The following is a 57,671-nucleotide window of genomic DNA, read 5'->3' on the forward strand; positions in this document are numbered from 1 at the left end:
GACACACCGTCGCCGCCTCCGAGAAGGCTATGACGAGGACGAGGTCGATGCCTTCCTCGACGAGGTCGAGTCGGAGCTGACCCGACTGCTCCCGGTTTACGGCGCGATCGCCTAGGCGCGGTCCGCGCCCCCGAGCACCGCGCAGCCGACCGTGCCGTCCCGGTCGACGCCGGTGACCAGGGCGGCCTCGCCGGGGGCCAGGCCCGAGCCGCCCGCCGTGGCGAGCACCGCGGCCAGTTGCAGACTGTTGGAGGCGGCGGAGGTGTCGCCGAGCAGCGGCCGGCAGCGCAGCCACTCGGGCGTCGCGGTGCCGAGGGCGTCCTTGACCCCGGCGTCCTCCAAGGCGGCGAGCTCGGCACCCGCGCCGAGCGGCGCGACCAGACGGACCGCCTCGGGGGCCACCCCCGCCCTGTCCAGGGCGCTGCCCACGCACTCGGCGAGCGCCTTCTGCGCCTCGGCCCGCTCGGCGTACGCCCGGAAGCGGGTCGTGAGGACCCGGGCCAGCGGGGTGCGGCCCGCCGCGCGCGCTTCGGACGCGGTCTCCATCAGGAAGACGGCCGCACCCTCACCGAGCGGCGTCTCCCGCTCCTCGGGGGCCCGTCCGTGCCATTCGAGCCAGGCGCGCTGCGTGGAGTACTCCTCGGCCGCGCCGCACAGCACCCGCTCGCAGTGGCCGCCCCGGTGCAGCCGCACCGCGTAGCTCAGCGCCAGCAGACCGGTGAGCCAGCCGCCCGCGACCGTGGTGTTGGGGCCCTTGATGCCGTGCCAGATCGCGCTCTGGCCGGCCGCCCGGTTCATCACGGTGTTCGGGAAGCGGGCCGGATCGACGTGGTACGGGCGCTCGCCCACCAGGGAGTCGCGGGTGAAGTCCATGATGCTCTGGACGCTGCCCGAGCCGGTGCCGAGGACCAGTCCGATCTGCTCGGGCCGCGCGGTGAGATCGTCACCGCAGGACGCGAGGAGCCGGCCGACCGCGGTGACGGCGATCGCCGTGACGCGGTCCATGGTGCGGGTGCCCTTCTTGCCGACGTACTCGGCGGCGGTGAAGTCGGGCACCAGGCCGCACCGGTCGAACGGGCCGGGCCACGCGTCCCGGTCGAGCGGGCCGACCCCGCTCGTCCCCGCGCCGATCCCGGCGCCGAAGGGCTCGCTGCCCACGCCGTAGGGGGAGACCACCGACCAGGCGGAGAGGACCAGTTCGGACATCACGCGGCCTCCCGGTACCGGCCCAGGATGAGCACGGCGTTGTTGCCCGCGAAGGCGAGCGCGTTGTTCTGGACCACGTTCAGCTCGGCGGGCCGCGCCTGGTTGGGCACACAGTCCAGGCCGCACTCCGGGTCGGTCTCGTGATGGTTGATCGTGGGCGGGATGAAACCCTCGGTGAGGGCCAGCGCGCAGGCGGCGGACGCCAGCGCGCTCGCGGCGCCCATGGAGTGCCCGATCATCGACTTGATCGAGATGGTGGGCGGCGGCGTCGCGAAGACCTGGCGGATCGCGCCGGCCTCGGTGACGTCGTTGGCGCGGGTCCCGGTGCCGTGCGCGGAGATGAAGTCGATGTCCTGCGGCTTCACGCCGGCGTTGCGGTGGGCGATCTCCATGCACCGGGCCAGGCTGTCCCGGTCCGGAGCGACCGGGTGGTGCGCGTCGCAGTTGAGCCCGTAGCCGAGCACCTCGGCGTGGATGCGGGCACCGCGCGCCAGCGCCGAGTCCAGGCTCTCCATCAGCAGGATGCCGGCGCCCTCGCCGGTGAGGATGCCCTTGCGGTCCTTGTCGAAGGGCTGGCACACCTCGGGGGCGATGGTGCCGAGCCGGTAGAAACCGGCGAAGGTCTTGCGGCACACGGCGTCCGCGCCGCCGCACAACGCCACATCGACCTCGCCGTCACGGATGGCGTCGAAGCCGCTGCCGATGGCGTAGTTGCCGGCCGCGCACGCGGTGGGAATGGTCAGCGCCTCGACATCGACCAGGCCCAGCTCGCGGATGATGCCGGTGGACAGCCGTCCCGCCTGCGCCCTGCGGGCGACGGTGGGCGCCAACTGCTGGGGCCCGTACTCCAGTTGGACGCCCACCAGGGTGTCGAGGTCGCGGGACTCGGCGTCGGTGGTGCCCACCGAGACCAGCGCCCGGCGCCGCCTGAGTTCTTCGAGAGTGAGGCCCGAGTCCGCCACCGCCATGTTGGCGGCGGCGACCGAGAACTGGGTGGCCCGCCCCAGCTCCTCGGGGTCCACGTGGTGGATCCACTCGGCGGGGTCGAAGTCGTCGACCTCGCATCCGTTGGCGTGCGCGAACCCCTCCGTTTCGAAGGCCGTGATCGGCTTGGCGCCGCTGCGCCCCGCCCGCAGCCCGTCGAGGAAGGCCTCGACGCCCAGGCCGATACTGGTGACCGTGCCGAGCCCGGTGATCACCACTCGGCGCGGCCGCTCGTCGTCGTCGTACAACCTGCGCTCCCCTCACTCGGTCCCGGCGCCTAGAGGGACGCGGCCGCCTTGGCCGCGACGGCCTCGTCGACCACCGTGACGACGCCTTCGAGATGCACCATCCGGGCCAGTTCGGCCTGGTCGATGTCGATCCCGAAGGCGCGCTCGAGCTGGGAGAGGATCTCGATGGCGCCCATCGAGTCCGCTTCGTGGTCCTCCTTGAAGCGGCTCGTGTCGGTCATCTCGGCCTCGTCGATCTCAAGGATGTCGCAGATGATGCCCTTGATCGTGGCACGGCCCTCGGCGTCCACGTGCTGTGTTGTCGTCATGCGGGCGATGCTGCCGAAGGGCCCTGACAGCGAACTGACACAGCCTCATCCCGCTTGCGCCCGCACCGGCAGATAGCGCTCCAACTCGGGGAACTCCGCGGGGTGTTCCATGATCCAGGAGAGGTAGCGGGGGATGGAGCGGGCATAGGCGCAGTAGTACTGCCGTACGGTGTCCACGAGCCGGCACAGGGTGTCCCGCGCGACCGTGTCGCGGCGCCAGACCAGCAGTTGGGCGATGCACTGCGTCTCGCGGATCGGCACCAGGACCACGTCGACGGTGGCACCCGTCGCGGTGGTCAGGGCGGCGGCGTCGGCGTCCCTGACCCAGCTCATCGCCTCGTGGTGGCCGTCGGCGTAGTGCGCCGCCCCGAGGTCGGTGTGGTGGAGCTTGGCGAGGAGCTTCTTCTCGATGTCGTGGAACCAGTGGTCCCGCGAGTAGTGGACCCAGCGCAGCGTGGAGAGATGGGTGGCGTCCACGAAGGGCCGGCCGGCCAGGGGATGGTCGCGCGGCACCGCGAGCCAGATCGGCTCACGGACGATGACCTTGGTCTCAAGTCCCGTCTGGAGTAAGGACTCCGGCATGTCCGTGGCCGAGCAGGGCACCATCGCGACGGTGAGCGCCCCGCGGTGGACCGCGTCGACGGCGGCGGCCGGGGCGAGCGTCTCGGTCTCCACGTCCACGGCGGGCACCGCCGCCTGTATCGCGCCGAGCAGGGTGGGCGGTGTCCACTCGGTGTTGCCGAAACGCAGCGTGATGGTGGTGCTCGCGGCGGCCTCGCCGATCACGTCGTCGGCCTGCTGGACGAGACCGGCCAGCATCGGGATCAGCCGCTTGCCCCGCGGGGTCGGCACAATGCCGGAACTCGACCGTACGAAAAGGTCCCCGCCGAGCATTTTCTCTATCCTGCGCAATTGCGCGGTCAGGCTGGGCTGGGGAAGATTGAGCCGGACTGCCGCCTTGGATATGCTCCCGGCCTCTGCGATGATGGAAACAGCCCGTGCGTGTCTCAGTTCCAGATCCATATTCCTGCAATCTCGTGATTCAATTGACGCGGCCGAATTGTCATGACGCTCGCTGTCGGGTCGCCCCGTGCTCCCGTCGAATCACCGGACCGGGCATCGCCCTCCCCTTCCCCCGTACGGGCCGGGAGCGGCCGGTACGGCACGGCCCCGCGGCCCTCTTCCCCCGCCGGGTCAGTGACGCCGCCGAGAGGCCGGAGCCCCCGACGGCAAGACCCGTTCTCGCCGTTCTCGCCGATTGCGTATCTTCGAGTGATCGCAAGGTGTCCACTGATCGCAAGGTGTCCACTCACGTTAACATTTAGCCATTGCGGTGCACCCGCTGCAAGTAAATTCAGAATGCTGCGAACCTTATTGCGGGTAAACCGGACATTGTCCGCGCGGGGCGCTCGGCGACGCGGTCCGGAACACAGGAAACCGCCCGCCCCGCGGACCCGGGTGACCGGGATCGAGGGGCGGGCGGGAGGGGTGAAACGGTCCGCGCGGCGGTGCGCCGCCGCCGTCGGAGACCCAGGCGGCGGCCGTCGCCTTTGTCAGAGGCCTCTGCCCGAGCCGAGCAGGGCCCGCCGCGGATGGCCCAGCACGATGTCCTGTCTCAGGATCGCCTCGTAGGCCAGGTGCAGGGCCGGTCCGGGTTCGAGGGCGAGATCGCTCGCGAGCCGCCGGCGCGCGCCGTGGAACACCTCAAGGGCCTCAGTCTGGCGGCCGTCGCGGTAGAGCGCGAGCATCAGCAGCTCGCTGAGGCGCTCCCGCTCGGAGTGCTCGGCGGCGAGCTGGCGCAGCTCGGACATGGAGATCCGCTCCACGTCGACCGCGAGCTTGGCCATCGTCAGGTCCTCGAAGGCGGTGATGCGGCGCTCTTCGAGGCCGACCGCGTGGATCTGGCAGCGCATCCCGTCCCGTGCGTCCATCAGGGCCGGCCCGCGCCACAGGTCGAGCGCCTGCTCCAGGGCGGTGATGGCGCCGGACGGATCCCGGTGGACCAGCGCGGAGCCGGTCTGCGCGAGGGCCAGGAACCGGTGGGCGTCGATCGTCTCGGCCGGCACGTCGAGGAGGTAGCCGTTGCTGCCGGTGCGTACGATCTCGTCCCCCTTCACCCCCGTCACCGACTCCAGGACCTTGCGCAGCCGGCTCACGATCGCCTGCAGGGCATTGCGCGGGTTGGTCATCGTCTGGTCCGCCCACAGCTCGTCCACGAGTTGGTCGAAGAGGACCGGGGCCTGGGGAGTCAGGGCGAGCAGGGTCAGGACGGTGCTCGCGCGCTTCGACGCCACGGCGGAGTGCTGGTTCCCGTCGGACAGAGAGAGTTCACCCAGGACCTTGATTTCCACAGCGGTAACCCCCGTTATCAGCAAGTGTTGATACCACTGTCCGCCAAGCCCGCCCGGCCGGGAAATATCACTTGCCCCTCGGCCACGAGGGCCGGTGGTATGGCTTTAAAAAACCCACTAACCGGTTTGTGGGGCCGGGTCCTTCGCTGTGGAGAAAACGTGGGGATATGGGGGAGTCGATGCCGTTGGAGCAGGTGGGCGCGGCGTTTGAGGAGCAGGCATATGACTGTCGCCGCAGGGCTGCTTGTCGCCCCGCCGAGGAATTCCGAGGGCCGCCGAGTTCCTACCTGTGAGTTTCAGCCAAGTCTTAAGGACGTGGCCCGGGCCCGCAGCCCTCCCTACTGTTCCCCTCCGTGGCGCCACCCACCGGGCACCCGCCCGACCGGCTCCTCCGGGGCCCCGGGCGTCCGCACCGGGAAGGACGCACCCATGAACACACTCGACCGGCTCGTCGAGGGAGCCCGCGAGGATCTGGCCCTGCGCCGACGGCGGGTCCCCCTCGCCGAGGTACGCGCACGTGCGCTCGCCGCCGGCCCCGGACGGGACGCCGCGGCGCTGCTGCGCGGCGCGTCGGGCGTGCGGGTCATCGCGGAGGTCAAGCGGTCCAGCCCGTCCAAGGGCGCGCTCGCCGAGATCGCCGACCCCGCCGAACTCGCCGCCGCCTATGCGGCCGGCGGCGCCGCGGCCATCAGCGTGCTCACCGAGGGGCGCCGCTTCGGCGGCTCGCTCGCCGACCTGGACGCCGTGGCGGCCCGGGTCGACGTGCCGCTGCTGCGCAAGGACTTCATCGTCGACCCCTACCAGCTGTGGGAGGCGCGCGCCCACGGCGCGGAGCTCGTCCTGCTCGTCGTCGCCGCCCTCGAACCGGCGGCGCTGCGTGAACTGCACGCCCTGGCAGGGGAGATCGGGCTCACCCCGCTGGTCGAGGCGCACGACGAGCGCGAGGTGGAGCGGGCGCTCGAAGCGGGCGCCGGCGTGATCGGCGTCAACGCCCGCGACCTGCGCACCCTCGACGTCGACCGCACCACCTTCGCGCGACTGGCGCCCGGCATCCCCGAGGACGTGGTGCGCATCGCCGAGTCCGGCGTCCGCGGCCCCGCGGACGTGATCGCGTACGCCTCGCACGGGGCCGACGCCGTGCTGGTCGGCGAGGCGGTGGTCACCGGGGCGAACCCGGCCGCCGCGGTCGCCGCCCTGGTCGAGGCGGGCCGGCGCGCACCCGCCCGGCCTGCCTAGGCCCCCTGCGCTAGGCCCCCTGCGCCGCGTACTTGGCGGTGACGCTCGCCCAGCGCTCCAGTACGGCCGCCGCCGCGCCCGAGTCGATCGCCTCGGCGGCCCGCTCGGCACCCGCGCCGAGGCGCTCCGCGATGGGACGCCCGCTCGGGGCGAGAGCCGCGAGACCCGCGGCGGCCGAGAGCAGGACGGCGTCCCTGACCGGGCCGCGCGCCCCCGCGAAGATCTCGCGGGCCACCCGCGCGTTGTACGCCCGGTCACCGCCGCGCAGCGCGTCGGGGGAGGAGTGGCCGATGCCGATGGACCGCGGGTCGAACGACTCGCGCCGCACCCCGGACTCATGGACCGACCAGACCGTGGAGGTAGTGGTGACCGTCAGTTCGTCCATTCCGTCGTCGCCCCGGAAGACCAGCGCCGACACGTCACGCCGGGCCAGCACCTCGGCGAGCAGCGGCGCCAGGCGCGGGTCGGCGACCCCGACCGCCTGCGCGGTGGGATCGGCCGGATTGCTGATCGGGCCGAGCGCGTTGAAGACCGTACGGATCCCGAGTTCGCGGCGTGGCGGGGCCGCGTGCCGCATCGACGGGTGGAACACCGAGGCGAAGCAGAAGGTGATGCCGGTCTCCTCGGCGACGGTCGCCACCACCTCCGGTTCGAGGTCGAGCGCGACCCCGAGCTCTTCGAGGACGTCGGCGGAGCCGCACGCGGACGACGCCGAGCGGTTGCCGTGCTTGACGACCCGGGCGCCCGCCGCGGCCGCCACGACCGCCGACATGGTGGAGACGTTGACGCTGTTGGAACCGTCCCCGCCGGTCCCGACGATGTCGAGGGTGGCTCCGGAAACGTGCAGCGGCACCGCGTGCCGGCGCATCGCGTCCACCAGGCCCTCGATCTCGTCGGCGGTCTCGCCCTTGGCGCGCAGCGCCACCACGAAGGCGGCGAGGCGGGCGGGGCCTGCGCTGCCGGTCATCACCTGGTCCATCGCCCAGGCGGCGTCCTCGGGGCTCAGGTCCCGGCGTTCCAGAAGGGAGTTCAGCAATTCCGGCCAGGTACGACCCTGCGGCTCTGCAGTCACGGGGAATCTCCTTGAACGGCGCCATCAGAAGGGTGCACCACCCATTGTGTGAGGCGCGCAAAGCGCCCTCCAGACCACTGTCCGGCGAGAACTACGGTCCAATTCGAAAGGGGGGCAGGTGCCGTGGCCCTGCACATGGCGGTGGAGGTGGTCAGGGACTCCTCGAATTCCCTGACCTCGCAGATCCAGAATTTCATCAAAAGGGAGATAGCCGAGGGAATTCTCCATCCCGGCACCCGGCTGCCGTCCAGCCGGCGGCTCGCCGACGACCTCGACGTGTCACGCAGCGTAGTGGTGGAGGCCTACGGGCAGCTCGTCGCCGAGGGGTACCTGGAGGCGGTCCAGGGCGCCGGCACCCGCGTCGTACGCCATCTCGGCGCTGAGCTCTCGGTGGTGCCGGCGCTCCTCGACGAACCAGGCGCGGACGGCCGGGACGACGGGACGCCGCCCGCCCCGGTCCGCTGGGACCTGCGGCCGGGCGGCGGCAACCTCCCCGCCTTTCCCCGCCGCGAATGGCTCAGCTGCTACCAACGCGTCCTGTACGAGGCGGACTCGGACGACCACGACTACCCCTCGCTCGCCGGCGAGCACGGCCTGCGTCTCGAACTCGCCCACTATCTCGGCAGGTTGCGCGGGGTGCGTACCTCCGCCGAGCAGCTGATGGTCGTGGCCGGCTTCGCCCAGACGCTCGGCCTGATGTGCACCGTGCTGCCCCGCCTCGGTATCGACGCGCTCGCCATCGAGGATCCGGGCCACCCCGGGCAGCGGCAGTTCGTACGCGAGAGCGGGCTGCGGGCCGTGCCGGTCCCCGTCGACGCCGAGGGCATCGACGTCGACGCGCTCGCCGCGAGCGGGGCCCGCGCCGTGCTCGTCACCCCGGCCCACCAGTTCCCGACCGGAGTCACCCTCTCCCCGCGCCGCCGTGCGGCACTGGCCCGCTGGGCCCGCGACGTCGACGGCTGGGTGATCGAGGACGACTACGACGGAGGCCTGTGGTACGAACGCGGGCCACGCCCCCTGGCGTTGCAGCGCACCGACCCCGAGCGGGTCGTCTACGCCGGCACGGCCAGCAAGTCCCTCGCGCCGGGCCTGCGCCTGGGCTGGCTCGCGGCGCCCGAGCCCCTGCTCGACCTGCTGATGCGCGCCCGCGCACGGCAGGACCTCGGCACCGAGACCCTCACCCAGCTGGCCTTCGCCGAGCTGCTGCGCACCGGTCTCTTCGACCGCCATCTGCGCCGGCTGAACGCGCTGTGCCGCAGCCGGCGCGACGTGCTGGAGGAGGCGGTACGCCGCCATCTGCCGGGGGCCGCCGTCCTGGGCAGGGGCGCGGGACTGCACGCCTACCTCCAACTGCCCCGGGGCAGCGACGAGGCGGCGGTGGTGGCCAAGGCGCTGCGCCGCGCCGTGCTGCTGCGCGGCGCGGCCGCCTTCCACGCGGGGCCGGGGCGCGCCGCCCCGGCCCTGGTGGTCGGCCACGCCCACCTGCCGCGCTCGGGGGTGGGGGAAGCCGTCCGCGCGCTGGCGGCGGCCGCCCGCTGGTGACGGATCAGACGCCGGCGAGCTGCGCCCCGGAGCGCCAACGGTCCGCCGATTCCAGGAAGTTGTCGAGCATGGCGAGGCCGCCCGTGGTGGTGATGGACTCCGGGTGGAACTGCACCCCCTCGATCGGCAGGGTGCGGTGGCGCAGCCCCATCAGATAGCCGTGGTCCACGGCGACCGCCGTGGAGACCAGCTCGGCGGGGAGCGGCTCGGCGACGATCAGCGAGTGGTACCGGGTCACTTCCAGGGTGTGGCCGAGCCCGTCGAAGAGACCGGCGCCGTCGTGCCGCACCGTGCTGGTGCGCCCGTGCATCACCTGGTCCGCGACCTCGATCCGGCCGCCGTGCGCCAGCGCGATCGCCTGGTGACCCAGGCACACCCCGAGCAGCGGAACCCGCCCCGCGAACCGGTGCACGAGCTCCACATGGCCCGACTCGGCGGGATGCCCGGGCCCCGGCCCCAGCACCACCGCGTCGGGTTCGCGGGCGGCGAGCTCATCGGGCGAGAGCGTCCGCGACCGTACGACCTCGGTGCGTGCGCCCAGGGTGCGCAGGTACTGGTCGATGATGTGCACGAAGCTGTCGTACGCGTCGATCAGCAGCACCTTCATCCCGCCCGCGCCACCGCCCGTTTCCGCCCGCCCGGTCATCTGCGCCGCCCCCGCCCGTCCTGCCTCCGCCGTCCGTCCCGCCATCTGCGCCGCCCCCGTCCGTCCTGCCTCCGCCGTCACGACGACAGCTCCTCACCGGTGAGCGCCCAGTAGGCCGCCCCCATTTTCGCCAGCGTCTCGCGCCACTCCGCGTCGGGATCGGACTGCGCGACCATGCCCGCCGAACTCTGCGTGGAGTACGTCTCACCGTCGTACTCGATGGTGCGGATGGTGAGCGCGAGCTCGCTCCAGCCGCGTACGTCGACCAGGCCCACGGCGCCCGCGTAACTGCCGCGCCGCTCCTGTTCCAGGGTGTCGATGATCTCCATGGCCCGCACCTTGGGCGCGCCCGTCATGGTGCCGGCCGGGAAGGTCGCGCGCAGCGCCTGCCAGGCGTCGACGTCCGGCTCCAGGCGGCCCGTGACCGTCGAGACCAGGTGGAAGACGTGCGAGTACGTCTCGACCGCCATCAGCTGGGCCACCGGCTGGGTACTCGGCCGGGTCACCCGCCCGATGTCGTTGCGGCACAGGTCGACCAGCATGATGTGTTCGGCCTGCTCCTTGGTGCTCTCGCGCATCTCCTTGATGCGGCGCTCGTTCTCCTCCGGGTCCGCGCAGCGCCGTGCGGTACCCGCGATGGGGCGCATCGTGATCTCGTCGCCCTCGATCCGCACGAACAGCTCGGGGCTGGCGCCGATGAGGGTGCGGCCCGCGCGCGGCATCAGATACATGTAGGGCGACGGGTTGCGGCCGCGCAGCCTGCGGTAGACCCCGACCGGGTCCAACGCGGTGCGGACGTCGATGCGGTGGCCGATCTGGATCTGGTAGATGTCGCCGACCCGGATGTGTTCGAGGCACCTCTCGGCCCAGCCCAGGAACGTCTCGCGGCTCACGCTGTCGCGCACCGAGAGCGGAACGGGTGCCTGCGGCGCCGCGGTCGTCCCGGTGCGCCCGGCGCTCCACGCGTCACCCGCGGCCCGGACCGCGTCCGCGACCCGCGGTTGGTCCGCGAACGCCGCGCTCTCCGCGCGGAGTTGACGTACCGAACCGGTGACCAGGTCGTACCAGACGGTGTCGCGGAACAGCGTCAGCGTGATGTCGGGGCCGTCCGTCGCCTTGGTGCGCCGGGGCAGGGACTCCATGTGCCAGGCCGACTCGTAGGCGAACGTCGTCAGGAAGCCGAAGGCGTACGCCGTCGCCGGGATGTCGGTGGCGACGTGGAACAGGGCCTGCGCTTCGGCCAGTACGTCCCACATCTGCTCGGCGCCGGTGAAGGTGAGCCGGTGCACCCCGTCCTCGACCGTGTGCCCCGCCATCCCGGCGGCCGACGCACGGGCGGCCAGAGCGTCGGCGACCCGGGCCGCGCCGTCGATCTCCACGAACCCGTCGTGGACCCGGATCTCGGCGAGCCGGCCGAAGCCGACGACGGCCCAGCGGCGGTCCTGATCGGCGCCGTCCACGCTTTCGAAGAGGAATACGTCGGACGCGGCGAGGCTTTCCCGCAGCCGTACGTACAAATCGAGAGGGTCGTGGTGTGGCAGCGCCGTATCGGTGACCCGCACACCGATCGTGCTGATTCCCGGCATGGTGAACTCCTCGTGATGTCGGGGCGGTTGGTATTTCTGCCGACACGGACCACTCGGCCGCGCTCAGCAAATCAGCGGGCACACCACGGGTGCCAGACCAATCGGCGGCGCCCGATACGGTCCACTCGGGATTTGCTTGACCCCGGCGGGCGATTGGGCTGATCTGGTGCAGGCCGCCCGGCGATTTCCCCGCCCATTCGCGGCCCGCATCTCTTCCCGCCCCGCCCCTCTTCCCGCCCGCGTCCCTTCCCGCCTCACATCTCTTCCCTCTCGCATCTCTTCCCGCCGCACCTCTCCCCGTCCGCCCGTACCGGAGGCAGTCATGAGAAACAGCATCTGGGACACCGAAGTGAAGAATCCGGCCGCGCCGGCCGACGCCGCCGAATCCTGGCGTGCCCGCCCGGCCGCGCAGCAGCCCGACTGGCCGGACGTCGCCGAACTGCGCGCCGTCACCGCGGGGCTCGAACAGGCGCCGCCGCTGGTCTTCGCCGCCGAGTGCGACCTGCTGCGCCGGCGCATGGCGGCGGTCGCCCGCGGGGAGGCGGTGCTGCTCCAGGGCGGCGACTGCGCCGAGACGTTCGCGCGCACCACATCGGACGGCATCCACGGCAAGCTCAAGACGCTGCTCCAGATGGCCGTGGTGCTGACCCACGCGACCGCGCTTCCGGTCGTCAAGATCGGCCGGATGGCCGGGCAGTACGCCAAGCCGCGCTCGCAGAACGAGGAGCACCGCGACGGGGTGACGCTGCCGTCGTACCGCGGCGACGCGGTCAACGGCCCGGAGTTCACCGCCGAGGCCCGCCGCCCCGACCCCCGCCGCCTTCGCACCATGTACGAGGCGTCGACCACCACCCTCAACCTGGTGCGCGCCCTGACCACCGGCGGCTTCGCGGACCTCGGTCAAGTACACGCCTGGAACCAGGGGTTCGTGGCCGACTCGCACGTGGGCGAGCAGTACGAGGAGCTCGCCGACGAGATCGACCGCAGCCTCGCCTTCATGAAGGCGTGCGGCGTCGACACCCGGGAGCTGGGCACCGCCGAGTTCTTCGTCGGCCACGAGGGCCTGCTCCTGGACTACGAGGCGGCCCTGACCCGCACCGAGGCCGAGACCGGGCGTACGTACGCCACCAGCGCCCATCTGCTGTGGATCGGCGAGCGGACCCGGGAGCTGGACGGCGCCCACGTCGAGTACTTCTCCCGCATCGACAACCCGATCGCGGTCAAGCTGGGCCCGGCCACCACCCCCGACACCGTCCTCCAGCTGATCGACCGCCTCGACCCGGACCGCCAGGCCGGCCGGCTGACCTTCGTGGTGCGGGCCGGCGCGGAGCGCGTCCGCGATCTGCTGCCCACCCTGGTCGAGAAGGTCAACGCGGAGGGCGCCCAGGTCTGCTGGGTCAGCGACCCCATGCACGGCAACACGATCACCGCCGCGAGCGGGCACAAGACCCGCCGGTTCGACGCGATCCTGGACGAGGTGCGCGGCTTCGTGGAGGTGCACGACGCGCTGGGCAGCCACCCGGGCGGCATCCACGTGGAGCTCACCGGCGACGACGTGACCGAGTGCGTGGGCGGCGGCAACGCGGTGCTCGCCGAGGAGCTGCACCACCGCTACGAGACGGCGTGCGACCCCCGGCTCAACCACACCCAATCCCTCGACCTGGCCTTCCAGCTGGCCCGGATGTACCGCGAGCGGCCCCGCGTCAACGCCCGGCCGCGGACCCTTCGATGATCTGGAACGGTGGGTTCTGGGCGAGGTAGAAGTGGTCGCCGGGGAGCGTGCGCACCTCGAAGGGGCCCCGGGTCGTCTCCTGCCAGGCGGCGGCCTGCCGGAGCGTGACCCGGGGGTCCGCCTCGCCGACCAGAGCCGTCACTGCGCAGCCCAGCGGGGCGCGCCGCGCACCTTCGTACGAGGCGAGCATGCGGAAATCGGCGCCGATGTACGGCATGACGAGTTCCACGAAAGCGGGATTGCTCAGGAGTTCGGCGTCGGTGCCGCCGAGTTCCATCAATGTGGCCGCGATGGATTCGTCGTCCCAGCGCGCGGCGGGGTCGGGACGCATCAGACGCGGCGCCCGCGCACCCGAGGCGAAGAAATGGTCGAGCGTCATTCCCTCGCGTTCCAGGGCCACGGCGGTTTCATACGCGACGATGGCGCCCATGCTGTGCCCGAAGAAGACGGTGGGCCGCGCTTCCTCCTGCGCCAGTCGGACCACTTCACGGGCGATTTCATGGGCCATCGGTATCAGTTCGGCGGCCGGAGTCTCACCTATCCGCTCGGCCCGGCCCGGATAGCAGACGGCATACACCTCGCACGCGCCGAGCGCCTTGCCCCAGCTCCGGAAGAAATACGGCGACCCCCCGGCGTGCGGGAAACAGATCACCCGTCGTGCCGCGAACGGCTGAGGCACGACGCGTTGTATCCAGACCATTCCGCCCCCAAGTCCCGTGCCGGAGTGCCGTGTCGGCCGGCTCCGCATACGCGCCGCCCAGGATCCGGACGGCGACTGACAACAGCCTGACACCGAGCCGGCCGCCACCGAAGTCGCTGCCACCGAGGTCGCTGTCACCGAGGTCTCTGTCACCGAGGAGCCCGTCACCGAGCCCGCCAACGCACCGGGCAGGCGAAAGCGACGCACCCGGTGTCGCGGGTGCGCCGCTTCCGTTCTGGGGGTGGAACGCGACGCGTAGGACGTCGTAATCCAGCGTGACACGACGGAACATTCCGCGCATTCCCAACGATCACGGATGGTGATCGGGCCCCAAAGACGGTTCGGAAACGGTTCGCAGACGGCCCGGAAATGACCTGGAGAGGGCCCGGAGACGGCAGCTCACGGCGGGTCGCGGGCGCCCGCGTACGATGCGCATTCGCGCAGCCGTTCGCAGCGCGTTCGCACCACCCGATGAGGAGCACCGTTCCCGTGGAGATACCGCCGCCGCCCGCGCCCGGGCAGCCCCAGGAGCCCCAGCCGGGGCAGGGGTTCGGATGGCCGACGCCGCCCCGGGCGCCGGGGGTCCAGCCGGGCCCGTATCCGGGGCAGCCGATGAACACCGGCCCCTGGTACCCCTACCCGATGGCGCCGCAGCGGCCGCCCGTGAACGGGCTCGCCGTCGCCTCCCTCGTCACCGGCATCCTGTGCTGCATACCCCCGCTCGGTCTGATCCTGGGCGCCTTCGCGCTCGCGAAGATCAAGAAGAAGGGGCAGCGCGGCAAGGGGCTCGCCGTCGCCGGCATCGTGCTCTCCACGATCGGCACGATCCTGCTGGTCGTCTCGATCGTGACCGGCGGACTCACCGGCGGCTGGCGGGACTTCAAGGACGGCTGGAACAGCGCCGCTTCCGGTTCCACGCGCAGCACCCTCGACCTGCACAAGGGTGACTGCTTCGACGTGCCGGGCGGCAAGCTGGAGCGCGAGGTCGTCTCGGTGCGGATCGTGCCGTGCTCGGGCGGCCACGACGGCGAGGTCTCCGGTTCCTTCCGGATTTCGGGCGGCGACGCCTACCCGGGCCAGGACGCGATCGCCGCCCAGGCCGACACGCGCTGCCTCGACCTGGAGCAGGCGTACGCCATGGACCGGTGGAAGGTGCCGGCCGAGGCGGACCCGTACTACTACACGCCGAGTCGGCAGAGCTGGTCGATGGGCGACCACACGGTGACGTGTGCCTTTGCCTCGCAGGGCAGCCAACTCACCGGGTCGGTACGCAACGACGCCGCCTCCCTCGACGCCGACCAGCTCGCGTTCCTGAAGGCGGCCGACGCCGTCGAGAGCGCCATGGCGAAGGCCCCCGACAAGGACCGGGTCGAGGACGACCTGCCCGGCTTCAAGGAGTGGGCGGGGCGGACGGCCCGCGCGATGCAGACGCAGACGGGCCAGTTGAGCGGGCACGCCTGGCAGCCCGGGGCCCGTTCGGCCGTGCAGCCGTACATCGCCGGCCTGAAGGTCGCCCAGAAGGAGTGGGCGAAGGCGGCGGCCGCCACCGACGCCGACGATTTCTACCTGCACTCCGGCGCGGCGGACGCGGCACAGAAGCAGGCGGACGAGATCACCGCCCGCGGCGCGCTGGGCCTCGCCACGACCCCGCCCTCCACCGACGGCGGCTCGGACGGCGGCTCGGACGGCGGATCCAGTGGCTCCGGCGGCGACGGCGAGGACGGAACCGGCAGCGGTTCCGGAACCGGTGGTTCCAAGAGCGTCTGAGAAGGTCACGGGCCGGGCAGAACGTATCCGCTGTACCGCGGGTACGCCCTGGGCAGAGGCAAGTCATCACTTCGAGTGAATGTCTGGCCTTTGCTTGCGGGAGTCAACCCACGGTTGCCACGCTGTTGCAGTCTGTCAACCTGATGGGAGTGGCCAGTGACATTCGGTGAGCAGCCGGCCTATCTGCGCGTAGCCAGCGATCTGCGGGAGAAGATCGTGAGTGGCTCGCTGCCACCGCACACCCGGCTTCCTTCGCAGGCCAGGATCCGCGAGGAGTACGGGGTTTCGGACACCGTGGCGCTCGAAGCGCGCAAGGTGCTGATGGCGGAGGGCCTGGTCGAGGGGCGCTCCGGGTCGGGCACGTATGTGCGCGAGCGCCCGGTGCCGCGCCGCGTCGCCCGCTCCGGCTACCGCACCGCCAGGGGCGCGACCCCCTTCCGCCAGGAACAGGCGGAGGAGGCCGCGCGCGGCACATGGGAGTCGAACAGCGAGCAGGAGGAGGCGACCCCGGAGATCGCCAAGCGGCTCGGCATCCGCCCCGGCGACCGCGTGATGCGCACGCGGTACGTGTTCCGCGACGCGGGCGAGCAGATGATGCTGTCCACGTCGTGGGAGCCGCTGGCCGTCACCGGCCGCAGCCCGGTGATGCTGCCCGAGGAGGGGCCGCTCGGCGGATGCGGGGTGGTGGAGCGGATGGCCGCGATCGACGTCGTGGTGGACAACGTGGTCGAGGAGGTCGGCGCCCGCCCGGGGCTTGCGGAGGAGCTCCTGACGCTCGGCGGAGTGCCCGGCCACGTCGTCCTCGTCATCGAGCGGACGTACTACGCATCGGGGCTCGCGGTGGAGACCGCCGACGTCGTGGTTCCGGCCGACCGCTACCGGATCGCGTACCACCTGCCGGTGAAGTAGCCGGCGCGGACCGTTCACGGGGGTGCACCCACACGGGTGCGCCCCCGTTCGCATGGGCCGCGTTGACCGAATTCGTATCTCTTTGTGCAAAGTTGGATCCGCTGAGTAAAGGTCAGGCGTACGCTCGGGCATATGCGGATTGCGGTTTCCTGGGGATCCTTACTGACCTGCACGCCGACGCCGGGAGAGATGCGATGAACGACAGTGGCGCTGTGCTCAGCTGGCTGGTGATACGTCAGGACGACAACGGCAACCAGTACCGCGTCGGCAAGTACGCGACGCAGGCGGAGGCCCAGCGCATCGCGGACAGCCTCGACGACCGCGGGCACAAGCAGCTCTACTGGGTCGAGCGGCTCGGGGCCCCCGCCCAGCAGTGACCCGCACCGAGTGCCCAGCGGCGGTACCGGGCAAGGGGTGTGAGGAACCGTCCGGGCGCGCGTTACGCTCCGGCGCATGAACGAGACCGTGGTGGTGGCCGGAGCCGTGTACGACCGGGGCCGTCTGCTCGCCGCCCGGCGCAGCGCCCCGCCGGAGCTGGCCGGACGCTGGGAGCTGCCCGGCGGCAAGGTCGAGCCGGGCGAGAGCCCCCAGCAGGCGCTCGTGCGCGAACTGCGCGAGGAACTCGGCATCGAGACCGAGCCGCTGGAACGGATCGAGGGGGAGTGGCCGCTGCGGCCCGGGCTCGTCCTGCACGCATGGACGGCGCGGCTGCTCGAAGGCGAGGCCCGCCCGCTCCAGGACCACGACGAACTGCGCTGGCTCGCACCCGGCGAGGCCGACACCGTCGACTGGCTCCCCCAGGACCGTCCCGCGGTCGATGAAGCTTTGCGCATTCTGGGGAACCTGGGTCATTAGTGCCGCCATCCGCCCCACTTGGGGATAGGACGTCCTAATTACCGGGTATGTGCCTATTAATCGTTTCTAAACCCCCCGAACCATCGGATGCGGGTGATCGGCGTGATCGACACCTCGGGCGAGTGCGCCGAGTGGACCTTCCCTGCTGAGCCGGGGGCCGTACGGACCGCCCGGCATGCCGTCCGGGACGCGCTGCGCGGCTGGGAGCTCGAATCCGGCGCCGTCGACGTGGCGGTCCTCCTGGTCAGCGAGCTGGTGACCAACGCGCTGCGCTACGCATCGGGGCCCATCGGAGTGCGGCTCGACCGGCTCGACAGCGCCACCCTCCTGGTGGAGGTCTCCGATCCGCTGCCCGATCCGCCCGTCGAACGCACCGCCGGAATCGACGACGAAGGGGGCCGGGGAATGCAGCTCGTGGCCTGTTCCGCACGGCGCTGGGGGACCCGCCGCGGCAGAACGGGCAAGACCGTGTGGTTCGAGCTGGCTCTGCATGGTTAGAAGGAGGGAGGGACGGACGATCACCACCCGCGCGTGAACCCGCCGACAACGGCTGGAAAAGAACGAGACCGGGATGTGATCGTGAACGCCGTGCCGGTTGGGGCCGTAGTGCTGAATACTGCGGGTCAAGGCCGGTCCGGTGCGGTGAGCTGGAGGGGACGGTCGCGTGAGCGAGATACCTGAGACGGGTGGCGATGTCGTATGGCAGAGCAGTCCGCCTGGCTCGATCTATGACTACATCCGCGTCGCCTCGTTCTCGATCGGGCCGGACGGACTGATCGAGCAGTGGAGCCTGCGGGCCGAGGAGCAGTTCGGCCTGGCCGCGGCCGCCGTGATCGGGCGCGATCCCGTCGAGGCGTTCATGCCCTCCGAGCTGCGCCCGCGCGGCCACCGCAGGGTCGCCGAGATCCTCGACGGCAAGGAGTGGACGGGCGTCGTCCCCTTCCGGGTGCCGTCACCCGAGGGCGGCGAACGCGCCGAGGGCCTCGCCGAGCTGTACGTCATGCCGAGCCGAACGGCCACCGACGAGCGAGCCGCGCTCTGTATCGTCGTCGACGTACGCGCTCTGCGCGGGATCGAGACGGACCTGGCCGCATCGCAGGCCATTTTCGGTCAATCTCCCTACGGGTTCCTGCTGTTCGGTACGGACCTCACCGTGCTGCGCGCCAACCGGCGCTTCGCCACCGTCTTCGGCGGCGCCCCCGAGGAGCACCGCGGCCATACCGTGCACGACTACCTCTCCCGGGCCGAGGCCGACCGGATGTCCGCAGCCCTGCGGCGGGTCCTGGACACCGGCGAGTCCGTCACCGACCTCCAGATAGTGGGCTCGGCCCCCGGGGGCAGCGACCGCAGGCACTGGTCCATCAACCTCTACCGGGTGCACAGCGGCACCGGACGGCCCATCGGCGTCGCCGGCCTCGGCATCGACGTGACCCGCCGTCACAACGTGGCCCGCGAAGCCGCCGACGCCCGCCGCAACCTCGCCCTCCTCAACGAGGCCGGCGCCCGCATGGGCAACACCCTCGACCTGGAGACCACCGCGCGCGAGCTCCTGGACATCGCCGTACCCGGCTTCTGCGACCTCGCATCCGTCGACCTCTACCAGTCGTTGCTCGCCGGGGACGATCCCAGCGCCGGCAGCTCCGACGGACGCGGCGAGCTGCGCCGGGTCGCCTTCGCGAGCGCCGTCTCGGACGGGCCGCTGCCCGGCGGCGAGGCCGAGGTGGGCGTCGGCGACGTACACCGCTACCGCTTCCACTCCCCGTACGCGAGCGCCCTGCGCACCGCCCGGATCCACACCGTGCCCGCCGCCGACGGGGGTCTGGTGCAGACCACCCTCGCCGTCCCCATGGTCGCCCACGACACCGTCGTCGGCCTGGTGCAGTTCGCCCGCGCCAAGGGGAGCGAGCCGTTCGGCGAACGCGACCGCGCGCTCGCCACCGAACTCGCCTCGCGCGCCGCCGTCTGCATCGACAACGCCCGCCTCTACCGCAGGGAACACGAGCGCGCGCTGATCCTCCAGCGCTCCCTGCTGCCCCCCGGCGCCCCCGAGGCGGCCGGGCTCGACATCGCCTGCCGCTACCTTCCCGGCAGCGCCGAGTCCGAGGTCGGCGGCGACTGGTTCGACGTCATCGAGCTGCCCGGCCACCGCACCGCGCTCGTCATCGGCGACGTCATGGGCCGCGGCCTGCGCGCCGCCGTCGCCATGGGCGAACTGCGCACCGCGGTCCGCACCCTGGCACTGCTCGACCTCGAACCCGCCGAGGTCCTCTCGCACCTCGACGAGATCGCCCGCGGCCTCGGCGCGCCCGGCGGCAGCCAGCAGGCCTCCCGGGTCGCCCACAAGTCCCGCGACGCCGACCTCTCCGAGGTCTACCTCGCCACCTGTGTGTACGCGGTCTACGACCCGGTCACCCGGCGCTGTACGTTCGCCAACGCCGGCCACCTGCCACCCGTCCTGGTCGAGCCCGGCGACGACCCGGGGGAGCCCGCGATGCTCCTCGACGTGCCGCCCGGGCTGCCGCTCGGCGTCGGCGGCGAGCCCTTCGAGGAGGTCGAGGTGGACCTGCCCGAAGGCGCCCTGCTCGCCCTGTACACCGACGGGCTCGTGGAATCCCGCGACCACCCGCTCGACGAGGGCCTCAACGCCTTCCGCAAGACCCTCACCGACCCGGACCGCCCGCTTGAGGACGTCTGCGACCAGGTGCTCGGCTCGCTCGACACCCGGCACGGCGAGGACGACATCGCGCTGCTGCTCGCCCGAATCCAGGGGCTTCCGGTGGACGCCGTCGGCGACTGGCGGCTGCCCCGCGAACCCCGTTCGGTGGGCCGCGCCCGCGAACTCGCCCGCACCCAGCTGCTCGCCTGGGACCTCGACGACCTCGTCGACACCACCGAACTCCTGGTCAGCGAGCTCGTCACCAACGCCCTGCGCTACGGCGACGGCGAGATCAGGCTCCGCCTCCTGCGCGACCGTACGCTCGTGTGCGAGGTGTGGGACGCGGGTCTGGTGCAGCCGAGGCGGCGCAGGGCCCGCGACACCGACGAGGGCGGCCGCGGCCTCCAGCTCGTCGGACTGCTGAGCGCCGCCTGGGGGGCCAGGCGCACTCCGCGCGGCAAGACGGTCTGGTTCGAACTCGCCCTGCCGGACGGGGAGTCGGGCCCGGTGGAGCTGACCGAGGAGCAGATCCTGAGCATGTTCTGACGGCGCATGCTTTGAGGGCACATGCTTTGAGGGCACATGTAGGGCACATGTAGGGCACATGTAGGGCACATGTCCTGTCGGCACACGTCCTGACGGCAAGACAGGCGAGCAGCGGCGGGGGTCTCAGGTGGTGGCCTTCAGGGCGGCGAGCCGCGCCTCCACCTCCGCCGTGTCACCGGGGCTTTCCGGTCGCTCGTACTGCTCGAACTCCGAGTCCAGGCAGGAGGCGCCGACCTCCTGGCCCGCGAGCTTCGCCTCCTCGCGCCGCACCTTGTCCTCGAAGCGGCCCAACTCGGTCGTGGTGTCCAGGACGTTGACGCTCTCGACCGCGGCCGCCGTCCGGCTCAGCGCCCGCACCCCCTCGTGCTGGGACTTCAGCTCGCCGAGCCGGGTCCGCATCCCGTCGAGCGCCGCGCCGAGCCGGGCCACGAGGTCGCGCTGGGCGGCGATGGCGGGCTCCGCGGCCATCGCCTCCCGCTCGGACCTGAGCTGCCGGGCGAGCGCGACCTTGGCGAGCCGGTCGAAGGTGTCGGCGGCCGCGTCCGACCCGGCGGCCCGCAGCACGTCCGCCTTCCGGCTCACCGCGCGGGCCCGCGCGCCCCACTCGCCGTCCGCCCGCACGTCTTCCGCATGGTCCTGTTCGAGCAGCCGCAGCGTGCCGAGCGTGGTGGAGACGGCGCGCTCGGCGTCGGCGATGGCGTCGGTGTAGTCGTGCACGAGCCGGTCGAGCACGGCCCGCGGGTCCCCGGCCCGCTCGACGAGGGCGCCGATGTCGGTGGTGGACAGGCGCACGACGCGGCCGAGTACGGACTGCTTGTCGCTCATGGCGTGTCTCCTCGTACGTAACCGGCCCGGAGCGCCGTCACCATGCCGCCGCTCACCTCGGCCCGCCGCCGGCTCTCCGGCCCCGGGTCGCCGGACCCCCGAAACAGGCGGGGCCGACGGCGGGATGGGGCGGGGTGGGGGTGAGCGGGGCGGCGTCGGGAGGGACGGGGTCGGGAGGAGTGCCGTTGGGCGGGGCCGTGTCGGGCGGGGCTGTGTCGGGTGGGGTGGCGTTGGGCGGGGCGGGCAGGACGATCCCGCCGAGCAGTGCGCCGCCGAGGCCGCCGTCCCCGGTCCGGCCCGCGACGTCCTGCTGTCCGTACGCCGCCGCGTCCTGCTCGGCGAGAGCCAGGGCCTCGCGGGCCAGGGCGTCGGCGGCGCGGGCCGAGTGCAGCGCACCGGCCGGATCCGAGTCGGCGGGCGGCGCCGACGCCAGACGGCTCAGGGCCGCCGCGAGCCGGGTACGGGCGAGGCTGCCCACGGCGCCGCGGTGGGTGGCGATGTAGGCGCCCGCCGCGGCGACGGAGGCCTGGGCGACGAGCGTCGCGGTGTCGCGGAGGGCGGGGGCGGGCGGAGGTTCGTCCCCGGGGGCGGAGATCTCGTGAATCCGGCGCAGCGCGTCGATCGGATCGTAGGGCCCGGCGGTCGACTCCTCGCGGACGGCGGCGAGCTCTCCGCGGCCGTCGGCAGGTGCGGCCTCGCACAGAGTGAGCAGGTCGGGCAACAGCCGCGCGGCGTCGGCGAGTTCGCGCTCCCGCCGCTCGACCGAGGCGACCAGGACGGCCGTCTGATCGACGGCGCCCTCGGCGGCCCGCACCCGGACCGCGGCGCCCTCGCCGTCGCCCGCGTCCAGCGCCTGACGTGCGCCGACGAGGCTCGTCGTGGCGAACATCAGACGGTCCTTCGCCTCCTCGACGTGCCGGGCGACGGGGGCCGAAGCGGAGGGGGCGTACTGCCGGAGCATCGTGGTGAGGGTGGCTTCCGCGGCGCCGGTACGGGTGGTCAGCTCGCGGAAGGCGGTCTCGGCGGAGGCGATGGCCGGGGCGGCGTCGCGATCGAGGGCGCGCAGCTCGTCGAAGGCGTCCGCCTCGGCGTCCAGGCGCCGTCCGGCCCCCGCGCAGCGTGCGGCCATCTCCGCCAGCACGCCACGCCGGGCCGCCTCGTCCTCGGGCCGGCCCTCGTCGAGCTCCTGCCGCAGCCGGAACGCGACGGCGAGCTCGGCGCGTGCGTGGGTGAGCGCGTCGGCGAACGGCCGCACCGCCTCCGCGCCGGATGCCGCCCGCGCGCAGTCCAGCTCCTCCTCGCTGGTACGGACCGACTCGTCCACGGCGACGAGGGCGGCGCGGGTGTCGGCGTCGAGCACGTCGAAGGCGGGGGCGGCCGGCGGGACGGGCCGGGGCAGCGCCCCCGAACCCCCCGGCGTGGTCCGGGAGTCGGCCCTCCGCCTCCGCACGAGGTACGCGTACGCGGCGAGTACGCAGGCGACGACGACCACGCCGATGGGAAGCACGAGGTAGCTGCTCGATCCGGCTTGGGTGTGCGCGCCGATGACGAGCGGGGCGGATGTCGCTACCGCGAGGCTTCGGGGACGGGCTGTCCTGACGGGCGGCGTCACACGACCGAGCGTATGGCTGGAACCAGCCCCCCGCGACCGGAGTGGGCCCGGCATGCCCGTGCAGGGCACCCGGCCAAGGTTGTCGATGCCGGGTGCCCCACAGGGGGCGTGGGGCTGTGACGTCTGCGTGGCTCCGCCGCGGTGGGCGCGACCGCTCGGCCCCGGGTGCCCTACGGGGGCGCGGGGAACTGCGCGGGTGACCCAGCACGGTCCGCACTCGAAGTGCGGCGGGGTTGCTGGGGCTCTGCCCCAGACCCCGGGAGTCACCCCACCCCGCCCCTTCCTGAAACCTCCGGGGGTGAGAGGGGGGCTGAGGTACAGACGCCTGGGGATACGCCCCGGACCCCATACGGGCCCCGCCCGAAGGCCGGGCCCCACGCCTCTCCCCGCACGGGGCGGGCGGCTACGCTGAGCCCCGACGAGCGAGCCGGGGGGACACGACAGTGGCACGGATACGGGCCTGGTGGCGGGGCCGGGGTGGCCGCGTCACCCGCCGTACGGCGCTCGCCCTCGTCCTGAGCCTCGCCGTCGCCCTCGCCGCCGCGGGAGTCGGCCTGCGCGCCCAGTACGCGGGCGTCCCCGGCGACGACACCAGGACCCGCGGCCGCGACGCGTACTGGCTCGGGCACGCCTGGGTCGACGGACGCAAAGGCGACAAGGACCTCGACGCCTTCGCCGCCAAGGTGCGCGGCAGCGGCATCCGGGACCTCTTCGTGCACACCGGCCCCCTCGACCACGACGGCACCCTGCCCGCCGCCCGCTACCCCCGCGCCCGCTGGCTGGTGGACGGCGTCCACCGCAGGCTGCCCGGCGTGCGCGTCCAGGCCTGGCTCGGCGACGAGCTGGCGAGCGAGGGGCCGGTCGGCATGCGGCTCGACGACGACACGCGCACCGCCGTCGTCACGGCCGCCCGCCAAGTGCTCGACACCGCCCACGTCGACGGCGTCCACTTCGACCTGGAGCCCCTTCCCTCGGGCGACCTCAACTACCTCGCCCTGCTCGACTCGTTGCGCGCCCTCACCCGCCCCCGCGGCGCCCTGCTCTCGGTCGCCGCGCACCAGATAGACCCGCTGCCCGCCCTGCACACCGCCGCCGACGGTCTCACCGGGCACGGCAAGTGGTGGTCACAGGCGTACTTCGGCCAAGTCGCCCGCCGCGTCGACCAGATCGCCGTGATGTCGTACGACACAGCCATGCCCGTGCAGAGCCTGTACGGCGGGTATGTGGCCCGCCAGACCGCTCTCGCGCTCCAAGTCACGCCGCAGGCGACCGACTTGCTCATGGGGCTGCCGTTCTACGACGACGAGAGCATGTCCCACCACGGCTCCGCCGAGACCGTGGCGGCGGCCGTGCGCGGAGCCCGGCTCGGGCTCGCCCGCACCGACCGCCACCGTCAGCACTTCGGCGTCGCGCTCTACGTCGACTTCGCGGAGCGCGATGGCGACTGGGCCGCGTACCGCGAGGGGTGGAGCTGACGGGACATCAGGCGTCCCGTCGCCTGATCCGGCTGCCCAGCCACACCAGCGGGTCGTACTTGCGGTCCACCGACCGCTCCTTCAGTGGAATCAGCGCATTGTCGGTGATCTTGATGTGCTCGGGGCAGACCTCCGTACAGCACTTGGTGATGTTGCAGTAGCCGAGCCCGTGCTCGTCCTGTGCGGTGCGCTTGCGGTCCAGGCCCGTCTCGGAGGCCGCGTCCAGCGGGTGCATGTCGAGCTCGGCGACGCGCATCAGGAAGCGCGGGCCCGCGAAGGCCGTCTTGTTCTCCTCGTGGTCGCGCACCACATGGCAGGTGTCCTGGCACAGGAAGCACTCGATGCACTTGCGGAACTCCTGTGAGCGCTCCACGTCGATCTGCTGCATCCGGTACTCGCCGGGCGCCACCCCCTGCGGTGGCACGAACGCCGGGACCTCTCGCGCCTTCGCGTAGTTGAAGGACACGTCCGTCACCAAGTCACGGACAACGGGGAACGCCCGCAAGGGAGTTACGGTGACGACGTCCGCCGGATCGAAGACCGACATCCTCGTCATGCACATCAGGCGCGGCCGCCCGTTGATCTCCGCGCTGCACGAACCGCACTTGCCCGCCTTGCAGTTCCAGCGCACCGCGAGGTCGGGCGCCTGCGTCGCCTGGAGGCGGTGGATGATGTCGAGGACCACCTCGCCGTCGTTCACCTCGACCGTGAAGTCGGTGAGTTCACCGCCGCCGGTGTCGCCCCGCCAGACCCGGAAGCTCGCGTCGTACGTGCTCACTCGTACAGCTCCTCTTCGGCGAGGTACTTGACCAGCTCGTCCTTCTCGAAGAGGGAGAGCAGATCGGCACGGATGGGGTCGGTCTCCTCGCGCACGAGCCGGATCCGGCCGCGTTCGGAGTCGGGCGGCGCCAGGCCCCCGGTGGGGTCGGCGAGATGGCACAGCAGGTTCACGCGGCGCCAGGAACGGTCCATCGCGGGCCAGTCCTCGCGGGTGTGGCCGCCGCGGCTCTCGGTGCGTTCCAGGGCGGCCCGCGCCACGCACTCGCTCACCAGCAGCATGTTGCGCAGGTCGAGCGCGAGATGCCAGCCCGGGTTGAACTGGCGGTGCCCCTCCACGCCGGCCCGCCGGGCCCGCGTGCGCAGCTCGGCCAGCTTGCGCAGCGCCTGGTGCATCTCGCCCTCCCGGCGGATGATGCCGACCAGGTCGTTCATGGCCTGCTGGAGCTCCTGATGCAGGGTGTACGGGTTCTCGGCCGGCGAGCCGTCCTCGGGGGCCTCGGCGCTGAAGGGGCGCAGGGCCTCCGCGGCCGCCGTGTCGATCTGGGCCTCGTCCACGGCCGGGCGGGCCGCGAGCGTGGACGCGTACGCGGCGGCGTGCAGCCCGGCCCGCCGGCCGAACACCAGAAGGTCGGAGAGCGAGTTGCCGCCGAGCCGGTTGGAGCCGTGCATGCCGCCGGCCACCTCGCCGGCCGCGAACAGGCCCGGCACCCCGCGGGCCGCCGCCGTGTCCGAGTCGACCGCGATGCCACCCATCACGTAGTGGCAGGTGGGCCCGACCTCCATCGCCTCGGCCGTGATGTCGACGTCCGCCAGCTCCTTGAACTGGTGGTACATCGACGGCAGTCGGCGCCGGATCACCTCGGCGGGCATCCGGGTGGAGACGTCGAGGAAGACGCCGCCGTGCGGGGTGCCCCGGCCTGCCTTCACCTCGGCGTTGATGGCGCGGGCGACCTCGTCGCGGGGGAGCAGCTCGGGCGGCCGCCGGTTGTGGTCGGGGTCCTCGTACCAGCGGTCGCCCTCCTCCTCGGACTCCGCGTACTTCTCCTTGAAGACATCCGGTACGTAGTCGAACATGAACCGCTTGCCCTCGGAGTTGCGCAGCACCCCGCCGTCGCCGCGCACCGACTCGGTGACGAGGATGCCCTTGACCGACGGCGGCCAGACCATGCCGGTGGGGTGGAACTGCACGAACTCCATGTTCAGGAGCGGCGCCCCGGCGAGCAGCGCCAGCGCGTGACCGTCGCCGGTGTACTCCCAGGAGTTGGACGTCACCTTGAAGGACTTGCCGATGCCGCCGGTGGCGAGCACCACCGCGGGGGCCTCAAGGACGAAGAAGCGGCCGCTCTCACGCTCGTAACAGAAGGCGCCCGAGACCCGCCCGCCCGAGACCCGCCCGCCCGAGACCGGCCCGCCCGTGCCGGAGCCGTCGTCGGGCGTGTCCTTCAGCACCCGGGTGACCGTGCACTCCTGGAAGACCTTCAGGCGCGCCTCGTAGTCGCCGAACTCCCGCTTGTCCTCCTGCTGGAGACTCACGATCTTCTGCTGGAGGGTGCGGATGAGTTCCAGGCCCGTACGGTCGCCGACGTGCGCGAGGCGCGGGTACTCGTGGCCGCCGAAGTTGCGCTGGGAGATCCGGCCGTCGGCGGTACGGTCGAACAGGGCGCCCCAGGTCTCCAACTCCCAGACCCGCTCGGGTGCTTCGCGCGCGTGCAGCTCCGCCATCCGCCACTGGTTGAGGAACTTGCCCCCGCGCATGGTGTCGCGGAAGTGGACCTGCCAGTTGTCGCCGGAGTTCACATTGCCCATCGAGGCGGCGATGCCGCCCTCGGCCATCACGGTGTGCGCCTTGCCGAAGAGGGACTTGCAGATCACCGCGGTACGGGCGCCCCGCTCACGCGCCTCGATCGCGGCCCGCAGCCCGGCGCCGCCCGCGCCCACCACGACGACGTCCCACTGCTGCCGTTCCAGCTGAGTCATCTACGCTGCCTTCACTTAGAAGAACCTCGGATCGTCGAACGCCCCGGTGGCGAGCAGATACACGTAGAAGTCGGCGAGCGCGACGCTGATCAACGAGGCCCAGGCCAGCAGCATGTGACGCTCGTTCAGCTTTCCGACCCACCCCCAGAGCCGGTAGCGCACCGGGTGTTTGGAGAAGTGCCGCAGCCGGCCGCCGATGATGTGCCGGCAGGAGTGGCAGGACAGGGTGTACGTCCAGATCAGCGCGATGTTGATCAGGAACAGGAGGCTGCCGAGCCCCATGTGGCCCCACCGGTAGTGCTCGTCGCGGAAGGAGAGCACCGTGTCGTAGGTGAGGATGCCGGCGACCACGACCGCGAAGTAGAAAAAGTACCGGTGGACGTTCTGCAGGATCAGCGGGAAGCGGGTCTCGCCGGAGTACGTCGTGTGCGGCTCGGCCACCGCGCAGGCGGGCGGTGACGCCCAGAAGCCGCGGTAGTACGCCTTGCGGTAGTAGTAGCAGGTCAGCCGGAAGCCGAGCGGGAAGATCAGGATCAGGAGCGCGGGGGACAGGCCCCACCAGCTGCCGAAGACGTCCGCGTTCGGGCCGTGCCGCATGGTCGCGCAGTTGTCCGCGAGGCACGGCGAGTAGAACGGCGAGACATAGGGCGCGTGGTAGTAGTCCGCGTTCGCGAACGCCCGCCACGTCGAGTAGACGACGAAGGCGAGCAGCCCCGCCGCGGTGACGGCCGGCGCGAGCCACCAGCGGTCGGTGCGCAGATGGCGGGGGGCGATCGCGGCGCGTGTGGCGTCATGGACGCCGGTGCCGTCCCGCGCCGGGGGAGGAGGGCCGTCCCCGGTCAGGGGAGAGGGTTCCGTGCCTGTGGCCAAGAGTGGCTCCCGTGGAGGAGGTCAGGGGGTGCGCCGGCCGCGGGACCGGGTGCTCCCGAGCCCCTCGTCGTCCGCGTCGGTCCAGAGCGAGGCGTCGTACGGGGCGTCGGGGATGGTGACCAGGTCGGGGCGGGCGGGGGTGCCGGGCGGTGCGGCCTCGCGGAGCAGGGCGAGGCTCTCGCGCAGATGGTCGGCGTCGGTCCGTACCCGCCGGATGTCCAGGCCGAGCCCGACCTGTTTCTCCAGTCGTCCCACGGCGCGCACCAGGTCGTCGAGACAGCGCTGAGTGGCCGTCAACTCGTCGTGCAGGGACATGACTTGCCTGCCTTTCGCCGGAGCGGGTGGCAATGTTCATGCGCCGAAAAGTGTGGCGCCTCACCGTCGCGGTTGTGAAGGTGCGTGCACGGGGTTGTGGGGTCGCGCGGGCCCCGGGCGCCCCCTGGGGAGCGGGTGTCGGCCATACGGGCGACCCGGGGCTGCCGTGTCCGCGGACGCGTTCGGCCGCACGGGTGGGCTTCGGGGCCCGCTGCGCCGTGTCGCCGCCGCGGGGGCGCAGGTCTCCTCTTCAGTGGCTGGGATACGTGTGATCATCGCGAAATGCCATGAAATCCCATAAGTCTGACGAAGAGGTACAAGCCATGTCCCACGTCGGTGACCCGAACGGGAGGGCGCCCCGGATCGTCGCGGCGATCCGGACCGCGGCCTCTCTGCGATCGCGCTCCGTCGCGCTCCTGACCAGCGGAGTGCTCGCGCTCCCCGTGCTGACCGGCTGCGGCTCCGCCGACAGCGGGCACGCGGCGGGCGCCGCACCCCAGGACATCGGGGCCGCGGCCCGGTCGAACGTCGCCGACGGGGGAACCCTTAAGTGGGCCGTCGACGCGATGCCCGAGACGCTCAACACCTTCCAGGCCGACGCCGACGCCACGACCCAGCGGGTCGCCCAGGCGGTGCTGCCGTCCTTGTTCACGCTGGACGACCACGGCCGCCCGCAGCGCAACCCCGACTATCTGGAGTCCGCCGAGGTCGTCCAGCGCGAACCCAAGCAGGTCGTGCTCTACAAGCTCAACCAGAAAGCGGTGTGGAGCGACGGCCGCGAGATCGGCGCCCCCGACTTCGTCGCCCAGTGGCGGGCCCTGAGCGGCAAGGACTCGGCGTACTGGACCGCCCGCAACGCCGGGTACGAGCGCATCGAGAAGATCGAGAAGGGCGCCAACGACCTGGAGGTCAAGGTCACCTTCGCCAAGCGCTACGCGGACTGGCGCTCCCTGTTCAGCCCGCTCTACCCGAAGGACGTCACCGGCACCCCCGACGCCTTCAACGACGGCGCCCGCTCCCAGCTGAAGGCCACCGCGGGCGCCTTCCGCCTCAAGGAGGCCGACCGCGCCAAGGGCATGGTCACCCTGGAGCGCAACCCGCGCTGGTGGGGACTGCCCGCCAAGCTCGACACCGTCGTCCTGCAGGCCGTGCCGCGCGACAAGCGGGCCGCGGCGCTCGCCGCGGGCACCGTCGACATGGCCGAGATCGACCGTGCCGACGCCGACCGCATCGCGCTCGCCGAACGCGACAAGGGCCAGGCCGTCACCCACGGCCCGGGCGCCGCCATCACGCCCGCCTCCGCCCTGCGCTCCTGGGCCATCGCCCACAGCGGCGAGGAGGAGAAGGCCGAAGCCGAGCGGCAGGCCCGCAAGGAGACCCTGGCCGCCGTCGACAAGTACGCCGCCGAGCAGGCCGGGCTGCGCGGCCTCGCCGTCCGCAAGACCCTGGAGCCCGCCTACACCCAGCTCGCCCTCAACGGCGCCTCCGGGCCGCTCACCGACGAGCGGGTCCGGCGCGCGGTGGCCCGCGCCCTCAACCGCAAGGAGATCGCCGAGGCGGTCCTCAAGCCGCTCGGCCTGCCGGCCCAGCCCCCCGGCAGCCACCTCGCGCTCGCCGGACAGGACGCGTACACCGACAGCAGCGACGCGCTCGGCAGCCAGGACACCCAGGAGGCGCGGGCGCTGCTCGCCGACGCCGGGTGGACCACGGGCGGGGCGCGGCAGAAGCCCAAGCAGGACGCGGCGAAGGCAGGCAGCAGACCCGAGGGCGAGCAGGAGTCCGAGGACGGCAAGCGCCGGGCCACCGGCAACCACCCCGACGACGAGGGCACCTACATCGTCGGCGACGACAAGCCCGGCAGCTCGGGCGCGGGCGCCGCCTCCCGTACGTACGTCCTCGCGCCGGGCCGCGTCGCCGCGCTCCAGCAGGCCGCGCTCCTGCGACAGGCCCGCGTCTTCGACGCCGAGCCCGCCGAGCAGGTGAACAAGGGCGCCGACAAGCACACCAAGACCGAGGCCAGACCCAAGGGCGGCGCCCCCGGCGCGTACGCCCCCAAGGGCACCGCGGCCCCGGCGCCGCAGAGCGGGCCGCTCGGCAAGGACGGCAAGCCGCTCACCCTGCGCTTCGTGCTGCCGTCGGGCCCCGGCTCGCAGTCGCTGCGCGATGTCGGCGACAAGGTGGCCGCCATGCTGAAGTCGGTCGGCATCAACACCGAGATCATCAAGGTCGCCGAGGACAGCTACTTCAAGGACCACATCGCGTCGGGCGACTTCGACCTGGCGCTCTACTCGTGGCCCGGTACCGCCTACCCGGCCACCGACGACCGGCCGATCTTCGCCAAGCCGGAGCCCGCCGCCGACGGCTCGCTCCTCGTCGAGCAGAACTACAGCCGGGTCGGCACCGACCACATCGACCAGCTCTTCGAGCAGGCCGCCGGTGAGCTCGACGAGGACGAGGCCCGCGACCTCGTACAGAAGGCCGACGCCCGGATCTGGGCGGCCGCCGGCTCGATCCCGCTCTACCAGCGCCCGCAGCTGGTCGCCGTGAAACCGAACGTGGCCAACGCCGGAGCCTTCGGCTTCGCCGGGCCGCGCTTCCAGGACATCGGGTTCAAGAAGCCGGAAACGGCGCACAACGGATCGAAGAACACCGCGGAGTAGAAGAGCGAACCAGCAGGACAGAAGCGGGGCGAGGAGGCCGCTCCAAGCTCAGAACCTGCTCAAGTCCCTTGCCCGCCGGCCCCGCCGGCGGGCAAGGTCGTGTACGCCCCTGACCCAGGCTCAAGCACGGCGCAAATCCCCCGAAAAACCCCTGTTCAAGATCGTCGCCATCGGCCCGGGAGGCCGCCGGTGCGGCTGCCCCGTACCATGGGAGGCAGCCGTGGCCTGTCTGCCCGGCGGGCGGACGAGGACTCGACCGCGTCAGACGCCTGATCCCACGATCGAGAGAAGCGCCAGTCAGTATGCCCACGCGCCACGACATCCGTAACGTCGCCATCGTCGCCCACGTCGACCACGGCAAGACCACGCTGGTCGACGCCATGCTCAAGCAGGCCGGCGCCTTCGCGGCGCACGCCGCCGAGTCGCTCGACGACCGCATGATGGACAGCAACGATCTGGAGCGTGAGAAGGGCATCACGATCCTGGCCAAGAACACGGCCGTGAAGTACCACCCCAAGGATGGCGGCGACGTCATCACCATCAACATCATCGACACCCCGGGCCACGCCGACTTCGGTGGCGAGGTCGAGCGCGGTCTGTCGATGGTGGACGCGGTGGTCCTCCTCGTGGACGCCTCCGAGGGCCCGCTGCCGCAGACCCGCTTCGTGCTGCGCAAGGCGCTCCAGCAGCGGCTGCCCGTCATCCTGTGCATCAACAAGACGGACCGCCCCGACTCCCGGATCGACGAGGTCGTCAACGAGACGTACGATCTCTTCCTCGACCTGGACGCCGACGAGGACCAGATCGAGTTCCCGATCGTCTACGCCTGCGCCCGTGACGGCGTCGCCTCGCTGACCAAGCCGCAGGACGGCACCGTCCCGGCCGACAGCGACAACCTGGAGCCGTTCTTCTCGACGATCCTCTCCAGCGTTCCGGCCCCCGAGTACGACGAGAGCGCCCCCCTCCAGGCGCACGTCACCAACCTCGACGCCGACAACTTCCTCGGCCGCATCGCGCTGCTCCGCGTCGAGCAGGGCGAGCTGCGCAAGGGCCAGACGGTCGCGTGGATCAAGCGCGACGGCACCATCTCCAACGTCCGCATCACCGAGCTGATGATGACCGAGGCGCTCACCCGCAAGCCGGCCGAGATGGCCGGCCCCGGTGACATCTGCGCGGTCGCCGGCATCCCCGACATCATGATCGGCGAGACCCTGGCCGACCCGGAGAACCCGATCGCGCTGCCGCTGATCACGGTCGACCAGCCGGCCATCTCCATGACCATCGGCACCAACACCTCGCCGCTGGTCGGCCGCGGCGGTGGTACCGGCAAGGGCGCGGACGCCAAGTCCCATGTCAAGGACCGCAAGGTCACGGCCCGTCAGGTCAAGGACCGCCTCGACCGCGAGCTCATCGGCAACGTCTCGCTCCGCGTGCTCGACACCGAGCGTCCGGACGCCTGGGAGGTCCAGGGCCGTGGTGAGCTCGCGCTCGCCATCCTGGTCGAGCAGATGCGCCGCGAGGGCTTCGAGCTGACCATCGGCAAGCCGCAGGTGGTCACGAAGCAGGTCGACGGCAAGACCCACGAGCCGGTCGAGCGCCTCACGGTGGACGTGCCCGAGGAGCACATGGGCGCGGTCACGCAGCTCATGGGCGTCCGCAAGGGCCGCATGGACAACATGTCCAACCACGGCTCCGGCTGGGTCCGCATGGAGTTCGTCGTGCCCTCGCGCGGCCTCATCGGCTTCCGTACGGAGTTCCTGACGAACACCCGCGGCACCGGTATCGCCCACTCGATCCACGAGGGCCACGAGCCGTGGTTCGGCACCCTGACGACCCGTAACAACGGTTCGCTCGTCGCCGACCGCGCCGGCTCGGTCACCCCCTTCGCCATGATCAACCTGCAGGAGCGCGGTGTGCTGTTCACCGAGCCCGGCACCGAGGTCTACGAGGGCATGATCGTCGGTGAGAACTCGCGCGCCGACGACATGGACGTGAACATCACCAAGGAGAAGAAGCTCACCAACATGCGTGCCGCTTCCGCCGACAACACCGAGAACGTGGTGCCGGCGCGCAAGCTCTCCCTTGAGCAGTCCCTGGAGTTCTGCCGCGACGACGAGTGCGTCGAGGTGACCCCGGAGGCCGTACGTATCCGCAAGGTCGTCCTGGACGCCAAGGAGCGCGGCCGCACCGCGTCCCGCGCCAAGCGGAACTGACCTGCCCCGTACGCCCCGAAGGCCCGGCCCCCGCTCAGCGGGGGCCGGGCCTTCGGCGTTGCGGGGCCGGCCTTTCGCGGTCGCGGGGGCGCCGGGGGTTTCAACGGCGGGGTACACACGCGAGGGTGAGCCCTGCCGAAGAGGCTCGTGCGGGCCGCTCGTCGGCCTCTAGGGTCAAGTTGTTTTAAGGGGCATCCTGTTCGGATATCGACCGTCGCTCTCCGGAAGATGTATTAACGGTCCGTTTCGGGTGTGTCTGTCTGTGCTCAGTTTGTCCGGATTTCGGGCCGTTGCCCGGTCCTGATGTTGTCAAAACGAGACCCTTTAAGTGTGGTTTACAGCCCGGCCGTACTTAATAGTTGGCTCCATTGAGCTCGGGTCAATGGGTCACGCACTGTGGGGAGTGCCGACTCACGAGCACACTCGGGGTACTTGACGTCGAAGCGCTGTCAGGGGTGTCAGCGCGCGTAGAAGTACCCCTCTTGTAGTGACAAGTGGACTCATGAGGAGGAAACCCATGCGTGGTGCTACGAGCGCCAAGTGGGTCGCGGGAGCGGCAATCATCGCCCTGGCTGCGACCGCTTGTGGTGGCGGCGGGGACAAGGGCACCAGTGGCTCCGGTAAGGCGGGCGGCACGTTCCGCCTGGGCATCACCGAGCCGGTGGCCATCGACCCGGTCAACGTGCAGGAGTCCGAGGGCAGTCTGGTCGCGCACAACCTCTTCACGGGGCTGTACAACGCGTCGCCGGACGGCAAGCTCATTCCCGAGCTCGCCCAGTCCGTGACGACCAGCGACGACGGCAAGACCTGGACGTTCAAGATCAAGCCCGGCACCAAGTTCACCAACGGTGAAGTGGTGGACGCCGAGGCCTTCATCCGCGGCTGGACGCGTGTCGCGGCCAAGGCCTCCGCCTCCGACGTTGCCTACCCGATGGAAGGCATCGAGGGCTACAAGGAGCTCAACGGCGGCACCAGCGAGAAGTTCAGCGGCCTGTCGGCGCCGGACGCCAACACCCTCAAGGTGCAGCTGTCCGCTCCGGACTTCGAGTTCGACAAGAAGACCGTGCACACGGTCTTCAGCCCCGTCCCGAAGGTCGCCGGAGCCGGCGACAACAAGGCGTTCAACGATCTCCCGATCGGCAACGGCCCCTTCAAGATGCAGGGTTCGTGGCAGCACAACAAGTCGATCACGCTCGTCCGCAACGACGACTACGGTCTGACCAAGGCCAAGCTCGACAAGGTCGACATCTCCATCCTGAACTCGGCCAACGGCGTGACCCTGGAGTACCAGGGCTTCCAGTCGGGTCAGTTCGACTGGGCCCGTATGCCTACGCCGCAGATGCCGGTGGCGAAGGCGAAGTTCGAGCCGAAGAAGGAGTGGATCGAGGCCGACACGAGCGGAATCAACTACCTCGTCGCCTTCAACAACAACGCGCCGCTGAACAACGCTGACGCGCGCAAGGCGATCTCGTACGCGATCGACCGCGAGGCCATCGCCAAGGGCGTTTTCCAGGGCATGCAGAAGCCCGCCAGCTCCGTGCTGCCGCCGTCCTTCGCGGACACCTACCAGGATGGCGTCTGCTCGTCCTGTGTGAAGCAGGACCCGGCCAAGGCCAAGGAGTACGCGGCCAAGGGCGGCCTGAAGCCGGGCACCGAGGTCGACTTCGGCTACAACACGGGCGCCGGTCACGAGGAGTGGGTCCAGGCTGTCGCACAGCAGCTGAAGGACGTCCTCGGCCTCAACGTCAAGCTGAACGGCAAGCCGTTCAAGGAGGCGCTGTCGCAGCAGCAGGACAAGGCGACGAGCGGCCTGTGGCGCTCGGCGTGGGGCGCGGACTACCCGACCCCGGACAACTTCCTGTACCCGCTGCTCGACACGGGTTCGATCAACCCGGACCCGAAGACCGGCAAGGCCCTCGGTGACAACCGCGGTCGCTACTCCAACCCGGAGTTCGACAAGCTGATCGTGCAGGCCCGTGGCACCAAGGACCCGGCCGCCCGCGCCAAGGTCTACCAGCAGGCCGAGAAGCTCGCGGTCGACACGGACCAGGCGCTCATCCCGCTGTGGAAGCGCACTCAGCTCCGTCTCGCCAACACCCAGAAGTTCAACGACATGAAGCTGGACTTCTTCGAGAACCCGAACCTCGCCGAGATCTCGTCCAAGTAGCACACACCTCCTCATAGCAGGTAGGCGAAGGTCGTGGGGGTCGGAGCACTTCTTCGATCCCCACGACCTTCGCTCAGTCACGGGCGCACCCCCTAGGACCGGCGCCCGCCGCGGCCGCTCTCCCGATCGGATGAAGCCGCCAACCCCCACGCTCAGTAAGTGAAGGAGGCATCGTGGGCAGATACGTGATTCGGCGACTCGGGCAGATGGTGGTCGTCCTCTTCGGTGCGACGGTTATTCTCTTCTGCTGTCTCTTCGTCCTCCCCGGCGACCCCGTGGGTTCGCTCGGCGGTGACAAGGCACGCGACCCGGCGGTCGTGCAGGAGCTTCGCGAGAGGTACGGGCTGAACGACCCGCTCCCCGTTCAATACGGCCACTTCGTCCAGAACCTCGCCAAGGGCGACCTGGGTACGGACTTCACCCAGCGCCGTCCGGTGACCGAGGTGCTGAAGCCGAAGCTGGCGAACACGGCGGAGCTGGCCGTGGCGGCGATCCTCATCGACATCGCCATCGGCCTGCTGGCCGGACTCATCGCCGCGCTGTTCCGGTACTCCTTCTGGGACGTGCTGATCACCCTGTTGACCACCATGGCGGTCGGCTTCCCGTCGTTCGTCATCGGCATGGTGCTGCAGAAGATCTTCGTGGTGCAGCTGGAATGGGTCCCGCTGATCTCCGACGGCACCATGAAGTCACTGATCCTGCCGGCGTTCACCCTCGCCATCCTCGACGCCGCACTCGTCGCGAGACTCATGCGCGGCACCATGCTCGAGGTGCTGCGGGCCGACTACGTCAAGACGGCCATCGCGAAGGGTCTGCCGCAGCGGACCGTGCTGTTCAAGCACGTCATGCGCAACTCGATCATTCCGGTCGTCACGTACCTGGGTATCTCCTTCGGCACGCTGCTCGGTGGCGCACTCATCACCGAGGCGATCTTCAACTGGGACGGCATCGGGCTCGCCCTGGTCACCGCGGTACAGCAGCAGAACAACCCGATCATCATCGGCGTGGTGACGTTCAGCGTCGCCGTGTTCGTGCTGCTCAACCTGATCGTCGACCTGTTGTACGCGGTCCTCGACCCGCGCATCCGTCTCGCCTGATTCCAGGCAGCCCGTTCTAGGAGTCACACCCATGACTGAGCTCACCAAGAGCACAGCGTCGGCGGGGGGCGCGACCGCTCCGGCGAACGGCGCGAAGGCCGAGGCGGAACCCGCCATCGCCCGCGTCACCCAGTGGGGCGAGATCCGTCACCGCTTCCTCGCCAACAAGCTCGCCGTCGTCGGCCTCGTCCTGGTCGCCCTGCTGTTCCTCGTCGCGATCTTCGCTCCGCTGATCGCGCCGATGGACCCGTACCACCAGGACCTCACCAACACCCTTCAGTCACCCGGCGGTTCACATCTGCTGGGCACCGACGCACTGGGCCGCGACCAGTTCTCGCGCATCATCTACGGCAGCCGCATCGCCGTCATCGTCGGTCTCGCGTCGATCTTCCTGGCCTGCCTCATCGGCGTCATCGTGGGTGCGGTGGCCGGATACTTCGGCCGCTCCACCGACTCGGTCCTGATGCGTATCGCCGACGTCTTCTTCGCCTTCCCGCTGCTCATCGGCGCCATCGTGATCATCATCGTGATGGGCCGTGGCGTGATGCCGGTGATCCTCTCGCTGGCCGTGTTCTCGTGGCCGACGGTCTCCCGACTGCTGCGCAGCTCGATCCTGTCGGTCCGTGAGGCCGACTACGTGCACGCCGCCCGAGCGCTGGGCGCGAGCACCTCGCGGATCATCGTGCGGCACATCATCCCCAACTCCATCGCCGCCGTGATGGCGTACGCCGCCTTCAGCGTCGGTGGCGCCATCGTGGCCGAGGCGTCGCTGTCCTTCCTGGGCGTCGGCGTCAGCCCGGAGACCCCGGAGTGGGGCAACATGCTGGCCGCCGCCAAGGACTTCATGGGGGTCAAGGACTACCTGTGGACCTACCCCAGCATCGCGATCGTGCTGACGGTTCTTGGCTTCGTATTCGTCGGTGACGGGCTCCGCGACGCCCTTGACCCGAAGCTGCGCTAGAAGGGCGGCACCACCACATGACTACTGCACACGTGACCGCGGAAGTGCCCGGCCCGCGAGCCGGTGCCGGCGACAGCCCGGTGCTCGACGTACGCGACCTGCACGTCGAGTTCAAGACCCGCGAAGGCATCGTCAAGGCCGTCAACGGCGTCAACTACAGCGTCAAGTCCGGCGAGACGCTCGCCGTGCTCGGCGAGTCCGGCTCCGGCAAGTCCGTGACGGCCCAGGCCATCATGGGCATCCTCGACTCGCCTCCCGGACGGGTGGCCAAGGGCGAGATCCTCTTCCAGGGCCAGGACATCCTGAAGCTCCCGGAGAGCGAGCGGCGCAAGCTGCGCGGCCCGAAGATGGCAATGATCTTCCAGGACGCGCTGTCCGCGCTCAACCCGGTGTTCTCCGTGGGCAACCAGCTGGGCGAGATGTTCCGCGTCCACCAGGGCATGTCCAAGAAGGACGCCAAGGCCAGGTCCATCGAGCTGATGGAGCGGGTGAAGATCCCGGCTGCCCGCAGCCGCGTCAACGACTACCCGCACCAGTTCTCCGGCGGTATGCGCCAGCGCATCATGATCGCCATGGCCATGGCCCTGGAGCCCGATCTGATCATCGCGGACGAGCCCACGACGGCGCTCGACGTGACGGTCCAGGCCCAGGTCATGGACCTGCTCCAGGACCTTCAGCGCGAGTTCAACATGGGTCTCATCCTCATCACCCACGACCTGGGTGTGGTGGCCGACGTCGCCGACAAGATCGCCGTGATGTACGCGGGCCGGATCGTCGAGGAGGCACCGGTCCACGAGATCTACAAGCGCCCCGCGCACCCGTACACGCGCGGTCTGCTCGACTCGATCCCGCGCCTGGACCAGAAGGGTCAGGAGCTCTACGCGATCAAGGGCCTGCCGCCCAACCTGCTGAAGGCGCCGTCCGGTTGCGCCTTCAACCCGCGCTGTCCCAAGGCGCAGGACATCTGCCGTACCGATGTCCCCGCCCTGCTGCAGGTGACCGAGCGGGACGGTACCGAGCTGGCCGGTCGCGGCAGTGCCTGCCACTTCTGGAAGGAGCAGCTCCATGGCTGACATGAACAAGAGGGACGACGCCGTGGACGACGCCACCCCCAACACCGCCGAGGTGGACACGGTCGACGCGGCCACCGAGGCGGCGGCCGTAGCCGCCATCGAGGCCCCCGTCGACCGCGGTGAGCCGATTCTTCAGGTGCGTAACCTGGTCAAGCACTTCCCGCTGACCCAGGGCATCCTGTTCAAGAAGCAGATCGGCGCGGTCAGGGCCGTCGACGGGATCTCCTTCGACCTCCACCAGGGCGAGACGCTCGGCATCGTCGGCGAGTCGGGCTGTGGCAAGTCCACCGTCGCCAAGGTCCTCATGCTCCTGGAGCAGGCGACCGCCGGCGAGGTCTTCTACAAGGGCCAGGACATCACCAAGCTGTCCGGCCGTGCGCTGAAGGCCGTACGCCGCAACATCCAGATGGTGTTCCAGGACCCGTACACCTCGCTCAACCCGCGTATGACGGTGGGCGACATCATCGGGGAGCCCTTCGAGATCCACCCCGAGGTGGCCCCGAAGGGCGACCGGCGGCGCAAGGTCCAGGAGCTCCTGGACGTCGTGGGTCTCAACCCGGAGTACATCAACCGGTACCCGCACCAGTTCTCCGGCGGCCAGCGCCAGCGCATCGGCATCGCGCGCGGTCTCGCGCTTCAGCCCGAGATCATCATCTGCGACGAGCCGGTCTCCGCGCTGGACGTGTCCGTCCAGGCGCAGGTCATCAACCTGATGGAGAAGCTCCAGGACGAGTTCAACCTCTCCTACATCTTCATCGCGCACGACCTGTCCATCGTCCGGCACATCTCCGACCGGGTCGGTGTGATGTACCTCGGCAAGATGGCGGAGATCGGCACTGACCAGCAGATCTACGAGCACCCCACGCACCCGTACACCCAGGCGTTGCTGTCGGCCGTCCCGGTCCCTGACCCGGAGGCCCGCGAGCACCGTGAGCGGATCATCCTGACCGGTGACGTTCCCTCGCCGGCCAACCCGCCGTCGGGCTGCCGCTTCCGCACCCGCTGCTGGAAGGCCGAGGACCGCTGCGCCACCGAGGTGCCGCTGCTCGCGGTGCCGGAGCGGTTCGTGGGACAGGACACCCCGGCCGCGCACGAGTCGGCCTGTCACTTCGCCGAGGAGAAGGACATCGTCGGCGCCCTGTGATGTCACGGCCGGGCCCGTGGTGCGCTTCCGATACGGAAGGCACCACGGGCCCGGCCGTTTCTCCAACCGCTCATAGCCGTAAGGAAGTTGCCGCCATGCTGCACCATGTCGAACTGTGGGTGCCGGACCTCGAACCCGCCAAGGAGTCGTGGGGATGGCTCCTGGAGAGCCTCGGCTACCGGCCGTACCAGGCATGGCGGGCGGGCCGCAGCTGGATCCTGGGCCAGACGTATGTAGTGGTCGAGCAGTCGCCGGCGCAGACCGCGGCGGTGCACGAGCGCACCCGGCCCGGCATCAACCACCTCGCCTTCCACGTCGTCGGCCATGCCGCTTTCGACGCCCTGGTCGAAGCGGCGCCGGAGCACGGCTGGACGCTGCTCTTCGCCGACCGGCACCCCTTCGCGGGCGGCCCCGCACACCGCGCCGCCTATCTGGAGAACGCGGCAGGGTTTGAAATCGAGCTCGTCATGACGGCCGCCCCCGGGGAACAGGGGGCGGCCGCCCCCGGCGATGGCGAGGCCCCGCTGCGCTTCGAAGAGCTGTCGGGACACGATCTGCTGCTGAGGGCGTGGCGGGACGACGCAGCGGACGTGGACGCCGTGATCCAGGGGCTGAACGATCCCGAGGTGACCCGCTGGGGTCTGCCGGCCGCGCGGGTGGACCAGGCGGGCGCCCGGGAGTTCATCCGCAGGACCGCCGATCGCTGGGCCGGGGGCAGATTCGCGTCCTACTGCATCGCCGACGCCACCACCGGCGCACCGCTGGGCAGTGTCGCGCTGCACAACATCTCCGTGCCGATGGGCCACGCCGGCATCGGCTACTGGCTGCTGCCCCGGGCACGCGGCCGGGGCGCGGTGACCCATGCCGTGAACCTGCTCAGCGCCTGGGCGTTCGACACCCTGGGGCTGCACCGCATCGAACTGGGGCACGCGATCGGCAACGACTCCTCGTGCCGCGTGGCCGAGCGATGCGGCTACCCGTACGAGGGCGTCTCCCGGGGCTATCTGCCCGCCACACCCGCCGGCACCTTCCACGACATGCACCGCCATGCCCGCCTCTCGACGGACCCCGCGCCGGGCGTCCACGGTAGCTGAGCCCGTCCGGAGCGACCTTCCGTCCGGCGGATCTAAAAGTGCGCTTGGTGCGCTTCCGGGGTGATATTTGGGCCTAAGTGGGACTTGGACCCAAGTGGGACTCTAGGAGGACTCCATGCGCGGAGCCACGCACGCCAAGTGGGCCGCAGGTGCGATCGTCATCGCCCTCGCGGCGACGGCCTGCGGTGGAGGGGGCGGCAGCGGCGCCGGCGGAGCCGACGGCATCGTGAGTTCCTCCTGGGGCGACCCGCAGAACCCGCTGGAGCCGGCCAACACCAACGAGGTCCAGGGCGGCAAGGTCCTCGACATGCTGATGCGCGGCCTCAAGCGGTACGACCCGAAGACCGGCGAGGCCAAGAACATGCTCGCCGAGACCATCGAGACCTCGGACTCGCAGAACTTCAAGGTCACGCTCAAGGACGGCTGGACGTTCTCCAACGGCGAGAAGGTCACCGCCAAGTCCTTCGTGGACGCCTGGAACTACGGCGCGAACCTGAAGAACAACCAGAAGAACGCCTCGATGTTCGGCTACATCGACGGCTACGACCAGATCCACCCCAAGAGCGGCAGCCCGGCCGCCGACACCATGTCGGGGCTCAAGGTCGTCGACGACAAGACCTTCACGGTCAAGCTCAACCAGAAGTTCTCCACCTGGCCCGACACCCTCGGCTACCCGGCGTTCGCGCCGCTGCCCCGGGCGTTCTTCGACAACCACGCGGCCTGGCTCTCCAAGCCCGTCGGCAACGGCCCGTACACGGTGGACTCGTACACCAAGGGCTCGAAGCTCTCGATGCGCAAGTGGGCCGGGTACATGGGCGCGGACAAGGCGCAGAACGGCGGCATCGACCTCAAGGTCTACACCGACAACAACACCGCCTACACCGATCTGACGGCCGGCAACCTCGACCTCGTCGACGACGTGCCCGCCTCCCAGCTCAAGAACGTGAAGGCCGACCTCGGCGACCGGTACATCAACACCCCGGCCGGCATCATCCAGACGCTGGCCTTCCCGTACTACGACGCGGCCTGGAACACCCCGGACGCGGCCAAGGTGCGCAAGGGCATCTCCAGGGCGATCAACCGGAAGCAGATCACCGAGACCATCTTCCAGAAGACCCGCACCCCCGCCACCGACTGGACCTCGCCGGTGCTCGGCGAGGCCGGCGGCTACAAGGCCGGGCTCTGCGGGGACGGCTGCGACTACAACCCCACCGAGGCCAAGAAGCTCATCACCGAGGGCGGCGGCATTCCCGGCGGGCAGTTGAAGATCTCGTACAACGCGGACACCGGCTCGCACAAGGAGTGGGTCGACGCTGTCTGCAACAGCATCAACAACGCGCTCGGCAACGACCGGGCGTGCGTCGGCGGGCCGGTCGGCACCTACGCCGACTTCCGCAACCAGATCACCCAGTCCAAGATGAGCGGCCCCTTCCGGGCGGGCTGGCAGATGGACTACCCGCTGATCCAGAACTTCCTCCAGCCGCTGTACTACACCGGCGCCTCCTCCAACGACGGGAAGTGGACCAGCGCCGAGTTCGACAAGCTGGTCGACCAGGCCAACGCCGAGACCGACAAGGCCAAGGCCGTCTCCACCTTCCAGCAGGCCGAAGGGGTCGTACGGGACCAGATGGCGGCCATTCCGCTCTGGTACCAGAACGGCAGCGCCGGCTACTCGACCCGGGTCTCCAACGTCTCGCTCAACCCGTTCAGCGTCCCGGTCTACGACCAGATCAAGGTCAGCTGACGCCGTAGGCACCCGGCCCGGCGTTCAACTCGACGCCGGGCCATGGCCGTTGAGAGTTCCGACGACCCCCGGAGGGCCTCATGGGACGGTATGTGATCCGGCGTCTGCTCCAGATGATCCCGGTCTTCTTCGGGGCCACGCTGCTGATCTTCCTGATGGTGAACGTGATGGGCGACCCCATCGCGGGCCTGTGCGGCGACAAGGCGTGCGACCCCTCCACCGTGGCCCAGCTCAAGAAGGAGTTCGGCCTCGACAAGCCGGTGTGGCAGCAATACCTGACGTACATGGGGAACGTGTTCACCGGCGACTTCGGCACCGCGTTCAACGGGCAGAAGGTCACCGAGCTGATGTCCACGGCGTTCCCCGTGACCATCCGCCTCACCATCGTGGCGATCCTCTTCGAGATCGTCATCGGCATCAGCCTCGGCGTGGTCACCGGCCTGCGCCGGGGGCGTCCCGTCGACACCGTGGTCCTGCTCCTGACCCTCATCGTCATCGCCATCCCCGTCTTTGTCACGGGACTGCTGCTCCAGTTGCTGCTCGGGATCGAATGGGGGGTCATCAAACCCACGGTCTCGCCGGAGGCCCCCTTCAACGAACTCCTCATCCCGGGGCTCGTGTTGGCGTCCGTGTCTCTGGCTTACGTCACCCGGCTCACCCGGACCTCGATCGCCGAGAACTCCCGCGCCGACTACGTCCGCACCGCCGTCGCCAAGGGTCTTCCCCGCCACCGGGTGATCACGAGGCATCTGCTGCGCAACTCGCTGATCCCCGTGGTCACCTTCATCGGCACCGATGTCGGCGCCCTGATGGGCGGAGCGATCGTCACCGAGCGGATCTTCAACATCCACGGCGTCGGCTACCAGCTCTACCAGGGCATCCTGCGCCAGAGCACCCAGACCGTGGTCGGCTTCGTGACCGTGCTCGTGCTGGTCTTCCTGGTCGCCAACCTCATCGTCGACCTCCTGTACGCCGTACTCGACCCGAGGATCCGCTATGCCTGAGCCGTACGACGAAGGAGCGATCGCCGGTACGGGGGCCGGCGGGGCGATGGACCTCGCGGCGAGCGAGGCGACGACGCTGGAGCGCACCCCGGGCGGACCGCTGGGCACCGGCCCCTCGGAGAAGCCGCGTTCGCTGTGGTCGGACGCCTGGCGCGATCTGCGGCGCAACCCCGTCTTCATCATCTCCGGGCTCGTCATCCTCTTCCTGGTCGTCATCTCGCTGTGGCCCTCGCTGATCGCGAGCGGCAACCCGCTCCAGTGCGACCTCGCCAAGGCACAGGAGGGATCCCAGCCGGGCCACCCCTTCGGCTACAACGGGCAGGGCTGCGACGTCTACACGCGGACCGTCTACGGTGCCCGCACCTCGGTCACCGTCGGCGTGTGCACCACCATCGGGGTCGCCCTGTTCGGCTCGTTCGTCGGCGGGCTCGCCGGGTTCTTCGGCGGCGGCTGGGACGCGCTGCTCTCCCGCATCACCGACATCTTCTTCGGCATCCCGGTGGTCCTGGGCGGCCTGGTCTTCCTCTCCGTGGTCACCTCCGCCACCGTCTGGCCGGTCATCGGCTTCATGATCCTGCTGGGCTGGCCGCAGATCGCCCGTATCGCCCGCGGCTCCGTCATCACCGCCAAACAGAACGACTACGTGCAGGCGGCCCGCGCACTCGGCGCCTCCAACTCGCGCATGCTGCTCCGCCACATCGCGCCCAACGCGGTCGCCCCGGTCATCGTCGTGGCGACCATCGCGCTCGGCACCTACATCGCCCTGGAGGCGACGCTCTCCTACCTCGGCGTCGGGCTCAAGCCGCCCACGGTCTCCTGGGGCATCGACATCTCGTCCGCATCGCAGTACATCCGCAACGCCCCGCACATGCTGCTCTGGCCGGCCGGCGCGCTGGCCGTGACCGTGCTCGCGTTCATCATGCTCGGCGACGCGGTGCGCGACGCCCTCGACCCCAAGCTGCGGTGAGGAGCCCCGTCATGCTGCTCGAAGTACGCGATCTCCAGGTGGAGTTCAAGACGCGGGACGGGGTCGCCCAAGCCGTCAACGGGGTCGACTACGCGGTGGACGCGGGCGAGACGCTCGCCGTGCTCGGCGAGTCGGGCTCCGGCAAGTCCGTCACCGCGCAGGCCGTCATGGGGATCCTCGACATGCCGCCCGGACGGATCGCCGGCGGCGAGATCGTCTTCAAGGGCCAGGACCTCCTGAAGCTCAAGGAGGACGAGCGGCGCAAGATCCGCGGCTCCGAGATGGCCATGATCTTCCAGGACGCGCTCTCCTCCCTCAACCCGGTGATCAGCGTGGGCAACCAGCTCTCCGAGATGTTCACCGTCCACCGCGGCATGTCCCGCAAGGACGGCAAGGCCAAGGCGGTCGAGCTGATGGACCGGGTGCGCATCCCGGCCGCGAAGGAGCGCGCGGGCCAGTACCCCCACCAGTTCTCCGGCGGCATGCGCCAGCGCATCATGATCGCGATGGCGATGGCCCTGGAACCCTCCCTCATCATCGCGGACGAGCCGACCACCGCACTCGACGTCACCGTCCAGGCCCAAGTCATGGACCTGCTCGCCGAGTTGCGGAACGAGCTGGCCATGGGGCTCATCCTGATCACCCATGACCTCGGCGTGGTCGCCGACGTCGCGGACAAGATCGCGGTCATGTACGCGGGCCGCATCGTCGAGCGGGCCCCGGTCCACGAGATCTACCAGGCCCCCGCCCACCCGTACACCAAGGGCCTGCTCGAATCGATCCCGCGCCTGGACCAGAAGGGCCGGGAGCTGTACGCGATCAAGGGTCTGCCGCCCAACCTGATGCACATCCCGCCGGGCTGCGCCTTCAACCCGCGCTGCCCGATGGCGCAGGACATCTGCCGCACCGAGGTGCCGCCCCTGTTCGACGTGGCCCCGGGCCGGCAGAGCGCGTGCTTCTTCTGGAAGGAGACCCTCGATGGCTGAGGCCATTCTGGAGGTCAGAGACCTGGTCAAGCACTACCCGCTGACCCAGGGCATCCTCTTCAAGAAGCAGATCGGCGCGGTCAAGGCAGTCGACGGGGTCTCCTTCGACCTCGCGGCGGGCGAGACCCTCGGCATCGTGGGCGAATCCGGCTGCGGCAAGTCGACGGTCGCCAAGATGCTGGTCAACCTGGAACGGCCGACCGCCGGACAGATCAAGTACAAGGGCGAGGACATCACCCGGATGTCGGGCCGCGCCCTCAAGGCCGTGCGCCGCAACATCCAGATGGTCTTCCAGGACCCGTACACCTCCCTGAACCCGCGCATGACCGTCGGCGACATCATCGGGGAGCCCTACGAGATCCACCCCGAGGTCGCCCCCAAGGGCAGCCGCCGCACCAAGGTCCAGGACCTGCTCGACGTGGTCGGGCTCAACCCCGAGTACATCAACCGCTATCCGCACCAGTTCAGTGGCGGACAGCGCCAACGCATCGGCATCGCACGGGGGTTGGCGCTGCGGCCCGAGGTCATCGTGGCGGACGAGCCGGTCTCCGCGCTCGACGTGTCGGTGCAGGCCCAGGTCGTCAACCTCCTGGACCGCCTCCAGAGCGAGTTCGCCCTCTCCTACGTCTTCATCGCCCACGACCTGTCCATCGTGCGCCACATCTCCGACCGGGTCGGCGTGATGTACCTGGGGCGGATCGTGGAGATCGGCCGCGACGAGGAGATCTACGACCACCCCACCCACCCCTACACTCAGGCGCTGCTCTCCGCGGTGCCGGTGCCCGACCCCTCCGCACGCGAGCGCCGCGAGCGGATCATCCTCACCGGCGATGTCCCCTCACCCGCCAACCCGCCGTCCGGCTGCCGCTTCCGTACCCGGTGCTGGAAGGCGCGGGAGCGGTGCGCGCAGGAGGTGCCGCTGCTCGCCGTACCCGCCGAGTTCCGCGAGGTACCGGGCCCGGCGCACCACCCCTCGGCCTGCCACTTCGCGGAGGAGAAGCGGGTGGTGCCCCCCGAGACACGCCAGGCGCCCTGACCGACCCGCCCGCCCTGGACCGGGCAGCCCGCGCCCGTGTGGTGCTGGGGTGTACGGGCGCGGGCCTTTCCGAGCGGAGGCTGCGGACCCGGGTCAATGGGTGTCCGGTGTCGCCTCCTCGATCGCGACCAGCGCCGGGTCGAGGATCACGTCCTCGTCCCGAGCCGCGACCGTCGGTTCCTCGGGGAAGTGGCACGCGGTCAGGTGCCCCTCCCGGTTGCCCTCGATGTGGACCAGCGGGGGAGTCTCGGTGGCGCACTTGTCCTGCGCCTTCCAGCAGCGGGTGCGGAAGCGGCAGCCGGACGGCGGGTTCACCGGCGACGGCACGTCGCCCGCGAGCCGGATCCGCTCGCGGCCCTCGCCCTCCTCCTCCACCACGGCCTCCGGCACCGCCGAGAGCAGGGCGTGGGTGTAGGGGTGGCGGGGGCGGCGGTAGATCGAGTCCCGGTCGCCGATCTCGACGATGCGGCCGAGGTACATCACCGCGACGCGCTGCGAGAAGTGCCGCACGATCGCCAGATCGTGGGCGATGAAGAGGAAGGCGATGCCCAGCTCCCGCTGGAGCTCCTGGAGCAGGTTGACCACCTGCGCCTGGATCGACACGTCGAGCGCCGAGACCGGCTCGTCGGCCACGATCAGCTTGGGGTTCAAACCCAATGCCCGTGCCACACCGATGCGTTGACGCTGTCCGCCGGAGAACTCGTGCGGGAAGCGGTTGTAGTGCTCCGGGTTGAGGCCGACGGTCTCCAGGAGCTCGCGGACCCGCCGCTCGGTGCCGCCCGCAGGCTTGATGTCGTTGACGACCATCGGGTTGGCGATGATGTCGCCCACCGTCTGGCGCGGGTTGAGGGAGGCGTACGGGTCCTGGAAGATCATCTGGATCTCGGACCTGATCGGCGCGAGCGCCCGGCGTGAGGCGTGCGTGATGTCCTGCCCGGCGTAGTGGACCTGGCCTCCGGTCGGCTCCAGGAGCCGGGTGACCAGGCGCCCGGTGGTCGACTTGCCGCAGCCCGACTCGCCGACCAGGCCGAGCGTCTCGCCCGGCCCGATCCGGAAGTCGATCCCGTCGACGGCCCGCACGTCGCCGACGTGCCGTTTGAAGAACGACCCCATGGTGATCGGGAAGTACTTGGTGAGCCCGTTCACTTCGAGCAGCGGGGTCGTGGTGCCGGCCCCGGGGGTGGTTCCCGGGGACTCGGCGACGCTGGTGGCTTTCTCACTCATGGCGATGTCCCGCATCCTTCTCAGCGCAGCCGGGGGCGGATCTGTTCGGTGAAGAAGTTCTCTTTCTGGGCACCCGTCAAATGACAGGCGGAACCGCGCCGTTGGTCTTCCGGCAGGTTCGGCCGCTCGGTGTGGCAGGCGCCGCCGGGCACTTCGCCGGTGAAGCCGCACCGCGGGTGGAACGGGCAGCCGGGCGGCGGCGAGAGCAGGCTCGGCGGCGCGCCGGGGATCGGCACGAGCGGGATGTCCACGGAGGAGTCGAGCCGCGGGATCGAGCTGATCAGTCCCCAGCTGTAGGGGTGTTGGGGGCTGTGCATGACCTCCCTGACCGTGCCGCGCTCCACACAGCGGCCGGCATACATCACCATCACGTCGTCGGCGGTCTTGGCGATGACGCCGAGGTCGTGGGTGATGATGATGATCGCCGCGCCGGTCTCCTGTTGGAGGTCTTTGAGCAGGTCCAGGATTTGCGCCTGGACGGTCACGTCGAGCGCGGTGGTCGGCTCGTCGGCGATCACCAGCTCCGGGTCGCAGACCAGCGCCATCGCGATCATCGCGCGCTGGCGCATGCCCCCGGAGAACTGGTGCGGATAGTCGTCGACACGGAGGTCGGGCTGGGGAATGCCGACCTTGCGCAGCATGTCCACGGCCCGGGCCCGCGCCTCCCGGCGGTTCGCGCCGGTGTGCTTCATGAAGGGCTCGGCTATCTGGCGGCCCACGGTGTAGAAGGGCGAGAGCGCGGCCAGCGAGTCCTGGAAGATCATCGCCATCTTCTTGCCGCGCAACCGGTTCAGCTGGCGTTCGGTCGCGCCGGTGAGCTCCTGGCCTTCGAGCAGGATCTCGCCCTGGATCGTGGTGTTGCGCGGGTTGTGCAGCCCCAGGACCGCGAGGTTGGTCACCGACTTGCCGGAGCCCGACTCGCCGACGATGCCGAGCGTGGAGCCGCGCTCCAGGTCGAAGGAGAGTCCGTCGACGGCCTTGACGGTGCCGTCCTCGGTGGCGAAGTGGACGTACAGGTCGCGGACCGAGAGGAAGGAGGAGGCCTCTCGGGGCGCCGGTATGGCGGCGGTCTGGCTCAAGGTGGACACGGGCGGTTCTCCTGTGGATGGGTCCCTGGGCGTCAGGTGAGCCTGATCCGGGGGTCGATGAAGGCGTACGCCATGTCGACGACGATGTTGGAGAGCACGATGATGGTGGCGCCGATGAGCATGACGGCCATTTCGAGTGGCAGGTCGCTGCTCAGGACGGCCGACACCGAGAGCAGGCCCAGGCCGTGCAGCCCGAAGGTGACCTCGGTGATGATCGCGCCACCGAGCACCGCGCTGAGGTCGACACCGAAGATGGTGATGATGGTGGCCATCGCGCCGCGCAGGGCGTAGCGGAAGAAGACGTACCGGGACGACATTCCCTTGGCCCGGGCCGCCCTGATGTGGTCCTCCGACAGCTGTTCCACCATCAACGAGCGTGTCTGGCGGCTGTAGTTGGACCAGAAGATCACCGAGAGGACCAGACACGGCAGGATCATTCCGCCGATCGACCCCAACACGTCGTGTTTCCAGTCGACGTCATGGCCGCGGTTGAGCCAGTGCAGTTTGGTGGAGAAGAGCAGGATGGCGAGCGGACCGATGAAGTAGATCTGCACCGACTGCCCGACCAGGGAGAACGAGCTCGCCACCCGGTCGAAGGCCGTGCCCTGACGCCAGGCAGAGACGAGACCGAGCGAGACCCCGATGGTGAGGAAGATCGCTGAGCCGCCGACGGCGAGCGTCAGCGTCGTGGGATAGCTGTCGGCGATCGTGCCCCAGACGGGCTGCTGATTGGCGAAGGAGTAGCCGAAGCAGGGGGCGGGACAGTCACCGATCGGCATGTGCCGGCCCGCGAAGATGCCCACCATGTAATGCCAGTACTGCGTCCATATCGGCAAGTCGAGACCGAGGTTCTTGCGAATCAGGGCGACATTCTGGGGATCGCACTGCTTTCCGCAGGAAAGCTGGGCCGGATCGGCCGGCAGAAAGAAGAAGAGGAAATAGGTGATCATGCTGATCAGCAGCAGAATGACCATGGCACCGAGCACGCGGCGCACGAGGAAACGCAACATCGGTTGACTCTTCCGTCGCTAAGCGGTTTCCCCGGCCCGGCCTGGGCCGGGGAAACCGAGCCGCAGTTGCTATTGCTTCACGAAGATCGTGTTCGGGTTGATCGTGCCGTAGACCTCGTTGTAGGTGACACCGCCGAGTCCGGAACCGTACAGGTTGAAGTACTTGTCGAAGATGAACGGAATCTGCGACGTGTCCGTCTTGAGCACGTACTCGGAGAGCGTGCGCCACTCGTCGGCCTGCTTGGTCAGGTCCGTGATCTGGTTGATGCGGTCGATCTCGGAGTTGACCTTCGGGTCGTTCAGGAACGAGTAGTTGTTGGTGCCGTCCGCCAGGTTGCGCCCGTCCAGGGTGGGCGGGATGACCGTCGAGCCGCTCGGCCAGTCGGCACCCCAGCCGGTGCGGTACATGTCGTACGGGGTGTCCACCTTGCCGACCACCGTGTAGTACGAGGTCGGGTCGATCGCCTTGCGCTCGACCTTGAAGCCGGCCTTTTGCAGGGCGTTCTGGATGGTCAGCGTGACGTTGTCCCAGCGCGGGGTGTTCGCGTACGCCAGTGAGATCTTGTACGGGGTGGTGACCCCGGCCTCCTTCAGGAGGTCGAGCGACTTCTGCGGGTCACCCATGGGCTTGGCGAGCTTGCCGAACGGGTCGAACTTCTTCCAGCCGGCCACGGTCGGGCTGATCAGCGTGGTGCCGAGGTCGCCCTGGGCGCCGCCGCCGAAGGCCTGCTGCACCTGCTGCATCGGGAAGGCGTAGGCCAGCGCCTGGCGGACCTTCGGGTCCTTGATGCGCTTGGTGTTGATGTTGAAGACCTCGACGTACGGCTGGTACTCGTTGACCGTCCGGCTCTTGTACTGCGGGTCCGTGGTCAGCGACTGCATCTTCGAGGGGTCGGCCGAGTTCGACATGTTGATGGCGAACTTGTCGGTCCCGGTGTCGGCCGCGAGCCGGTTGCTGAGCCCCGGCTCCTGGATGCCGAGCTGGAACTCCCACTTGTCCGGGTAGGCGTTGCGGATCGGGTCCGTCTTCGGGTCCCAGCTGGGGTTGCGCTCGAACGTCAGCGACTTGCCCGGCTTGTAGTCCGCGATCTTGTACGGGCCGGTGGCGACCGGGTGGTTGTTGTACTTCTGCTTGTCGTCCTTGGCCTTGGGCACCGGCGAGATGTTGGGCATCGCCATCGCGTACGGCGTGTCCGCGTGCGGCTGGAGGAAGTGGAAGACGATCGTCTTGTCGTCGGGCGTCGAGATCAGCTTGTCCGGGATCTCCTTGCCGTCGTAGGGACCGGCGTACGCCTTGCGGTAGTCGGCGCCGTAGATCCACTTCTGGACGTACTGCGGGCCCTGCGTCTCGTAGTCGGCGAAGAGCCGCTCGATGCCGTACTTGATGTCCTTCGTCGTGATCGGCGTGCCGTCCTCGAACTTCACCCCGTCCTTCAGGGTGTACGTCCAGGTCTTCGAGCCGTCGGACGCGGTGCCGGCGTCGGTCGCCAGGTCCCCGACAATGGTGGTCTTACCGGTCTTCGGGTCGACCTTGTAGCCGGTGAGCGAGCGGTTGTAGAGCAGCTGCACCGACAGCTGGTCGCTCACGTACTGCTGGCCCGGGTCGAGGTAGTCGAAGCCCGCCTGGTCGAGGCTGTAGGCGGTGCCGCCCTTCTTGGCGCCGTCGACGGCGACCGCGGGGCCGGTGGAGTCCGCCTTGGTGCCCACCCCGAAGTTCTGTACCTGGGCCTTCTTGCCCGAGTCCGCGCCCGAGCCGTCGTCGGTGGCGCCGCCGCTGCTGCACGCGGCCGTCAGCGCCAGGGCCCCCACCGCCAGAACCGCGGAAACCTGGCGCGCCTTGTTTATTCTCATGGATTCCTGCCTGTCAGGATGATCGGAATTCAGCGCACGGTCTTGGGGTCGAGAGCGTCCCGGACCGAATCCCCGAGCAGGTTGAACGCGACGACGAAGACGACCATCGCGATGCCGGGGAAGAACATGAAGGTGAGATCGGAGTCGTAGTACGTGGCCCCGGCCTGGAAGAGCAGCCCCCAGTCGGGCGTGGGGCTCTTCACGCCGACCCCGAGGTAGGAGAGCCCGGCCTCCGCGGTGACGTTGACGGGCAACAGGAGCGTCGCCTGCACCAGCACGGTCGACCAGATGTTGGGCAGCAGCTCCTTGCGGATGATCCGCCACCCCGACGCGCCGCTGAGCCGGGCCGCCTCGATGAACTCGCGTTCCCGCAGCGAGAGCACCTGCGCCCGGATCAGCCGGCCCATCGTCATCCAGCCGAGCAGCAGCTGGACCAGGATCAGCGCGACGACGCGGACGTACGTCGGCTCCTCGTCGGTGGGCGAGACGAACAGCGCCACGATCACCGGGGTGAAGGCGATGAAGAACAATTGCTGCGGGAACGACAGCATCAGGTCCGAGAAGCGGCCGACGAAGTAGTCGGTCCTGCCGCCCATGTACCCCTGCACCAGGCCCACCAGGACCCCGATGACCACCGCGACCACGGTCACCGCCAGGGCGATGAGCAGCGAGGTACGGATGCCGTAGATCAGCAGCGTGAAGACGTCCCGGCCCAGCCTCGGCTCCAGGCCGAACCAGAAATCGCTGTCGATCCCGCCGTTCGGTTTGAGCGGCGTGCCGAAACTGTTCAGGAGCCCGCGGTCCTGGCCGTACAGCTGGTAGGGGTCCTTGCCGTACAGCTTGGAGATGAGCGGGGCGGCGATCGCCACCAAGACGAATCCGAGAACCGTAAAGGCACAGAGGATTCCGACCTTGTCACGTTTGAACCGGACCCACGCGAGACGCCCGGGTGAGCGTCCGACGAGTTCACCCGTCTTTACTTCCATACCACTGTCAGGGGTCGGACCGCTGCCTTCTCCGGAAAGTGGATCGGTCGGCTCCATGGCAGCTCTTGTGGAACTAGTCATTTCGCATTGCCCCCCGCGCCGGAAGGTTTCATCAGAGCCGAGTGGCGTCCTTTGTTGATCGGAAGATTCAACCGTCCGGCGGTGGGCGTCAAGGGGTTTGAGCAGGCCGAGTGGAACTCATCGGTTAACTTGGCTCAAGATTTTCATCTTTGGTGCGGTCGCGTGCTTGACAGCCATCCATCATAGGCGGAATGTGGCGCTAAATGCCCATCAATTGCCTTGATGTGCAGGGAGCTTGACGGCTGTGTTCCCGCTATGCGAACACGCCGTGATGGGCACCGTACGGCGGGCCTCTTCCGCGGCCGGCCGGGCCGCCGTCAAGCGGGCCGGCCGGCCGTCGGGTGGAGGTGTGAGCGCCTGCGGCGCTCGACGGCGGTCTGCGTGCTAGCCGCGCGCGACCCCCAAAGACCTTCGCAGGAAGTCCACTTGGAGCACCAACAGGTTTTCCGCGACCTGCTCCTGCGGGGTCATGTGCGTCACGCCGGTGAGCGGAAGCACCTCATGGGGGTGGCCCGCGGCCAGCAGCGCGGAGGACAGCCGCAGGGAGTGCGCCACGACCACGTTGTCGTCGGCCATGCCGTGAATGACCATCAGCGGCCGGGCAGGCTTCGCCGTCCGCGCCAACCGGCCTTGTTCTACGAGGGAGTTGGCGGTGTAGACCGCGGGCTGCTCGGCGGGGTGCCCCAAGTACCGCTCCGTGTAATGGGTGTCGTACAGTTCCCAGTCCGTCACCGGGGCGCCCGCGATCCCCGCGTGGAAGACGTCGGGGCGCCGCAGCACGGCGAGCGCGGAGAGATAGCCCCCGAAGGACCAGCCCCGCATCGCGACCCGCCCGAGGTCCAGGGGGTAGGCGCCGGCCAGGCCGTGCAGGGCCTCGATCTGGTCGTCGAGCGCGACCGTGAAGTCGTCCCTGACCGACTTCTCCCACGCGGGGGAGCGGCCGGGTGTGCCGCGGCCGTCGGCGACCACCACCGCGAAGCCCTGGTCGGCCAGCCACTGCGAGGCGAGATGCGCGTTGTGCGCGGCGACCACCCGCTGTCCGTGCGGTCCGCCGTACGGATCCATCAGTACGGGCAGCGGACCGTCCGCCTCGCGGTAGTGGGATGGAAGCAGCACGGCGCACGGGATGCGCTGTGCGCCCCCTTCGGTCAGCCGCAGCCGCAGCGAGAGGCCGGGCGTCGCGGCGTGGGACGCGATCGTGGCCAGTTCCTTGCCGTCCCGCACCACCGTGGCGACCGTCCCCGCCCGGTCGGGCCGCGCGGAGGTCAGGACGGTGACCGCCCCGGATCGCACCGCCGAGTGGACTCCGGCCCCGTCCGAGACGCGTTCAGTGCCCAGCTCATTGACCCGGTACACATGGATCTCGCCGACTTCCGAGGCATCGGGCCCGGCGGTGGCCGCCGCGCGGCCGGCCGACGCGGAGATCAGCACATCGCTCACGCCGATGTCGAGCACCGCCCTGACGTGCAACCGCGCCCCGGTCAGCGTCCGGTCGCCCACGGCGAGCACCCGGGCGCCGCCCTCGTCGGCGATCCGCACGAGCCGGCCGTCCGGCGCCCAGGCCGGTACACCCGGCAGGAGTTCGAGCCAGTCGGGATCCTCGTCGACGTGCACGGTCCGCGTCGTGCCCGAGACGGGATCCACCGCGAGGTGAAGCTGGGTGCGCTGGTCCCGGGCCTGCACGAGCAGCAGCGGCGCCCCGTCGGACGACCAGTGCACGCTCGCCAGATAGGGCAGGCGCGCCCGGTCCCAGACGACCTCGGTACGGGTGCCGTCCAGGGCGTAGAGGAAGAGCCGCACCTCGGCGTTGGGGGTGCCGGCGGCCGGATAGGCCACCCGCGCGGGCTCCTGGCCCGGGTTGGCCGGGTCGGCGATCCACCAGCGGCGCACCGGCGCCTCGTCCGCGCGGGCGACAAGGAGGCGCTCCGAGTCCGGGCTCCACCAGTGGCCGCGCGAACGGGACATCTCCTCCGCAGCGATGAACTCGGCGAGCCCGTACGTCACTTCGGCCGACTCCGGCTCCGCGAGCGCGCGGTCGCCGTCACCCTCGGCGCCCACGACCCGCAGCGCGCCCTCGGCCACATAGGCCACATGGCGCCCGTCGGGGGAGGGGCGAGGGTCGAGCACCGGCCCGGGCACGGCCAGTTCGCGCGCGGTGCCGGCCCGCAGCTCGGCGGTGAACAGCCGCCCGGAGAGCGCGAACGCGGCCAGCTCGACCGCGGCGTCCGTGGCGTAGCCGACGATTCCGGCCGAACCTTCCCTGCTGCGTTCGCGCCGCGCCCGCTCCTGCGCGGAGAGGCGCTCGCCGTCGCCGCCGAGCAACGCGCCGGGGTCCGCCGCGATCCGCTCCGTACCCCCGCGTGCCAGGTCGAGAACCCAGAGCAGATGGCTGCGTTCGGTCCCCGAGGGCGAACGGAGGAAGACGACCCGCTCGCCGTCGGGCGAGACGGTGAAGGCGCGGGGCGCACCGAGAGTGAAGCGCTGGGTGCGTGCTGAGTGCCGGGGGAAGGAGAGCTGCCCGGGGCCCTTGGGGTCTGTGGATGCGGTGGTCGTCATGAGGGGAACCTAGTGCGGCACCGCGCGAGCCGCCCGGACACGAGCCTCGTGCGCCCCTCGTGCGCCCGTGCCCCGATCAATGCGTTCCCACGGATAGTTATGATCCGTAGCGCTCAGTGGGTATCAACCCGCTGGCTGTACGCACTGCTGGGTCCGTCCGCCCACCGGAACAGATGGAGGTGAACCGCCGTGGCACTCTCGATTTCGGCGGTGGTGCTGCTGGCGATCGTCGTCTTCCTGCTGGTCCGGAAATCCGGGCTGAAGGGCGGACACGCGGCGATCTGCATTCTGCTCGGCTTCTATCTGGCGAGCTCGTCGATCGCCCCGACCATCAGCCAAGTCACCAGCAATGTGGCGGGGATGATCGGGGGGATCAAGTTCTAGCGGACACCGCCGCCCCGCACTGATCGCGCCTTCCGCCCGGCGCTGATCGCCGCCTCCCGTCCCGCTTCGGCGGTCACCGTCGTCCGCTCCGACGGCTACCGTCGTCCGCTTCGGCGGTCACCGTTGCCCCGCCCCGGTCGCTGCCTGTCGCTCCGTTCCGGTCGACGCCGTCGGCAGGCGCCGTCAACACGGCCGGCCCGGGGCCTCGTAGGCTTGCCCCATGTCGGATCTTCCCGCCCGCCGTCTGCTCCTGGTGCACGCGCACCCGGACGACGAGTCGATCAACAACGGCGCCACCATGGCCAAGTACGCCGCCGAGGGCGTGCACGTCACCCTGGTGACCTGCACGCGCGGCGAGGAGGGTGAGGTCATCCCGCCCGGGCTCGCCCATCTCGCGCCGGACCGGGAGGGCGGCCTCGGCGCGTACCGGGCCGGTGAACTCGCCGCCGCGATGAAGGAACTGGGCGTCACCGACCACCGCTTCCTCGGCGGCCCCGGGCGCTTCCACGACTCCGGGATGATGGGCGTCGAGCAGAACCACCGCCCCGGCGCGTTCTGGAACACCGCCGTGGACGAAGCCGCCGCGTCCCTCGTAGAGGTGATCCGTTCGGTGCGCCCCCAGGTTCTGATCACCTACGACCCGAACGGCGGTTACGGCCACCCCGACCACATCCAGGCGCACCGCGTCGCCACGCGCGCCGCCGAACTCGCCGCCGATTCCGAATACGGCAACGGCAACGGCAACGGCAACGGCAACGGCAACGGCCATGGCCTCGGCGAGCCGCACACCATCGCGAAGATCTACTGGAACCGGGTGCCCCGCCCCGTCGCCGAACGCGCCTTCGCCGAGCTGCGCGCCGCCAAACCGGACTTCCCGGGCATCGCGGCCATCGACGATGTACCGGGCGTGGTGGACGAGTCGGAGATCACGGCCGAGATCGACGGCAGCGCGTACGCGGCCGCCAAGTACGCGGCGATGCGTGCCCACGAGACGCAGATCGCCCTCCAGGAGCCGTACTTCGCGCTCTCCAACGATCTGGGCCAGCCGGTCTTCACCACCGAGTACTACCAACTCGCCGCAGGTGTTTCCGGCGCGGCGGCCGGGCAGCGCGAGCACGACCTGTTTGAAGGTGTGGACAAGTGAGTAGTCGTACCGCCATGGATGACGCAAGGACGGGCGGCCGCGCCGCCCGCATCGGGCTGTACGGACTGTTCGTCGTCCTCGGCGCGCTCGTCGCCGCCGCGGGGGCGCTCGTCCAGGCGGCCTGGTTCCCGGGCGGCCTCCTGCTGTCCCTGGCCGGCGTCGTCGGCCTCTTCTGGACCGGCACGCAACTGATGGGCGGCCGGGGCGGAGTGGCGGCGCCCGCGGCCGGCTGGCTCATCACCGTCATTCTGCTGACCACCTCGCGCCCCGAGGGCGACTTCGTGTTCGGCGCCGGAATCGGCTCGTACGTCTTCCTCCTCGGCGGCATGGTCGGTGCTGTGATCTGCGCCACGATCGGCGGATTCGCGCAACCCGGCGCCCCGGCCGGCCGACTGGGCAAGTGACGTGCACGGGCGCCGTGACGCAGTAGAAGGGGACGGGGTGCGCCCGCCACGGGCCGCCCCGTACGCAACGACGGCGGCCAGTATGGTGGTGCGCGCCGCCGAGCCGCCCGCACAGAAGGACCACACGAACCAAACCGGGTGGCGGAGCCAATCGGGAGAGAACAGCCTTGAGTCGTGAAACTGACAGTCCGTCCTCCGGCCCCCAGGGACGGGGCTCAGCCGGGTACCCCTCGGGTACTCCGCCGTACGGGACTCCGTCGTCCGCGGGTCAGGACGCTCCTGAGCCCGCCGCGGAGCCGGACGAGCCGAAGACCGAGACCACGCTGACGACGCGGATCCGGATCAACATCCCGGGCTCGCGCCCCATTCCGCCGGTCGTGATGCGTACGCCGATGAGCGACGTGACCAAGGCGCCGGACGCGGAGGGCGTGGCCGAGCGCACCGGTTCGGTGGCCAGGCCCGACGCACCCGAGGCCGCGCCCGAGGCGCCGGCCGCCGACGAGCCGCCCGCCAGCGACTGGTTCGCACCGCGCAAGTCCCCGGCGGCGCCCGCCTCTTCGGCGACCCCGCCCTCCGGCACGCCCACGACGCCCGGCCTT

48 protein-coding genes and 1 pseudogene (1 of these 49 running past the window's edge) are annotated in these 57,671 nt (G+C 70.2%); 28 read left to right on the plus strand and 21 right to left on the minus strand.

Translation table 11 applies throughout. The features are described from left to right. Positions 1-91 (plus strand): annotated as a pseudogene (locus AB0D31_RS25230) (DivIVA domain-containing protein); the annotation flags it as partial. Between the two features lie 20 nt (positions 92-111). Here the strand turns inward: AB0D31_RS25230 and AB0D31_RS25235 are convergent. The 5 genes from AB0D31_RS25235 to AB0D31_RS25255 form a co-directional block, all read right to left on the minus strand. After that, a complete protein-coding gene (locus tag AB0D31_RS25235) occupies positions 112-1,206 on the minus strand; it encodes a beta-ketoacyl synthase N-terminal-like domain-containing protein (RefSeq protein ID WP_362727224.1) in 1,095 nt (364 codons plus the stop codon). Further along, entirely contained in the window at positions 1,206-2,438 is a 1,233-nt protein-coding gene (locus AB0D31_RS25240; protein ID WP_362727226.1) for a beta-ketoacyl-[acyl-carrier-protein] synthase family protein, read from the minus strand. The genes AB0D31_RS25235 and AB0D31_RS25240 overlap by 1 nt, the downstream gene beginning before the upstream one ends. Before the next feature lie 29 nt (positions 2,439-2,467). Further along, a complete protein-coding gene (locus tag AB0D31_RS25245) occupies positions 2,468-2,746 on the minus strand; it encodes an acyl carrier protein (protein ID WP_362727228.1) in 279 nt (92 codons plus the stop codon). A 45-nt stretch (positions 2,747-2,791) separates the two neighbouring features. Then, a complete protein-coding gene (locus AB0D31_RS25250) occupies positions 2,792-3,769 on the minus strand; it encodes a LysR family transcriptional regulator (RefSeq protein WP_362727230.1) in 978 nt (325 codons plus the stop codon). A 530-nt stretch (positions 3,770-4,299) separates the two neighbouring features. After that, positions 4,300-5,097, minus strand: coding sequence for an AfsR/SARP family transcriptional regulator (locus AB0D31_RS25255; RefSeq protein WP_362727232.1), 798 nt, complete (start codon positions 5,095-5,097; stop codon positions 4,300-4,302). 429 nt (positions 5,098-5,526) lie between these two features. Between AB0D31_RS25255 and trpC the strand changes: the two genes are divergently transcribed. Beyond that, positions 5,527-6,333: an indole-3-glycerol phosphate synthase TrpC gene (gene trpC, locus AB0D31_RS25260; protein ID WP_362727234.1), complete on the plus strand. Its 807-nt coding sequence runs from the start codon at positions 5,527-5,529 to the stop codon at positions 6,331-6,333. 10 nt (positions 6,334-6,343) lie between these two features. Here trpC and trpD read toward each other — a convergent pair whose 3' ends face one another. Continuing rightward, positions 6,344-7,405: an anthranilate phosphoribosyltransferase gene (gene trpD / locus AB0D31_RS25265; protein WP_362727235.1), complete on the minus strand. Its 1,062-nt coding sequence runs from the start codon at positions 7,403-7,405 to the stop codon at positions 6,344-6,346. A 123-nt stretch (positions 7,406-7,528) separates the two neighbouring features. On the opposite strand from trpD, the gene AB0D31_RS25270 reads away from it, so the two are divergent. Next, a complete protein-coding gene (locus AB0D31_RS25270; protein ID WP_362727237.1) occupies positions 7,529-8,947 on the plus strand; it encodes a PLP-dependent aminotransferase family protein in 1,419 nt (472 codons plus the stop codon). Positions 8,948-8,951: 4 nt separating this feature from the next. On the opposite strand, the gene AB0D31_RS25275 is transcribed toward AB0D31_RS25270, so the two are convergent. Beyond that, on the minus strand, positions 8,952-9,554 hold the full coding sequence (locus AB0D31_RS25275) for an aminodeoxychorismate/anthranilate synthase component II (protein ID WP_362727302.1): 603 nt from the start codon (positions 9,552-9,554) through the stop codon (positions 8,952-8,954). Positions 9,555-9,670: 116 nt separating this feature from the next. Then, on the minus strand, positions 9,671-11,179 hold the full coding sequence (locus AB0D31_RS25280; protein ID WP_362727239.1) for an anthranilate synthase component I family protein: 1,509 nt from the start codon (positions 11,177-11,179) through the stop codon (positions 9,671-9,673). Positions 11,180-11,501: 322 nt separating this feature from the next. On the opposite strand from AB0D31_RS25280, the gene AB0D31_RS25285 reads away from it, so the two are divergent. Beyond that, positions 11,502-12,911, plus strand: coding sequence for a class II 3-deoxy-7-phosphoheptulonate synthase (locus tag AB0D31_RS25285; RefSeq protein ID WP_362727241.1), 1,410 nt, complete (start codon positions 11,502-11,504; stop codon positions 12,909-12,911). Here AB0D31_RS25285 and AB0D31_RS25290 read toward each other — a convergent pair. Further along, a complete protein-coding gene (locus AB0D31_RS25290; protein WP_362727242.1) occupies positions 12,883-13,590 on the minus strand; it encodes an alpha/beta fold hydrolase in 708 nt (235 codons plus the stop codon). The genes AB0D31_RS25285 and AB0D31_RS25290 overlap by 29 nt on opposite strands. 510 nt (positions 13,591-14,100) lie before the next feature. Between AB0D31_RS25290 and AB0D31_RS25295 the strand changes: the two genes are divergently transcribed. The 6 genes from AB0D31_RS25295 (at position 14,101) to AB0D31_RS25320 (ending at position 20,344) form a co-directional block, all read left to right on the plus strand. Further along, the gene (locus tag AB0D31_RS25295) at positions 14,101-15,378 is read left to right on the plus strand and encodes a DUF4190 domain-containing protein (protein ID WP_362727244.1); all 1,278 of its coding nucleotides are present in this window, start codon (positions 14,101-14,103) and stop codon (positions 15,376-15,378) included. 156 nt (positions 15,379-15,534) lie between these two features. Then, positions 15,535-16,287: a GntR family transcriptional regulator gene (locus AB0D31_RS25300; RefSeq protein ID WP_362727246.1), complete on the plus strand. Its 753-nt coding sequence runs from the start codon at positions 15,535-15,537 to the stop codon at positions 16,285-16,287. 194 nt (positions 16,288-16,481) lie between these two features. Further along, positions 16,482-16,664, plus strand: a complete 183-nt coding sequence (locus tag AB0D31_RS25305; protein ID WP_362727247.1) for an SPOR domain-containing protein — start codon at positions 16,482-16,484, stop codon at positions 16,662-16,664. A gap of 76 nt (positions 16,665-16,740) precedes the next feature. Then, positions 16,741-17,142, plus strand: coding sequence for a (deoxy)nucleoside triphosphate pyrophosphohydrolase (locus AB0D31_RS25310; protein WP_362727249.1), 402 nt, complete (start codon positions 16,741-16,743; stop codon positions 17,140-17,142). A 93-nt stretch (positions 17,143-17,235) separates the two neighbouring features. Continuing rightward, on the plus strand, positions 17,236-17,640 hold the full coding sequence (locus tag AB0D31_RS25315; protein WP_362727251.1) for an ATP-binding protein: 405 nt from the start codon (positions 17,236-17,238) through the stop codon (positions 17,638-17,640). 166 nt (positions 17,641-17,806) lie between these two features. Continuing rightward, positions 17,807-20,344 (plus strand): SpoIIE family protein phosphatase, encoded by a 2,538-nt coding sequence (locus tag AB0D31_RS25320; RefSeq protein WP_362727253.1) that lies wholly within the window; start codon positions 17,807-17,809, stop codon positions 20,342-20,344. Positions 20,345-20,467: 123 nt separating this feature from the next. Here the strand turns inward: AB0D31_RS25320 and AB0D31_RS25325 are convergent, their stop codons facing one another. Both AB0D31_RS25325 and AB0D31_RS25330 read right to left on the minus strand, forming a co-directional pair. Next, positions 20,468-21,169 (minus strand): PspA/IM30 family protein, encoded by a 702-nt coding sequence (locus AB0D31_RS25325; protein WP_362727255.1) that lies wholly within the window; start codon positions 21,167-21,169, stop codon positions 20,468-20,470. A gap of 52 nt (positions 21,170-21,221) precedes the next feature. Further along, positions 21,222-22,781: a TPM domain-containing protein gene (locus AB0D31_RS25330; RefSeq protein WP_362727256.1), complete on the minus strand. Its 1,560-nt coding sequence runs from the start codon at positions 22,779-22,781 to the stop codon at positions 21,222-21,224. A 452-nt stretch (positions 22,782-23,233) separates the two neighbouring features. On the opposite strand from AB0D31_RS25330, the gene AB0D31_RS25335 reads away from it, so the two are divergent. Continuing rightward, positions 23,234-24,256 (plus strand): glycosyl hydrolase family 18 protein, encoded by a 1,023-nt coding sequence (locus tag AB0D31_RS25335; RefSeq protein WP_362727303.1) that lies wholly within the window; start codon positions 23,234-23,236, stop codon positions 24,254-24,256. A 7-nt stretch (positions 24,257-24,263) separates the two neighbouring features. Here the strand turns inward: AB0D31_RS25335 and AB0D31_RS25340 are convergent, their stop codons facing one another. The 4 genes from AB0D31_RS25340 to AB0D31_RS25355 are packed head-to-tail and all read right to left on the minus strand — an operon-like array spanning position 24,264 to position 28,198. Continuing rightward, a complete protein-coding gene (locus AB0D31_RS25340; RefSeq protein ID WP_362727258.1) occupies positions 24,264-25,034 on the minus strand; it encodes a succinate dehydrogenase/fumarate reductase iron-sulfur subunit in 771 nt (256 codons plus the stop codon). After that, positions 25,031-27,013: a fumarate reductase/succinate dehydrogenase flavoprotein subunit gene (locus AB0D31_RS25345; protein WP_362727260.1), complete on the minus strand. Its 1,983-nt coding sequence runs from the start codon at positions 27,011-27,013 to the stop codon at positions 25,031-25,033. Before AB0D31_RS25345 ends, AB0D31_RS25340 begins: the two co-directional genes overlap by 4 nt. A gap of 15 nt (positions 27,014-27,028) precedes the next feature. Next, positions 27,029-27,856 (minus strand): hypothetical protein, encoded by an 828-nt coding sequence (locus AB0D31_RS25350; RefSeq protein WP_362727305.1) that lies wholly within the window; start codon positions 27,854-27,856, stop codon positions 27,029-27,031. A gap of 48 nt (positions 27,857-27,904) precedes the next feature. Further along, positions 27,905-28,198: a hypothetical protein gene (locus tag AB0D31_RS25355; RefSeq protein ID WP_362727262.1), complete on the minus strand. Its 294-nt coding sequence runs from the start codon at positions 28,196-28,198 to the stop codon at positions 27,905-27,907. 323 nt (positions 28,199-28,521) lie between these two features. Between AB0D31_RS25355 and AB0D31_RS25360 the strand changes: the two genes are divergently transcribed. From AB0D31_RS25360 to AB0D31_RS25420, 13 genes are all read left to right on the plus strand, one after another. Next, entirely contained in the window at positions 28,522-30,858 is a 2,337-nt protein-coding gene (locus AB0D31_RS25360) for an ABC transporter family substrate-binding protein (protein WP_362727264.1), read from the plus strand. 302 nt (positions 30,859-31,160) lie between these two features. Beyond that, on the plus strand, positions 31,161-33,071 hold the full coding sequence (gene typA, locus AB0D31_RS25365) for a translational GTPase TypA (protein WP_362727265.1): 1,911 nt from the start codon (positions 31,161-31,163) through the stop codon (positions 33,069-33,071). A gap of 517 nt (positions 33,072-33,588) precedes the next feature. Further along, positions 33,589-35,238, plus strand: coding sequence for a peptide ABC transporter substrate-binding protein (locus tag AB0D31_RS25370; RefSeq protein WP_362727267.1), 1,650 nt, complete (start codon positions 33,589-33,591; stop codon positions 35,236-35,238). A gap of 173 nt (positions 35,239-35,411) precedes the next feature. Further along, the gene (locus tag AB0D31_RS25375; protein WP_362727269.1) at positions 35,412-36,335 is read left to right on the plus strand and encodes an ABC transporter permease; all 924 of its coding nucleotides are present in this window, start codon (positions 35,412-35,414) and stop codon (positions 36,333-36,335) included. Positions 36,336-36,366: 31 nt separating this feature from the next. Continuing rightward, positions 36,367-37,296 carry an ABC transporter permease gene (locus AB0D31_RS25380; RefSeq protein ID WP_362727271.1) on the plus strand — a complete coding sequence of 310 codons (930 nt, stop codon included), beginning with the start codon at positions 36,367-36,369 and terminating at the stop codon, positions 37,294-37,296. Positions 37,297-37,313: 17 nt separating this feature from the next. After that, positions 37,314-38,369, plus strand: coding sequence for an ABC transporter ATP-binding protein (locus tag AB0D31_RS25385; RefSeq protein WP_362727272.1), 1,056 nt, complete (start codon positions 37,314-37,316; stop codon positions 38,367-38,369). After that, positions 38,362-39,513 (plus strand): dipeptide ABC transporter ATP-binding protein, encoded by a 1,152-nt coding sequence (locus AB0D31_RS25390; protein WP_362727274.1) that lies wholly within the window; start codon positions 38,362-38,364, stop codon positions 39,511-39,513. Before AB0D31_RS25385 ends, AB0D31_RS25390 begins: the two co-directional genes overlap by 8 nt. A gap of 95 nt (positions 39,514-39,608) precedes the next feature. After that, a complete protein-coding gene (locus AB0D31_RS25395) occupies positions 39,609-40,607 on the plus strand; it encodes a GNAT family N-acetyltransferase (RefSeq protein WP_362727276.1) in 999 nt (332 codons plus the stop codon). A gap of 115 nt (positions 40,608-40,722) precedes the next feature. Beyond that, positions 40,723-42,351, plus strand: a complete 1,629-nt coding sequence (locus AB0D31_RS25400; protein ID WP_362727278.1) for an ABC transporter substrate-binding protein — start codon at positions 40,723-40,725, stop codon at positions 42,349-42,351. A gap of 80 nt (positions 42,352-42,431) precedes the next feature. Further along, on the plus strand, positions 42,432-43,355 hold the full coding sequence (locus tag AB0D31_RS25405; protein ID WP_362727280.1) for an ABC transporter permease: 924 nt from the start codon (positions 42,432-42,434) through the stop codon (positions 43,353-43,355). Then, on the plus strand, positions 43,348-44,322 hold the full coding sequence (locus AB0D31_RS25410; RefSeq protein WP_362727282.1) for an ABC transporter permease: 975 nt from the start codon (positions 43,348-43,350) through the stop codon (positions 44,320-44,322). Before AB0D31_RS25405 ends, AB0D31_RS25410 begins: the two co-directional genes overlap by 8 nt. A gap of 11 nt (positions 44,323-44,333) precedes the next feature. Then, positions 44,334-45,308: an ABC transporter ATP-binding protein gene (locus AB0D31_RS25415; RefSeq protein WP_362727284.1), complete on the plus strand. Its 975-nt coding sequence runs from the start codon at positions 44,334-44,336 to the stop codon at positions 45,306-45,308. Further along, positions 45,301-46,344 (plus strand): dipeptide ABC transporter ATP-binding protein, encoded by a 1,044-nt coding sequence (locus tag AB0D31_RS25420; protein WP_362727285.1) that lies wholly within the window; start codon positions 45,301-45,303, stop codon positions 46,342-46,344. Before AB0D31_RS25415 ends, AB0D31_RS25420 begins: the two co-directional genes overlap by 8 nt. A 93-nt stretch (positions 46,345-46,437) precedes the next feature. On the opposite strand, the gene AB0D31_RS25425 is transcribed toward AB0D31_RS25420, so the two are convergent. The 6 genes from AB0D31_RS25425 to AB0D31_RS25450 all read right to left on the minus strand — a co-directional run bounded on the left by AB0D31_RS25425 (position 46,438) and on the right by AB0D31_RS25450 (position 55,140). Continuing rightward, entirely contained in the window at positions 46,438-47,568 is a 1,131-nt protein-coding gene (locus tag AB0D31_RS25425; protein WP_362727287.1) for a dipeptide ABC transporter ATP-binding protein, read from the minus strand. A gap of 20 nt (positions 47,569-47,588) precedes the next feature. Further along, positions 47,589-48,656 carry an ABC transporter ATP-binding protein gene (locus tag AB0D31_RS25430; RefSeq protein ID WP_362727289.1) on the minus strand — a complete coding sequence of 356 codons (1,068 nt, stop codon included), beginning with the start codon at positions 48,654-48,656 and terminating at the stop codon, positions 47,589-47,591. A 32-nt stretch (positions 48,657-48,688) separates the two neighbouring features. Further along, positions 48,689-49,666 carry an ABC transporter permease gene (locus AB0D31_RS25435; RefSeq protein WP_362727291.1) on the minus strand — a complete coding sequence of 326 codons (978 nt, stop codon included), beginning with the start codon at positions 49,664-49,666 and terminating at the stop codon, positions 48,689-48,691. Positions 49,667-49,735: 69 nt separating this feature from the next. Then, positions 49,736-51,517 carry an ABC transporter substrate-binding protein gene (locus AB0D31_RS25440; RefSeq protein WP_362727293.1) on the minus strand — a complete coding sequence of 594 codons (1,782 nt, stop codon included), beginning with the start codon at positions 51,515-51,517 and terminating at the stop codon, positions 49,736-49,738. A 29-nt stretch (positions 51,518-51,546) separates the two neighbouring features. Next, positions 51,547-52,584, minus strand: coding sequence for an ABC transporter permease (locus tag AB0D31_RS25445; RefSeq protein ID WP_362727294.1), 1,038 nt, complete (start codon positions 52,582-52,584; stop codon positions 51,547-51,549). A gap of 384 nt (positions 52,585-52,968) precedes the next feature. Beyond that, positions 52,969-55,140: a prolyl oligopeptidase family serine peptidase gene (locus AB0D31_RS25450; RefSeq protein ID WP_362727296.1), complete on the minus strand. Its 2,172-nt coding sequence runs from the start codon at positions 55,138-55,140 to the stop codon at positions 52,969-52,971. Positions 55,141-55,329: 189 nt separating this feature from the next. On the opposite strand from AB0D31_RS25450, the gene AB0D31_RS25455 reads away from it, so the two are divergent. The 4 genes from AB0D31_RS25455 to AB0D31_RS25470 all read left to right on the plus strand — a co-directional run. Beyond that, positions 55,330-55,524 carry a hypothetical protein gene (locus tag AB0D31_RS25455; RefSeq protein WP_120721566.1) on the plus strand — a complete coding sequence of 65 codons (195 nt, stop codon included), beginning with the start codon at positions 55,330-55,332 and terminating at the stop codon, positions 55,522-55,524. A gap of 220 nt (positions 55,525-55,744) precedes the next feature. Further along, the gene (mshB, locus tag AB0D31_RS25460; RefSeq protein WP_362727298.1) at positions 55,745-56,668 is read left to right on the plus strand and encodes an N-acetyl-1-D-myo-inositol-2-amino-2-deoxy-alpha-D-glucopyranoside deacetylase; all 924 of its coding nucleotides are present in this window, start codon (positions 55,745-55,747) and stop codon (positions 56,666-56,668) included. Between the two features lie 14 nt (positions 56,669-56,682). Continuing rightward, positions 56,683-57,072 (plus strand): DUF6113 family protein, encoded by a 390-nt coding sequence (locus tag AB0D31_RS25465; protein WP_362727307.1) that lies wholly within the window; start codon positions 56,683-56,685, stop codon positions 57,070-57,072. Positions 57,073-57,239: 167 nt separating this feature from the next. Then, on the plus strand, positions 57,240-57,671 hold the 5' portion of the coding sequence (locus tag AB0D31_RS25470; protein ID WP_362727300.1) for a hypothetical protein. Its footprint extends 1,857 nt past the window's final position; the window shows 432 of its 2,289 coding nt (coding positions 1-432); the start codon lies at positions 57,240-57,242; the stop codon falls past the right edge of the window.

It is taken from the genome of Streptomyces sp. NPDC048361, from assembly GCF_040651795.1.
In the GTDB taxonomy this organism is placed as follows: Bacteria; Actinomycetota; Actinomycetes; order Streptomycetales; family Streptomycetaceae; genus Streptomyces.

Bases quoted from the DNA above. Each gene is read 5' to 3' on its own strand.
- AB0D31_RS25280 (WP_362727239.1), bottom strand. From the start codon at position 11,179: ATGCCGGGAATCAGCACGATCGGTGTGCGGGTCACCGATACGGCGCTG.
- AB0D31_RS25420 (WP_362727285.1), top strand. From the start codon at position 45,301: ATGGCTGAGGCCATTCTGGAGGTCAGAGACCTGGTCAAGCACTACCCG.
- AB0D31_RS25450 (WP_362727296.1), bottom strand. From the start codon at position 55,140: ATGACGACCACCGCATCCACAGACCCCAAGGGCCCCGGGCAGCTCTCC.
- AB0D31_RS25275 (WP_362727302.1), bottom strand. From the start codon at position 9,554: ATGAAGGTGCTGCTGATCGACGCGTACGACAGCTTCGTGCACATCATC.
- AB0D31_RS25345 (WP_362727260.1), bottom strand. From the start codon at position 27,013: ATGACTCAGCTGGAACGGCAGCAGTGGGACGTCGTCGTGGTGGGCGCG.
- mshB (WP_362727298.1), top strand. From the start codon at position 55,745: ATGTCGGATCTTCCCGCCCGCCGTCTGCTCCTGGTGCACGCGCACCCG.
- AB0D31_RS25405 (WP_362727280.1), top strand. From the start codon at position 42,432: ATGGGACGGTATGTGATCCGGCGTCTGCTCCAGATGATCCCGGTCTTC.
- AB0D31_RS25245 (WP_362727228.1), bottom strand. From the start codon at position 2,746: ATGACGACAACACAGCACGTGGACGCCGAGGGCCGTGCCACGATCAAG.
- AB0D31_RS25370 (WP_362727267.1), top strand. From the start codon at position 33,589: ATGCGTGGTGCTACGAGCGCCAAGTGGGTCGCGGGAGCGGCAATCATC.
- AB0D31_RS25395 (WP_362727276.1), top strand. From the start codon at position 39,609: ATGCTGCACCATGTCGAACTGTGGGTGCCGGACCTCGAACCCGCCAAG.
- AB0D31_RS25435 (WP_362727291.1), bottom strand. From the start codon at position 49,666: ATGTTGCGTTTCCTCGTGCGCCGCGTGCTCGGTGCCATGGTCATTCTG.
- AB0D31_RS25440 (WP_362727293.1), bottom strand. From the start codon at position 51,517: ATGAGAATAAACAAGGCGCGCCAGGTTTCCGCGGTTCTGGCGGTGGGG.
- AB0D31_RS25410 (WP_362727282.1), top strand. From the start codon at position 43,348: ATGCCTGAGCCGTACGACGAAGGAGCGATCGCCGGTACGGGGGCCGGC.
- AB0D31_RS25400 (WP_362727278.1), top strand. From the start codon at position 40,723: ATGCGCGGAGCCACGCACGCCAAGTGGGCCGCAGGTGCGATCGTCATC.
- AB0D31_RS25325 (WP_362727255.1), bottom strand. From the start codon at position 21,169: ATGAGCGACAAGCAGTCCGTACTCGGCCGCGTCGTGCGCCTGTCCACC.
- AB0D31_RS25285 (WP_362727241.1), top strand. From the start codon at position 11,502: ATGAGAAACAGCATCTGGGACACCGAAGTGAAGAATCCGGCCGCGCCG.
- AB0D31_RS25445 (WP_362727294.1), bottom strand. From the start codon at position 52,584: ATGACTAGTTCCACAAGAGCTGCCATGGAGCCGACCGATCCACTTTCC.
- trpC (WP_362727234.1), top strand. From the start codon at position 5,527: ATGAACACACTCGACCGGCTCGTCGAGGGAGCCCGCGAGGATCTGGCC.
- AB0D31_RS25355 (WP_362727262.1), bottom strand. From the start codon at position 28,198: ATGTCCCTGCACGACGAGTTGACGGCCACTCAGCGCTGTCTCGACGAC.
- AB0D31_RS25380 (WP_362727271.1), top strand. From the start codon at position 36,367: ATGACTGAGCTCACCAAGAGCACAGCGTCGGCGGGGGGCGCGACCGCT.
- AB0D31_RS25385 (WP_362727272.1), top strand. From the start codon at position 37,314: ATGACTACTGCACACGTGACCGCGGAAGTGCCCGGCCCGCGAGCCGGT.
- AB0D31_RS25250 (WP_362727230.1), bottom strand. From the start codon at position 3,769: ATGGATCTGGAACTGAGACACGCACGGGCTGTTTCCATCATCGCAGAG.
- typA (WP_362727265.1), top strand. From the start codon at position 31,161: ATGCCCACGCGCCACGACATCCGTAACGTCGCCATCGTCGCCCACGTC.
- AB0D31_RS25235 (WP_362727224.1), bottom strand. From the start codon at position 1,206: ATGTCCGAACTGGTCCTCTCCGCCTGGTCGGTGGTCTCCCCCTACGGC.
- AB0D31_RS25310 (WP_362727249.1), top strand. From the start codon at position 16,741: ATGAACGAGACCGTGGTGGTGGCCGGAGCCGTGTACGACCGGGGCCGT.
- AB0D31_RS25425 (WP_362727287.1), bottom strand. From the start codon at position 47,568: ATGAGTGAGAAAGCCACCAGCGTCGCCGAGTCCCCGGGAACCACCCCC.
- AB0D31_RS25390 (WP_362727274.1), top strand. From the start codon at position 38,362: ATGGCTGACATGAACAAGAGGGACGACGCCGTGGACGACGCCACCCCC.
- AB0D31_RS25465 (WP_362727307.1), top strand. From the start codon at position 56,683: ATGGATGACGCAAGGACGGGCGGCCGCGCCGCCCGCATCGGGCTGTAC.
- AB0D31_RS25360 (WP_362727264.1), top strand. From the start codon at position 28,522: ATGTCCCACGTCGGTGACCCGAACGGGAGGGCGCCCCGGATCGTCGCG.
- AB0D31_RS25415 (WP_362727284.1), top strand. From the start codon at position 44,334: ATGCTGCTCGAAGTACGCGATCTCCAGGTGGAGTTCAAGACGCGGGAC.
- AB0D31_RS25305 (WP_362727247.1), top strand. From the start codon at position 16,482: ATGAACGACAGTGGCGCTGTGCTCAGCTGGCTGGTGATACGTCAGGAC.